Consider the following 55,565-nt stretch of genomic DNA (forward strand, 5'->3'; position numbering starts at 1 on the left):
GAAGGCTCAGACCCCGCTGGCGGTCCCCCCGGCGCACAGCACTCCGCTGACCGAGGCGGAGAAGTTCGCCCGCGTCGAGGATGACGGACACGTCTTCCTGCTCCTCAACGGCGAGGAGCATCCGGTCGGCCAGTACCCCGATGCCTCCCGCGAGGAGGCCCTCGCCTACTTCGTGAAGAAGTATGACGACGTCGTCAGCCAGGTCGCGCTGCTTGAGCAGCGAGTCAGGGGCAAGGCGCCGTCGGCGGACATGCTGAAGACCGCCAAGCACCTGCGCATCCAGGTGTCCGAGCACAAGCTCGTCGGCGACGTCGCGGCCCTCGAGGCGCGGATCGACATGCTGACCGAGGCCATCTCGGGCCTTGAGAAGGCCGAGCGGGCCGTCCAGGACGAGCTCAAGGCCAAGGAACTCGCTGCCCGCGAGGCGATCGTCGCCGAGGCGGAGGAACTGGCCGGCCGCGACCCGGCGACCGTCCAGTGGAAGGTCAGCAGCACGCGCATGAACGAGCTGTTCGAGCTGTGGAAGGCCGCGCAGAAGAACGGCCCGCGGCTGGGCCGGGGCACCGAGGATGCCCTGTGGAAGCGGTTCCGCTCCGCCCGGACGATCTTCGACCGGCACCGCCGCGCGTACTTCTCCCAGCTGGACAGCGACAACGCCGAGGCCAAGCGAGCCAAGGAGACGCTGATCGCCCGCGCCGAGAGCCTCTCCAGTTCAACCGACTGGGGTGCAACGGCTGCCGAATACCGCCGCCTGATGGACGAGTGGAAGGCCTCGAAGCGGGCCAGCCGCAAGGACGACGACGCCCTGTGGGCGCGGTTCCGCGCCGCTCAGGACCGCTTCTTCGAGGCCCGCAAGTCGGCCAACGAAGCGGTCGACGAGGAGTACGGCGCGAACCTGGTGGCCAAGGAGGCCCTCCTGAAGGAGGCCGCCGCGCTTCTGCCGGTGAAGGACGTCGCCGCGGCCAAAAAGGCGCTGCAGTCGATTCGGGACCGCTGGGAGGAGGCAGGCAAGGTGCCGCGCGCCGACATCGGAAGGATGGACGCCGGCCTGCGCCGCGTTGAGGACGCCGTCAAGGCGGCCGAGGACGAGCACTGGCACAAGACGAATCCCGAGACCAAGGCCCGCACCAACAGTGCGCTGAGCCAGCTGCAGGCCACCATCGCCACACTGAAGGATGACCTGGCGGCGGCCGAGAAGGCAGGGGATGCCAAGCGGATCTCCACCGCGAAGGAAGCCCTCTCCGCCCGCGAGCAGTGGCTCGAGATGCTGCAGCGGTCGGCCCAGGACTTCTCCTAACCCGGGTCCGAACGAAAGCCCCCGGAGCCCGGTTTTCCACATCGGGACCCGGGGGCTTTTGTCTGCCGTGCCGAATTCGGAATGCTTGAGCAATGTCACCGCTGAGCACCGGCTCCGCTGTTCCACCCGTCCGGGTCGTCCGGGACACGTGGGCGCGTGCCGGGCCCGCGGTGCGGCAGCCGCTGGGTGAGGCCGTGCTCTTCCACGCCGGGGACTTCTTCAGCGCAGTCGAGCTTCAGGGAATGACCTTCGACGGCCTGGTCCGGCGGGTCTACCGGGACACCTACCGGCGCACCGACTGCCCGGAGGATGCGGTGGCGCGCGCCTGTGCCGCAGCGAACGCGCTTCCGGGACCGCTGCGCGGCCGGGTGGCGCTGGCCCGCCAGTGCGCAGCCTGGGTGTACGGGTGTGCACCGCCGCCGCCGCTCCTGAGCGTGGTCACGGACCACCGCCGGCGCACCACCGCGGTCCCTGCGTTCGGTGCCACCACAATGCACCAGGTGGCGCTGGGGCCCTTCGACGTCAACCTCGTCGGCGGCGTGCCGGTGACGACGCCGCTGCGCACCGCCCTCGACATCGCAATCCACGGTCCCGAGGCGACCGCCATCGACATCCTGGCCGCCCTGGCCTCCGCGCCGGGTCTCGAGTGTCCCCTGCGGCTGGTGGAGGCGGCTCTGGCGAGCACACGCAGGGTGCCGGGCAAGGCCCGTGCCCTCGCCCGCCTCGGGCGGGCCGGCGGCACGGGTGTCCGGGAGGCCTCCCCCCACGGAACGCCTCCTGCGCGGCGGCGGGCATAGGCAGCCGTCGTCAGGTATCCGTCACCGGGCATCCGTCACGCAGTCTCGGGCGCCGGGTGGCCGGGCCCGCGGCAGGCGGTCCTAGGTGCGGCGCTGCGAGCCGGTCGTCCGGTAGACGTCGAATACGCCGTCGATCCGCCGCACGGCGGCCAGCACGTGGTTGAGGTACTTCGGGTCACCCATCTCGAAGGCGAACTTCGACATGGCAACCCGGTCCGAGGAGGTGTTGACGCTCGCGGCGAGGATGTTGACCTGGTTCTCCGAAAGCACCCGGGTCACGTCGGAGAGCAGACTCTTCCGGTCCAGCGCCTCCACCTGGATCTCCACGAGGAACACGCTGGACTGGGTCGGCGCCCACTCGACCGGCACGATCCGGTCCGGCTGGTCCCGCAGCTCCTGGACGTTCCGGCAGTCCGAGCGGTGCACCGACACCCCTGAGCCGCGGGTGACGAACCCGATGATCGGATCGGGGGGAACGGGCGTGCAGCACCTGGCGAGCTTCACCCAGACGTCGCCAACGCCGCGCACCGTCACCCCGGAGTCGGAGAACTTGGGCCGGCGCGGCTGGCTGGCGACCGCGGGCTCGGCCAGGTCCTCCTCGGCCTCCTGGTGGCCGCCCATGAGTGCCACGAGGTGCTCGATGACGTTCTGCGCGGAGGTGTGCCCGTCGCCGACCGCTGCGTACAGGGCGGCGATGTCCTGGTGGTGGAGTTCCTGGGCCACGGAGAGCAGCGCGGTATGGGTCATCATCCGCTGCAGGGGCAGGTTCTGCTTGCGCATGGCGCGGGTGAGCAGGTCCTTGCCCTTGTCGATGGCCTCCTCGCGGCGCTCCTTCGTGAACCACTGCCGGATCTTGTTCCGGGCCCGAGGGCTCTTGACGAAGCCCTGCCAGTCCTGGCTCGGCCCGGCGCCCTCGGCCTTGGAGGTGAAGATTTCGACCCAGTCACCGTGGTTCAGTTCGCTGTTCAGCGGCACCAGCTTGCCGTTGACGCGGGCGCCGATCGTCCGGTGCCCCACCTCGGTGTGCACCGCGTAGGCGAAGTCGACGGGGGTCGAGCCGGCCGGCAGGGCCATCACCTCGCCCTTCGGGGTGAAGACGAACACCTCGCGGGCGTTGATCTCGAAGCGCAGCGAGTCGAGGAACTCGTTGGGGTCGGCCGTCTCCTGCTGCCAGTCGACCAGGCTGCGCAGCCAGCCGAGGTCTCCGCTGTCGGGGGCCTCGGCGGCCTTTCCGGCCCCGTTCTTGTACTTCCAGTGCGCCGCCACACCGTACTCGGCCCGCCGGTGCATGTCGTGGGTGCGGATCTGGATCTCGACGGGCTTGCCGCCGGGGCCGATCACCGTGGTGTGAAGGGACTGGTACATGTTGAACTTCGGCATCGCGATGTAGTCCTTGAACCTGCCGGGCAGCGGGTTCCAGCGCGAATGCAGCGAGCCGAGGGTGGCGTAACAATCGCGGACGCTGTCCACGAGAACCCGCACGCCCATGAGGTCGTGGATGTCGTCGAAGTCCTTCCCCCGGACAATCATCTTCTGGTAGATCGAGTAATAGTGCTTGGGCCGGCCGGTGATGGTGGCCTTGATCTTCACCGCGCGCAGGTCTTCGTCGATCTGGTCGCGGATCAGGTTGAGGTGCTTCTCGCGCTCGGGGGTGCGGTCGCCGACCATCCTCACGATCTCCTCGTACACCTTCGGGTGGAGGGCGGCGAAGGAAAGGTCCTCGAGCTCCCACTTGATGGTGTTCATGCCGAGCCGGTGAGCCAGCGGGGCGAAGATCTCGAGGGTTTCCCGGGCCTTCCGGGCCGAGGATTCGGGTGAGACGAAGCGCCAGGTGCGGGCGTTGTGGAGCCGGTCGGCGAGCTTGATGACGAGCACCCGGATGTCCTTGGCCATGGCCACGACCATCTTGCGCACCGTTTCGGCCTGCGCCGCGTCACCGAAGGAGACCTTGTCCAGCTTGGTGACGCCGTCGACGAGCATGGCGACCTCGGCGCCGAAGTCCCGGCGAAGCTCATCGAGGGTGTAGGCGGTGTCCTCGACGGTGTCGTGGAGCAGCGCCGCGGCCAGGGTGGTCCCCGACATGCCGAGCTCGGCCAAAATCGTCGCGACGGCCACGGGGTGGGTGATGTACGGGTCCCCGCTCTTGCGCATCTGGCCTTCGTGGCTGCGCTCGGCGACGAGGTAGGCGCGCTGGATGAGGTCCAGGTCCTCCTTGGGGTTGTTGGCCCGCACCGTGCGCAGCAGCGGCTCCAGCACCGGCGAGTAGCCGCTCGAGCCGCGCCCGGTCAGCCGGGCGATCCGGGCGCGGGTGCGCCCGCGGCGGCCGGGGGTGGGCGGTTCGGACCCGGGCAGGCGGGACGGAGCGGCCGGTGCGGCTGCTGGAGCGGCCGGTGCGGCTGCTGGAGCGGCCGGAGCGACCGGCGCCGCACTCCAGTTCGGTCCGGCGGCCGGAGCGGCGGACGGCGGACCGGGAACAGGACGCGGCGAAGCGGCCGGCGGTGGTGTCCGGCCGGTGGTGGACCGCTCTGCGGGTGTTACCGCTTCAGCCATTTCAGCCCTTATCCTCAGCGCTTCGGCTACCTCTCATGCCCTTCGGGAGTGCACACCGTTAAGTCTAGCGGTGCCGGCGGCGCACGAGCTGCACCGCCGGCACCTCCGGATCAGGCGTTTGCGGCCTCGAGGGCCCGCCGCTGCCGGACTGTCTTTTCCTGCTCCTTGATCTCCGGCTCATTCAGCCGCAGCCACGCGTACATCGGCGCGGCGATGAAGATGGTGCTCAGGGTGCCCAGGATGATGCCGATGAACAGCGCCAGGGACAGGTCCCGAAGCGTTCCGGCGCCGAGGAGGTAGGCGCCGATGAACAGGATGGAGGCGACCGGCAGCACGGCCACGACCGAGGTGTTGATGGAGCGCACCAGCGTCTGGTTGACCGCGAGGTTCACCTGCTCGGCGAAGGTGCGCTTGGAGGTCACGGAGAGCTCCGCGGTGTTCTCCCGGATCTTGTCGAACACCACCACCGTGTCGTACAGGGCGTAGCTGAGGATCGTGAGGAAGCCGATGATCGCCGAGGGGGTCACCTCGAAGTCGCTGAGCGAGTACAGGCCGGCGGTCACGACCATGACGACCACCAGGGCGCTCATGGCGGCCAGCGACATCTTCCAGGTGCGGAAGTACAGGGCCATGAGCACCGCGGCCAGCAGGACGAACACCACCAGGCCGATCAGCGCCTGCCGGCTGACGTCCTCGCCCCAGGTGGGCCCGACGAAGCTCGAGGTCACCTGTTCGGGCCCCACGCCGTACGCTTCCACGAGGTTGTCCCGCACGCTCAGCGTCTGGTCGTCGCTGAGCCGCTCGGTCTGGACACGGATGGTCTCGGCCGCGATGTTGGTGACCCGCGGGACGGCCCCGGGTACGACGTCGGTGACCGCCTGCTCCCCCACCGCAATGTCGGTGTTTTCGGTATCGGAGACGGTGAACTCGGAGCCGCCGCGGAAGTCGATGCCCAGGTTGAACCCACCCTTGACCACCGGGATGATCAGGGAGAGGAGCACGGCGGCTGCGGCGATGATGAACCAGAGCTTCCGCTTGGCCACGAAGGGGTAGGACCGCTTGCCGGAATAGAGCTCGTTACCGAAGTCGGCGAAGCTGCTGCGCTTCATCGGTTTTCTTCTTTCTCTTCGGCGGGGCCGCGTCCGGCCAATGCCTTCTGCTGCTCCGCGATGCGACGCTCGGCAATGGTCATGCGGCGTTCCGCCTCGCCGGCGGCCGCCTTGTTCTTCGTCTTGGCTGCCACGGCCGGCCGGGCGGCCGTCTCGGCGGGGCTGCGGAAGCGTCCGGCTCCGCGGTAGAGCGACGCCACGCCCAGCCGTTCCGGGTCCAGCCCGGACCACTTGTGGCCCTCCCCGAAGAACCGGGTCCGTGCCAGCAGGCGCAGGACCGGGTGGGTGAACAGGAAGACGACGATGAGGTCCGCGATGGCCGTGAGGCCCAGGGTGAAGGCGAAGCCGCGGACGTTGCCAACGGCCACGAAGTAGAGGACAAGGGCGGCGAGGAGGTTGACCGCCTTGGAGGCGAGCACCGTCCGCTTCGCGCGGCGCCACCCGTTCTCCACGGCGGAGATCATGCCCCTGCCCTCACGCAGTTCGTCGCGGATCCGCTCGAAGTACACGATGAAGGAGTCGGCGGTCTGTCCGATGGCCACGATCAGGCCCGCCACACCCGCCAGCGACAGCCGATAGTTCTCGGTCCAGCCCAGGATCGCGATGGCCAGGTAGGTCAGCACGCCGGCCACGACGAGCGAGGCGATGGTGACCAGGCCGAGCATACGGTACTGGAACATCGAGTAAACGGCCACGAGCACCAGGCCGATCAGGCCCGCGATAAGGCCAAGGCGCAGCTGGTCGGCGCCGAGGGTCGCGGAGATCTGCTGCTCGCTCTGGATCTCGAAACTGATCGGCAGGGCGCCGTACTTCAGCTGCTCGGCGAGGGTGGCGGCCGATTCCTCGGTGAAGCTGCCGCTGATGCTCGGGTTGCCGTCTGGGATCACGGCGTTCGTCGTCGGGGCGGAGACGATCCGGCCGTCGAGGACGATGGCGAACTGGTTGCGCGGGTCGCCCTGGCCGATTGCGAAGAGCCGCTCGGTGACGTCACGGAAGACCTTCGTGGCGTCGTCGTTGAAGTCGATGTTGACGACCCAGCTGTTGAGGGACTGTCCCTGCTGGCCACGGGCGAGCCCGTGGGTCGCGCCGTCGATGTCGGTGCCGGGCACCTCGACTGGCCCCAGGATGTACTTGCCCTGGGTTTCGGGCTCGCAGGCGACCATCGGCTGGTCGGCGGGGGCCGGTTCGGTCCTCGGCTCAAGCGCGGCGGGGTCGAGGCAGTCAAGGGTCTCGAACGCGGTGAAGATCTCCGGGGTGATCCAGTTGGGGTCGCTGGCGTTGGTGGGCTCGGCCGTGGGCTTGGGCAGCTGGTCGGCGGGCGTGGGGGTCTCCGCGGCGGGCGCCTGGCCCGGTCCGCCCGCGAGCACGGGGCGGAATTCAAGCTGCGCCGAGGCCCGGATCAGCTCACGGGTCTCGGAGTCGGGGGTCCCCGGGAGGGAGACGATGACGTTCCGGCCGGACTGGGTGGAGATCTCGGCTTCGGCCACGCCGCTGCCGTCGACCCGCTGGCGGATGATCTCCACGGCCTGGTTCAGCTGTTCGGGGCTGATCTCGGAGCCGCCGCCCTGGAGCTTGGGCGAGAGGATCAGCTGCGTGCCGCCCTCGAGGTCGAGGGCGAGCTTCGGGGTCCAGCTTGCGTTGCTCCAGACGGAGCCGGCGCCCAGCAGCGCGGCGAGCAGAGCAAGAAGTACGCCCAGCCAGACGAGGGTTCGTTTGGCTGCCGTGCCGGGGCCGGTACGTGGCATTGTCGATTGTCCTTAGGAGTGGAGCGCGGTGTCCGCGCCGTGCCGGTGGGACCCGGCCGCCGGGACTGCCCGGGGCCGGGGCCGCGTGCTAGTTGTCGTTGTTCCTGTTGTTCTCGCGGTTGAGGCGCGCCACGGTTTCCTCGGGGGTTTCAGCGGCGGTGCTTCCTCCGGTGCCGGCGGCCCCGGTGGTGGCGATGGTGTCCGGCGCGGCAACCGAGGGCTCGTCAGCGAGGTCCTCTGCCGGCTCCTGCCGGACGACCTTGCTCAGGGCCTGGGTGTGCACGGTGGCCGTGTTGCCCGGGGAGAGTTCGATGACGGCCTTGTTGTTCTCCTGGTCGATCGACACGATGGTCCCGAAGAGACCGAACTGGGTCATCACCTCGGTGCCGGGCTCCATCTGCGAACGCATCTCGGTGACCTGCTGCTTGGCCTTGCGCTGCCGGCGGAACATGGAGAAGATCAGAAACGCCAGCGCGAGCGGCAGGATCAGGTTGAAGATGTCGAACGAAGAACCGGCGGCATCGCCGGCTTCCGTGGCGGTCGAAGCTACTACGTTTGCGAACACAGAAAAGTTCCGTTCCTATAACTGGGGTCGGCACAGCCGGCGCAGATTCAGCCGGCTCACGCCGCGTGTCCTCCCAGTGTAAAGGGAAACCGGCCCCCGGCCGGTCAGGCGGGGTCAGGTCATCCAGTCCCCGGCCGGGTCCTCGCCGGAAACCTCCTCCTCCTGCGCGGCGGTGAAGAGGTCCTCGGGCATCGCTGCGGCCACCGAGGGCGGCATCACCAGCCCGAGGTGGTGCCAGGCCGCGGCGGTGGCGATCCTGCCGCGCGGGGTGCGCCCGAGCATGCCCTCGCGCACCAGGTACGGCTCGGCGACCGTTTCGACGGTCTCCGGTTCCTCCCCGACGGCGATGGCGAGCGTCGACAGGCCCACCGGTCCGCCGTTGAACTTGGTGATCAGGGCGGTCAGCACGGAGCGGTCGAGCCGGTCCAGGCCCTTCTCGTCAACCTCGTACATGTCCAGGGCCGCCCCGGCGCTGCCGGCGTCGATCAGGTCGATGCCGTGGACGAGCGCCCAGTCGCGCACCCGGCGCAGCAGGCGGTTCGCGATGCGCGGGGTGCCCCGGGAGCGGCCGGCGATCTCGGCGAAGGCGGCCGAGTTGACCTTCATGTCCATGAGCATGGCCGAGCGGCGCAGCACCAGTTCGAGCTCGTCGGTGGAGTAGAACTCGAGGTGGCCGGTGAAGCCGAAGCGGTCGCGCAGCGGCCCGGGCAGCAGCCCGGCCCGGGTGGTGGCGCCGACGAGGGTGAAGGGGGGAAGGTCGAGCGGGATGGCCGTCGCGCCGGGGCCCTTGCCGACGACGATGTCGACGCGGAAGTCCTCCATCGCCATGTAGAGCATTTCCTCCGCCGGGCGGGACATGCGGTGGATTTCGTCGAGGAACAGCACCTCGCCCTCGGTGAGCGAGGAAAGGATCGCGGCGAGGTCACCGGCGTGCTGGATCGCCGGGCCCGAGGAGATGCGCAGCGGCGCGTTCATTTCGGCGGCGATGATCATGGCGAGCGTGGTCTTGCCCAGCCCGGGCGGGCCGGAGAGCAGCACGTGGTCGGCGCTGCGCCCCCGGAGCCGGGAGGCCTCGAGCACGAGGGACAGCTGCCGGCGCACGCGTTTCTGGCCGACGAAGTCGTCGAGGTTCTTCGGCCGGAGCGCAGCCTCGACAGCGCGGTCCTCGGGGTCGGATCCGGCCGCGACCAGCGGGGCGTCGCCGGGCTGCTGGGCGGTGGCCATCAGAGGCTTTTCGCCCGGGCCGAGCTCCGCGCGCCGTCGGAGCCGAGCCGGCGGAGGGTGAGCTTGAGGATCTGGGCGACGTCGCCGGTGGCCGCGACCTCTGGCGCCTCGGCGGTGGCGGCGTCGATGGCGGCCCCGGCGTCCTTCTCGGACCAGCCAAGGCCGATCATGGCGGTGAGCACCTGGCCCTGCCAGGTGTTCTTCGGCACGCCGGGCGCTTCGAGGGGCACCAGCTTGCCGGCGAGTTCGAGGACGATCCTGCGCGCCCCTTTGGGCCCGATGCCGGGCACCTTGCTGAAGGCCTTGTCGTCCCCGGAGGATGCGGCGATGCGGATGGCTTCGGGTGTGTGCACGGCGAGCACGGCCAGAGCGAGCCGCGGGCCGACGCCGCTGATGGCCAGCAGCGTGTCGAAGACCTCCCGCTGCTCGGCGTCCTCGAAGCCGAAGAGGGTCATCGAGTCCTCGCGTACGACCATCGTGGTGAAGACCTGGGCCTCGCCGCCCACCCGGAGCGTGGCGAGGGTCTGCGGCGTCGCCTGCACCTGCATGCCGAAACCGTGAACGTCGAGCACGGCGGACTGCAGGCCCACGGAGGCCACCGTGCCGCGGAGGGAACTGATCATGTCGGGGAGCTCCAGAGAGGTGTTGGGATCGATCGCCCGAACCAGCGTCCGAACATACTTTCTATTACGTTACCGGTCCGGGGCCCCGGGCGTGCAACGCCACACCGGGCCGTCCGTGGGCCGGCGGTTCCTCCGCAGTGCCAGTCAGGGACGCCGGGCCCTCGCCTCGGCCTCGGCCCACATGCGCTGGGCAGGCGTGGCGGCTCCCGCACCGGCGGCGGCGGCCGCACCCTGCAGGCCCACCCCCCTGCGCCAGGCGTGGGTGATGGCCAGGGCCAGGGCGTCGGCCGCGTCGGCCGGCCGCGGCGGGGCGTCGAGCCGCAGGATCTTGGTGACCATTTTGGTGACGGCCACCTTGTCGGACTGCCCGTTGCCGGTCACCGCGGCCTTGACCTCGGTGGGGGTGTGCAGTGCAACGGGGATTCCACGCCGGGCCGCGGCTGCGATGACCACTCCGGAGGCCTGGGCGGTTCCCATCACGGTGCTGACATTGAGCTGGCTGAAGACCCGTTCGACGGCCAGCACATGAGGGGAGTGAAGGTCGAGCCACTCATCGACGGCCTCGGCGATGACCAGAAGCCGCTGGTCGAGGCTGCGTCCGGCCTCCGTGCCGACCACGCCCACGGCGACCAGCGTCGAGTGCCGGTTCGGTTCGACGTCGACGACGGCCAGTCCGCACCGGGTCAGCCCGGGGTCGATGCCCATAACGCGGATCGTCACGGCGCCTCCTCCCCGAGGCCTTCCCGGCGGCTGCTAATCGTCGGTCTCGAGTTCGGCGAGGACCTCTTCGGAGAGGTCGGCGTTGGAATAGACGTTCTGCACGTCGTCGAGCTCTTCGAGGGCGTCAACGAGCTTGAGGAACTTCTTCGCGCCGTCGACGTCGAGCTGGACCTGCATTGAGGGGACGAATTCAGCCTCGTCCGTGTCGTATTCGATGCCGTTCTCCTCAAGCGCGGCCACTACGGCCCGCAGGTCCTGGGGTTCGGAGACCACCTCGAAGGTGTCGGCGGACTCCTTGACCTCCTCGGCGCCGGCATCGAGGACCGCCATCAGGACATCGTCCTCGGACAGGCCGTTCTTGGGCAGGGTGACGACGCCCTTGCGGGTGAACAGGTAGGCGACCGACCCCGGGTCGGCGACGCTGCCGCCGTTGCGGGTGATGCCGAGGCGCACCTCGGACGCGGCCCGGTTCTTGTTGTCGGTGAGGCACTCGATGAGCAGGGCCGAGCCCTGGGGACCGCGCGCCTCGTACATGATCGTCTGGTAGTCGACGGCGTCGCCGAGGAGCCCGGCGCCGCGCTTGACCGCGCGGTTGATGTTGTCGATGGGGACCGAGGTCTTCTTCGCCTTGGACACCGCGAGCTCAAGGCCCGGGTTGCCGGCGAGGTCCGCGCCCCCGGCCCGCGCCGCCACCTCGATGTTCTTGATCAGCTTGGCGAAGGACTTCGCGCGCTTGGCGTCGATCGCGGCCTTCTTATGTTTGGTTGTAGCCCATTTAGAGTGCCCCGACATGCCTACGCTTCTCCTCTGATCATTCGAATAAACAACTCGTGGACCCGCCGCTCGCCGGTGACTTCCGGGTGGAAACTCGTCGCGAGCAGGTTGCCCGACCGCACTGCCACAATTCTAGCGACCGTCCCGGACTTATCCGGGCCGCCGTCGCCGGACCCGCCGGGCGGGGGCGTCGCGGGCGCCGCCACCTCGGCGAGGACCTCCACCGAGGGCCCGACCTTCTCCACCCAGGGGGCGCGGATGAACACGGCCCGCACCGGGTCGTCTCCGCCGGCGCCGGCGGTGTCGGCGAGCCCGGTGAAGGCGAGGTCGGTCTCGAAGGATTCGCGCTGGCGGCCGAAGGCATTGCGCCGCACCACGATGTCGAGCCCGCCCAGGGTCTGCTGCGGGTTGCCCTGGCGGTCGGTGGAGGGGTCGGCGATGACGTCGGCGAGCATAATCATGCCGGCGCAGGAACCGTAGGCCGGCAGCCCGCCCAGGATCCGCGCGCGCAGCGGTTCCGCGAGGTCGAAGGCCCGGGTGAGCTTGTCGATCGTCGTGGATTCGCCGCCGGGAAGAATGATGCCGTCGATCCCCTCCAGCTCGGAGGGCCGCCGGACGGCGGTGGCGGTACCGCCGAGCGACTCGATGGTTCGGATGTGTTCGCGCACGTCCCCCTGGACGGCCAGCACGCCGATGCGCACGCCTGAGGAGGGCGAAGGTGAGGAAGAGGCCATGGTCCAATTCTAGGTTGTCCCATTCCGCGCCGGGCGCGGGCCCACTGACCGGTTCCCTCCGGTGCTTGCGCTAGGTTTAAAGGCATGAATTCCCTGAGCGTGCTGGTTGGAAAAGCGGTGCGCCGCGCCTCGAGGCTGCGCGGCGGCGGGTCCGCACTGCCGGGCCTTGTGGTGGAACGCCTTGACCCGGGTTTCATGGGACGGGCCCTGTCCACCCTTGAGCACGGCGTGATGGTGGTCAGCGGCACCAACGGAAAGACCACCACCACCAAGATGGTCGTTGAGCTGCTCGAGGGGCAGGGCCTGAAGGTCTTCACGAACCGCACCGGCAGCAACTTCACCCGGGGCGTCGCTGCGGCCCTGCTGGGCGAGGTGGACTGGCGCGGACGCCTGAATGCCGACATCGCCGTCCTTGAACTCGACGAGGCCCACGCCGTGCACTTCGTGAACCTTGTCCGCCCGAAGTACTCCCTGCTGCTGAACGTCCTGAGGGACCAGCTCGACCGGTTCGGTGAGATCGACGCGACCACCCGCCTGCTGGGCAAGATCGCCGCCGCCACCACCGGCACTGTGATCCTCAACCGCGAGGACCCGCGCGTGGCCGGCCTCGCGCCGACGGTGCAGGACGCCGGCGTGGTCTACTTCGGCCTCGACCCCTCGCTGCGGAGCACCTTCCCGAATGACGACGAACTCCGCGGCGCCACCGGCGTTCCGGCGCCCTCCGACCTCCCTGCCGACGTCGTGCTGGAGCAGGTCGAAGGCAACGGCGCGGTGTTCGGCGTCGGCGGGACATCGGTGCCGGCCGACCTGCGCCTGCGCGGGGTCTACAACATCTTCAATGCGGCCGCTGCCCTGGCCGCGGCCCGCACCGTGCTTGGCGGGGCTGCCGACCAGGATGCCCTGTTCGCCTCGCTGTCGGCCGTCGAACCGGCCTTTGGGCGCGGCGAGAGCGTCACCGTTGACGGCCAGCCCCTCGAACTGGTGCTCGTGAAGAACCCCAGCGGCTTCCGGCTCGGACTGAAGTCCTTCGATCCGGCCGGCACTGCCACGATGATCGCGATCAACGACAACTACGCCGACGGCCGCGACATGTCGTGGCTGTGGGACGTTGACTTCGACTCGCTGCGCGCCGCGGGCGTCGACCACGTCACCGGGGTGCGCGCCTACGACATGGCGCTGCGTCTGAAATACGACGACGTCGAGGTCCGCGGCATCGAGCCCGAGATCCCGGCGGCGCTCAAGGCGTTCATCGCCGCCAGCCCCGGGCAGCCCAAGCGCATCTTCTGCACTTACACGGCGATGCTCGCCGTGCGGCGCGAACTCGCCAAAATCACGACCGTCGAGGTGGTTTCCTGATGTCCAAGGGCACGATTTCCATCCTGCAGCTGTACCCCCGGGAGATGAACATCTACGGCGACTGGGGCAACGTCCTGGTGCTCAAGCAGCGCCTGGCCTGGCACGGGTACGACGCCGTCATCTCCGAACACAACGCAGGAGACAGCTTCCCCGACGACGCCGACCTGATCATCGGCGGCGGCGGCCAGGACAGCGGGCAGCTGGTGATCCAGCAGGACCTGCAGGCCATCGGGCCCCGCCTGCGTGGGTTGGCCGAGGATGGACAGCCCATGCTCGCCATCTGCGGGCTCTACCAGCTGTTCGGCAGGTTCTTTAAGACCGTGGACGGCACGGTGATCCCGGGCATCGGGGTGCTTGACCTTGAGACCCACGGTGGAAAGGAGCGCCTCATCGGCAACGTCGTCGCCACCAGCGGGGAGTTCGGCGAGATCCACGGGTACGAAAACCACAGCGGGCAGACCTTCCTGGGCGCCGGAGTGACGCCGCTGGCCACCGTCACCAAGGGCGAGGGCAACAACGCCCGGGACAACCACGAGGGCGCGCGCCGCCACAACGTGGTGGCAAGCTACCTCCACGGTTCGCTGCTCCCGAAGAACCCGGCGATCGCGGACTTCCTCATCCGGACCGCGGTCGAGCGGAAGTACGGGATCTTCGAGCCGGGCGAGGTCGACGACACCCTCGCCGACCTCGCCCGGCGCCACGCGGGCAGCCGCCCGCGCTGACCTCGGTCCGCACTGACCTTCGTGCCGGCCCCGCCCGATAGTTCAGCGGGCTGGTCCGGGCTGGTCATCCGGTCCTGAACCGGCCGGTACGGGCCCCGGAGGGGAACCAGTTCCCCGCCGGTGGCGCGGCATGCAAAAGTTAAGGCTTATGAGCAACCCCTTCTTCGAGCCGAGCACGCTCCCCTACCAGCTGCCGCCCTTCGACCGCATCGAGGACGGCCACTACCTGCCGGCCTTCGAGGCGGGATTCGCGGAGCAGCTTGCCGAGATCGGGGCCATTACCGCCAGCCCGGAACCCGCGGATTTCGAGAACACCATCACCGCCCTTGAGCGTTCGGGGCAGGTCCTGCAGCGGGTGGCCGCCGCTTTCCATAACCGTTCCTCGGCCGACTCCACGGCCGCCATCCAGGACATTGAGACGCGCATCGCGCCGCGCCTTGCCGAGCACCAGGACAATATCCACCTCAACCGGGCCCTCTTCGAGCGCCTCAAGGCGGTCCCGGCGGACGGCCTCGACGCCGAACCGGCCCGGTTGCTGGCCGAGTACCTTCGGCGGTTCACGGCCGCGGGCGCCGAACTCGACGACGCCGCCCAGGCCCGGCTGCGGGCGCTCAACGCAGAGCTGTCCGAACTCTCGACCGAGTACCAGCAGCGGCTGCTGCGGGACACCAATGCCTCCGCGCTCCTGCTCGACACCGCGGCCGAGCTCGACGGCCTCCCCGCCGATGACATCGCCGCCGCCGCGGCGGCAGCCGAAGCGGCGGGCCACCCCGGCAGGTACCTGCTCACCCTGATCCTTCCCACCAACCAGCCGGCGATGGCGCTGCTGACCGACCGCGCGGTGCGCCGGCGGCTGTATGAACTGTCGGTGAACCGCGGCTTCAGCGACGGCCCGGATAACACCCTGGAGCTGGCCGCACGCATGGCGGCCCTGCGCGCCGACCGCGCCGCCCTGCTGGGCTTCGACACGTACGCCGCGGCCGCCACGGACGACCAGACCGCACCCTCGCTCGGGGCCATCCGGGAGCGCCTCGCCGCCCTCACCGGTCCCGCCGTGCGCAACGCCCGGGCGGAGGCGGCCGAGCTCGGGGCCGACGCCGGGCACCCGCTCGAGCCGTGGGACTGGGCCTTCCACTCGGAGCGGGTCCGGCGCTCGAAGTACGACGTCGACCTCGCCGCGCTCCGGCCCTACTTCGAGCTGAACCGCGTCCTGAAGGACGGCATCTTCTTCGCGGCCGGGCAGCTGTACGGGCTGCGCTTCACTGAACGACCCGACCTCACCGGCTACCACCCCGAGGTGCAGGTGTGGGAGGTCTTCAACGAGGACGGATCCGGGCTGGGCCTGTTCCTCGGCGACTACTACACGCGCGACACGAAGAACGGGGGCGCCTGGATGAACTCCTTCGTTGACCAGTCCGCGCTCCAGGGCACCCGCGCGGTCGTGGTGAACAACCTGAACATTCCCAAGCCCCCGCCCGGGGAGCCGACGCTGCTCAGCTTCGACGAGGTGGTCACCGCCTTCCACGAATTCGGACACGCCCTGCACGGCCTGTTCTCCAACGTCACCTACCCCACCTTTTCGGGCACCAGCGTTCCGCGTGACTTCGTCGAATATCCATCGCAGGTCAACGAGATGTGGATGCTGTGGCCCGAGGTCGTGGCGAACTACGCCCGCCACCATGAGACCGGGGAGGCCCTCCCGCAGGAGGTCATCGACCGCGTCACGGCGGCGTCGACGTGGGGCGAAGGCTTCGCTACCACCGAGTACCTCGGGGCGACCCTGCTCGATCTGGCCTGGCACTCCCTGCCGCCCGGCACCACCGTTGAGGACCCGTCGGCCTTCGAGCAGCGGGCGCTTCAGGAGGCCGGCGTCGACTTCGCACTGGTTCCCCCGCGCTACCGGACCGGCTATTTTAAGCACATCTTCGCCGGCGGCTATGCCGCCGCCTACTACGCCTATATCTGGAGTGAGGTCCTCGACGCCGACACCGTCGAGTGGTTTCGATCCTCAGGAGGGCTCACCCGGGCCAACGGCGACACCTTCCGCACCGAGCTGCTCTCACGCGGTAACAGCATCGACCCGCTTCAGGCGTTCCGCAACTTCCGGGGCCGGGATGCCGAACTGGAGCCGCTGCTGAAGCGGCGGGGCCTGGCCTGAGCCCGGATGGTCACAATTGCCCAGGTCCAGCGCCTGCACACCGCCTGGTTCGCGGCGCTTGCCACCGCCACCGGCGGAAAGACCTTCTCCACCCACGGGTGCACGTGGGCGTGGCTTCCGGCGCGGTCGCAGCTTCTGCTCCTGTTCCCGGAGGAGGTCTCGCTGGCCGGCATCCGCCCGGGCCTCGCCGAGGGCAGCAGGTTGGGAGCGAAGACGGTGGGCGTCTGGCTGAACGGCGCGGTGCGCAGCAGCGCCCTGTCGTCACTGGGGTTCTCGCCGGGGTGGCAGCCGTGGTGGATGGCCGCGCCCGTCGGGGTACCGGCCGCCTATGAGGACGGCGCCGCCGAACTGTCGACGGAGGTGCCTGAGTATCTCGGGCCGCTGGCCCGGGAACTGCGGGTGGTACGGTCCCAGCCCCGGCAGGCCTGGCACGCCGAGACGAGGGCCGGCGGGAACGTCGTCGGCGCGGCGTACTCGTTCTACCCCTCGGGGGTCCCGGGGCTCCGGGGTCTCGGCGGGATCTTCTCCCTCGAGGTCCTGCCGGAGTACCGCCACCGCGGCCTCGGCACCGCGTTGCTGAGCCGCGCTGCCAAGGCGGCGGCCGCATCCGGGGCCCGGCATCTGGCGGTCAATGCGGCGCCCTCGGGGTCGGAGTTCTTCGCGGCCCGGGGTTTCGACCTCGTGGGCCGGGGCAAGACACTGTGGATGGCACTCTAAGCTCCGGACGGCAGGGCGGACGGCGACCCTAGGCGGCGTCCGGGGCACTGCGGGGACGGAACCGCCGGATGCTGTAGGCGATGAACGCCGCCGCGAGCAGTGCCGACAGAATCAGCCCCGAGCCGACGCTCCAACCGCCGGGTAGCCACCACTGCGCTTCAAGCGGCCACCAGCCGGGTGCGGCCGGCTTGATGCACCAGAGCACGCCGACGAGGGCCAGCACCAGGGCGGCGGCGAAGCTGAGCGCGATGTTGCGCCGGGTCCGAACGCCTCGGGCGGCGGCCGCGAAGGCCCGGGTCTTGACCGGCTGCAGCCACCGGCGGGCCCATTCGTACTGCTGGGCGAGCATGGTGAGGCCGGCAACGAGTGCCAGCAGCCCGGGGCCGGGGAGGACGAGGGCCGCGAGCCCAATGGCCACGAGGAGCCAGCCCACGACCAGCCCGGCCACGCGTTTCGCGCCCCGGGGTCGAGTCCGTCCCGCGAACCGAGCCATGCGAACCCTCCAAAGTGTTAGCCTGCTGCTGCTTCACCAGCCTGCCGGAGTGCCTCGATCCGGCGGAGCTGCCACCGGCCGTGTCAGCTAAACGTTCAGGCCGGCCGCAGAGTTCGCGCCGACCTGGTCGACCTTGCCGTGGAAACGCATCCCGGCCTTGCCGCCGAGCACGGCCCCGATGAAGGGGACGATGACGGCGACGACGAGGGCGATGATCCCACCGGTGGTCAGCGCACCCTCATTGACGGGGATGCGGGGGAAGCCGATGAGGCCCCCGAGGACGTTGAACTGGCTGCCGGCGACGGCGCCGAGAAGGGCGGTGAGGACCACCGCGATGCCTGTGGCCGTCATCCAGCCGAAGAAGGCCGAGCCGAACTTCATTCCGCCGAACTGCCGCCGTTCCTCGGCGGCGATCTCGTCACGTCTACCCTCCGGCGTACTCGGCCCGGAAGTGTTGTGCTGTGCCATGAAACTCTCCTCGAACGTTGCGGTGGATGCGGGTAGATCCGTCCGGGACGCAGGGTGCCGATCGCCGTTTCAACGCCAGTATTCTACCGCTAGATCGCCTAGTAGTAAGCAGGCTTGCCAATTATTTCCGGGGCCCCTAGAGTGGGCGGTGCAAGCAGCCCGGGGCCCCGCGCCCATGACCTCCACTACGGCGCCGCCCACCGCGGCGGAGCCAGTGAACACCTTCGTGAACACCAAGGAGAAACATGATTTCCCAGGAAAACCTGAACGACCTGGCCGCCGGCCGCGGAAACGTGTACACCAATGACGGCAGCAAGCTCGGCTCGATCGGCCAGCTGTATGTCGATGACGAGACCGGGCAGCCCAGTTGGGTCACGGTCAACACCGGCCTGTTCGGCACCTCCGAGTCCTTCGTTCCGCTCCAGGCCGCATCGGTTGACGGCAACGACGTCCGCGTCCCCTACTCCAAGGACCTCGTCAAGGACGCTCCCAAGGTGGAGAAGGACGGCCACCTGAGCCCCGAGGAGGAGGACCGCCTCTACCGGCACTACAGCCTCAACGGCGGCTCCGACGGGACCCGCGGCGCCGACTACGACACCACCGGCACCACCACCGGCCGTGAAGCCGTCGGCCACGACACCTCCGGCCCCACCACCGACGAGGCGATGACCCGCTCGGAGGAGCAGCTGCGCGTGGGCACCGAGTCGCGCGAAGCCGGCCGGGTGCGCCTGCGCAAGTTCGTCGTCTCCGAGAACGTGTCCCAGACGGTTCCGGTGTCGCGCGAAGAGGTCCGCCTCGAGCGTGAGCCGATCACCGATGCCAACCGCGATGCCGCAATGGCCGGTCCGGCCATCAGCGAAGAGGAGCACGAGGTCGTCCTGCACGAGGAGCGGCCCGTCGTGGAGAAGGAAGCCGTTCCGGTCGAACGGGTCCGCCTCGATAAGGAGACAGTGACCGAGCAGCACACGGTCAACGAGGAGGTCCGTAAGGAGCAGATCGAGGCCGACGGCGACCTCGGCCGCGGCCGGCACTGACCCACCCGCCCCCAGAGGGAACGCAGAAGGGGCACCGCCTGGTGGCGGTGCCCCTTCTTTTGTGCCTTGAGCCTGCTGCGCCGGTGGCTACCAGCCGCGCTCGGCGAGGCGGTGCGGCTGCGGCAGCTCGTCGACGTTGATGCCGACCATGGCTTCACCCAGGCCGCGGGAGACCTTGGCGACCATGTCGGGGTCGTCGTGGAAGGTCGTCGCCTTGACTATGGCGGCGGCCCTCTCGGCGGGGTTCCCGGCCTTGAAGATGCCCGAACCGACGAACACGCCGTCGGCGCCGAGCTGCATCATCATGGCGGCGTCGGCGGGGGTTGCAATGCCGCCGGCGGTGAAGAGCACCACCGGCAGGCGGCCCTCCCGGGCGACCTCCTTGACCAGCTCGTAGGGCGCCTGCAGTTCCTTGGCGGCGACGTAGAGTTCGTCCTCGGCCATTGAGGAGAGCCGGGCGATCTCCGAGCGGATCTTGCGCATGTGCATCGTCGCGTTGGAGACGTCGCCGGTGCCGGCCTCGCCCTTGGACCGGATCATTGCCGCACCCTCGTTGAGGCGGCGCAGCGCCTCCCCCAGGTTCGTGGCGCCGCAGACGAAGGGCACCGTGAACTTCCACTTGTCGATGTGGTTGGCGTAGTCCGCCGGGGTCAGCACCTCGGACTCGTCGATGTAGTCGACGCCGAGCGACTGCAGCACCTGCGCCTCGACGAAGTGCCCGATCCGTGCCTTGGCCATCACCGGGATGGACACGGCGTCGATGATGCCGTCGATCATGTCGGGGTCGCTCATGCGCGAGACCCCGCCCTGGGCGCGAATGTCGGCCGGAACCCGCTCGAGGGCCATGACAGCCACCGCGCCGGCATCTTCGGCGATCCGGGCCTGCTCCGGCGTGACGACGTCCATAATCACGCCGCCCTTCAGCATTTCAGCCATTCCGCGCTTGACGCGGCTGCCGCCGGTCGAAGCGGCGGTTGTTGAATTGTCGTCAACGGTGGACACAGAAAGCCCCTAAAGATTGGTAAAAGGTAACGCATCCCATAATACGCCCGGACGGGCCGGCGCACCGCTGCCCGTTCCGGCCCCTTCCGCTGGTTCGGCGCGCCGTCTGGAAAGGGAGGCTACCCTCCCGCGCCGGCGCGCGGGCGCCCGGGTGCCGCCGCCGAGTTTTCCCGAAGCGCCGGGGAGGAGCGCGGCACCATGACCAGCACGGCTGAGGGAAGCAGCGTGACCTCGGCGGGGGCGGGCCCGACCAGTTCCCCGTCGGCGTAGACGTTCAGGCCCGGCGCCGCGGTCAGCCGAATCCGCCGGCCCCGGGAGGAGGCGACGCCCGGCTGGGTGACGTGGGCGCCGCGGAAGGCGCAGAGGAACACGGAGGCGAGGCGGACCCTGCCGCCGCCGCGCAGCCGGACGACGTCGAGTAGGCCGTCGTCAGCGACGGCGTCGGGGGCGATGCGGATGCCGCCGCCGTACTGGCCGACATTGCCGACGGCGACGAACCAGCCGGGAAACTCCTCCCGGTCGCCGTCGACCTCGACGACGAACCCGACGCCCTTCCAGGTGAGAAGTGCCCGCACTCCCCCGGCGAGGTAGCTCAGGGGGCCCAGTCCGACCCGGGCGGCGTTGGCCAGTTCCGCGGCGAAGCCGTCGAACCCGATGTGGGCGACGCCGAGGAACGGCACCCCGTTCACACAACCGAGATCGAGGGGGCGCACCGTCAGGGCCGGCACCGAGCGGACGGCCCTGACGGGGTTGACCGGCAGCCCGAGCCGGCGGACCGTGTCGTTGCCCCGCCCGCCGCCAAGGGTCAGCAGCACCGCGGAGGTGCCCCGGACGCCGGCGGCGACGGCCCCGTGCAGCCCGTCACCGCCGAGGGAGGCGACGAGCGTGCCCGGGCCGGCGGTGGCGGCGGCCGCGCGGGCGTCGGCCAGCCCTTCGGTCACATGCTCGACGACGTCATAGCCCTGCGCGGCCAGGGCACTCCGGACCCGGGCCCGAAATCTCAGGCTCCGGCCGCGGCCGGAGGTCGGGTTGACGATCAGCAGGGCCCGCAGCGGGGCGGGCGCGGCGGCCGGCGGCACGCTCACAGGGCGGTACGGCCGTTGGAAGGCACCGGGTTCAGCCCTGCCCGGCCGGGCGGGGGTCCATCGACTGGCGCCGCACGGCGGCGACCCGCTGAAACACGGTGACCATACTCGCAAGGGCAAGCAGGACCAGGACGCCGAGGAGGAACTCCCCCGGCAGGCCCAGGCCGGTCAGTCCTGCGGTGACGAGCACCGACACGAGCCGCTCGGCGCGTTCGGCGATGCCGACACTGGCGTCGAAGCCGAGCGCCTCGGCCTTGGCCCGGGCGTAGGAGACGAGCATTCCGAGGACGAGGCACAGCAGGGCCGCGACCGCCGTCGGGACTGAGTCCCCGCCGGTGAAGTACCAAACGGCCAGGCCCGCGAACACTGCACCGTCGGCCACCCGGTCGAGGGTGGAATCGAGGAAGCTCCCCCAGGGGCCGCCCGGTCCCCGCAGCCGGGCCATGATGCCGTCGATCACGTCGGAGAAGACAAACGCGGTGATGAACAGCGTGCCCCAGAAGAGCTCGCCCTGCGGGTAGAAGACCAGCGCGCCGACGGCGACGCCCGCCGTGCCGGCGATGGTCACGGCGTCAGGGCTGACCCCCCACCGCAGCAGCAGCGCAGCCAGCGGGGTGAACAGGGTCGTAAAAAATGTCCTCGCGTACTTGTTGAGCATGGTTCAGGCACGCCCTTCCGCAGCATTGGCATTCCGCGCACCCGCGGCGGCCCCGGAGGCGGGCCAGCCCTCGGCCACCTGCCGGCGCACCTCGTCCAGGGTCTGCGTCACCGCCTTGGTCTGGGCGATGATGGGCAGGAAGTTCCCGTCCCCGCCCCAGCGGGGGACGACGTGCTGGTGCAGGTGCGCCGCGATGCCCGCACCCCCGGTGCGGCCCTGGTTCATGCCGATGTTGAAGCCGGTGGGGTTGGACACCGTCCGAAGCACCCGCATCGCTGTCTGGGTCAGGTCGGCGAACTCCGCCGTCTCGGCCCCGTCGATATCGGTGTAGTCGGGAAGGTGGCGGTAGGGAACCACCAGGAGGTGGCCGGGATTGTAGGGGTAGAGATTGAGCACCACGTAGCAATGCTCGCCCCGGTGGACGATCAGAGACTCCTCGTCGCTGCGGGTCGGAGCCACGCAGAACGGGCAGTCGTTCTCGCCGGTGACCTGGTCCTGGCCACCCTTGATGTAGGCGAGGCGGTGCGGGGTCCACAGGCGCTGGAAGGCATCGGGCACCCCGGCGAGCTGGAAGTCATCCGTCGCCGCCGCGTCCCCGGGATAGTCCATTCCGGCGTCTGGGGTCCGCTCCATCAGAGAGACTTATCCCGGGTCCGGACCGCATCGACGATGCGCTTCACGGCATCCTCGACGGGCACCTGATTCTCCTGGCTTCCGTCGCGGAAGCGGAACGAGACGGCGCCGGCCTCCTGGTCCTCGCCGCCGGCGATCAGGACGAAGGGCACCTTCTCCTTGCTCGCCGTGCGGATTTTCTTGGGGAACCTGTCCGTGCCGGCGTCGACCTGGGCGCGGATGCCTTCGGCCTTAAGCCGGTCGACGACGTCGTACAGGTAGTCGTTGAATGCCTCCGCCACGGGGACGGCGAGGACCTGCACCGGTGCGAGCCAGGCAGGGAAGGCACCAGCGTAGTGCTCGGTGAGCACGCCCATGAACCGCTCGATCGAGCCGAACAGGGCGCGGTGGATCATCACGGGGCGCTGGCGGGCGCCGTCGGCGGCCTGGTACTCCATCTCAAAGCGCTCGGGCAGGTTGAAGTCGAGCTGGATGGTCGACATCTGCCAGGTGCGGCCGATGGCGTCCTTGGCCTGGACGGAGATCTTGGGGCCGTAGAACGCGGCTCCCCCCGGGTCGGGAACCAGCTCGAGGCCGGACTCCTCGGCCACCTCGGCGAGGGTGCGGGTCGCTTCCTCCCAGATGTCGTCGGCACCGACGGACTTCTCCTCGTTCCGGGTGGAGAGCTCAAGGTAGAAGTCATCGAGCCCGTAGTCCTTGAGGAGCCCCAGGACGAAGTTCAGCGTCCCGGTGAGCTCCTCCTTCATCTGCTCGCGCGTGCAGTAGATGTGGGCGTCGTCCTGGGTCATGCCGCGGACCCGGGTGAGGCCGTGGATGACGCCTGACTTCTCGTACCGGTACACCGAACCGAATTCGAAGAGCCGCAGCGGCAGTTCCCGGTAGGAACGCCCGCGCGACTTGTAGATCAGGTTGTGCATGGGGCAGTTCATCGGCTTGAGGTAGTAGTCCTGCCCGGGCTTGCGCACCGAACCGTCCTCATTGAGCTCCGAGTCAACGTGCATCGGGGGGAACATGCCGTCCCGGTACCAGTCGAGGTGGCCCGACACCTCGTAGAGGTGGCCCTTGGTGATGTGCGGGGTGTAAACGAACTCGTACCCGGCCTCGGTGTGCCGCTGGCGGGAGTAGTCCTCCATCGCCTTGCGGATGACGCCGCCCTTGGGGTGGAACACGGGCAGCCCCGAGCCGAGCTCGTCCGGGAAGGAGAAGAGGTCGAGCTCGGTGCCGAGGCGGCGGTGGTCGCGGCGCTCGGCCTCGGCCAGGCGCTCCCGGTAGGCCACCAGGTCCTCCTTGGTGGGCCAGGCGGTGCCGTAAATCCGCTGCAGCTGCTTGTTCTTCTCGCTGCCGCGCCAGTACGCGGCCGCGGAGCGGGTCAGCGCGAAGGCGTTGGAGATCAGCTTGGTGTTGGGCAGGTGGGGACCACGGCACAGGTCCTCCCAGATAACGTCGCCGGACTTCCGATCGACATTGCCGTAGATCGACAGCCCGCCGGCGCCGACCTCCACGGAGGCGCCCTCCTCGTCGGAGGCATCACCCTTGAGCCCGATCAGTTCGAGTTTGTAGGGTTCGTCGGCCATGGCCAGACGCGCCTCATCCTCGGACACCTCGCGGCGCACGAAGAGCTGGTTCGTGTTGACGATCTTCTGCATCATCTTCTCGAGCTGCTTCAACTCGTCGGGGGTGAACGGCTCGTCGACGTCGAAGTCGTAGTAGAAGCCGTCGGTGATGTAGGGCCCGATGCCGAGCCGGGCACCGGGACGCAGCTGCTGCACCGCCTGGGCGAGCACGTGGGTGGCCGAGTGCCGCAGCACCTGGAGGCCCTCGGGCGACTCCATCGTGACGGCCTCGACCTGCGCGCCCTCGGGCAGCGGCTGGTCGAGGTCCTTCAGTTCACCGTCGACCCGGACCACGACGACGTCGCGGCGTTCCCGGAAGAGATCGGCACCGGTCGTGCCCGCGGTCACCTGGTTCTCTTCGCCATCGACGATGAGGGTGATAGGTAGGGGCGCTGACACAGTGGTCTCCTTGCGAAAGTGGTACGAGCTAATGACTGGCGTGCATCCGGGGCAGGCGCACCCGGAATCGGGCGTCGCCGCGGTCCTCTGATCGTATCCGCTGCGCTCGGGCGCGACCAACAACCGCCGCGCCACGCCCGGGCGTCCGTCCGGGGACCGGGCGGTGGCGGTGAGAGGATCGGGGAATGGATTCAACGGTGAATGTGATCACCCTCGGGGTGCGCAGCCTCAGGGCCTCCCTCGCCTTCTACGCGGACGGGCTGGGATGGACGCCCAAACTCCACGTTCCGGAGGAGGTGGCCTTCTTCCAGGTGGGCCATGGACTGCTGCTGTCCCTGTTCCGCCTTGACCACCTCGCAGCGGAGGCCGGCGGAGGCGGGCATGGCAATCCGCAGCTGTTCACCCTGGCCCACAATGTTGACTCACCGGAGGCGGTCGATTCGGTGCTCCACGAGGCCGCAGCCGCCGGCGGGTCGATCGTGGCGGCGGGCACCCAGATGAGCTGGGGCGGCTATTCCGGGTACTTCGCGGATCCCGACGGATTCCGGTGGGAGGTCTGCTACAACCCCGGCCTGCGGGTCGAGCCGGACGGCACCGTTTCCATCGTCGAAATCGCCTGACGGAATCGAAACCCGTGCAGCGGCGTTGCACCTGTAGGTACTGAAACCACAACAGCACCATTTTTTGCAGCCATCCCAGGAGGAGCACCGTGGATTACACACCAGAAAACGGGACCATCACCATGTTCTCGACATCGTGGTGCGGCTATTGCCGCCGGCTGAAGTCCCAGCTCACAGCCCAGGGCATCGGCTTCCGCGAGATCAACATCGAGGAGACCGAGGGGACGGCCGAGCTGGTCGCTTCGCTCAACGGCGGAAACCAGACGGTCCCCACCGTCATCTTCCCCGATGGCTCCACGGCGACGAACCCGTCCGTGGCGGATGTCAAGACCCGCCTCGGCGTCTAGGCCGCAGCGGCCGGCCGGCGGGCCCGTCCCGCCGGCTGCCGCTCCTGCCCCCGCCTGCCGGTCCAGCAGGTCCAGGCCGCCCAACTGATCCAGCCCTACAGATCCGGCGCCGGAACGAGCCGCACGTGCCGGTCGTAGGCGCCAAGTACCGTCTCCTCAAGGTCCCGGACCCGGATGCCCGGGCGAAGATCCTCGGCCGCTCCCGCGGTGGCCGGGTCCCATTTCAGGTCGAGGGCCGAATAAGCGTCGGTGAGCACGGCCCTCAGGGGCGCCGCATCCTCAACGATCAGCACCGAGGAGAACAGCCACGCCCCGGCCACCACCCGCTGCGCTGTTCCCACCAGCTTGACCTGCCCCCGCCCGCCCGCCGGGCCGTGGACACTGAATTCCCCGGGACAGTACTCCCCCGGGATCTCGCCCACGGCGGCGGGGACACCGGCGTCCCGCAGCGCCCGGGCGAAGAGACCTCCGAAGAATTCGAAGCGCGCGCGCGTGGCGGCTACCGGATCGGATGCCGGTTCAATATGGTCGACCACCAGGCAGCCCCGGTGGTATGCGGCGGCCCTTCCGCCGGCTCGGCGCACCACCGGTTCGAATCCCGCCGCCCGCACCTTGCCGCCGGCCTCGGGAAATCCCGGAAGCCGCGCGTCGCGCTGTCCGAAGGCCACCGTCGGCTCCGGGCGGTACAGCCGCAGCGTGGGGCTGCGCCGCCCTGCGGCCACCTCCCTCAGGAGCGCGATGCCCGCGTCGAGGTCCTCGGAGGCACCCGACGTGCGGCGCTGCTGATACACCTCAAGCGTGTCCGCTCCCTCCCAGGGGTTCCCCATGGCCTCCGGCTCCGTCCGTTCGTTCCGCGTCGTCCCGTTCCGCGTCGTGCACCGGCGCTCCGGCTCTCCCGCGGGCGGATCAACCCGCCCCGAGGCGGCCTGCGCCCGGCAGCGTGCCCCGCGCCCAATCTATATGACACTCTTGGAGTTGTAAGGTCTGGACCGCCCCGATGCACTGCCGGAGGCGCACCGGAACCGTCTCGCAGCACCGAACTCCACCGGGGGCACTTCATGGACTCAGCGCGCAGCTTCGACTCCGTTTCGATCATCTTCAACCCGAACAGCACCGGGGACGCGCCACGGCTCGCCGACGGGCTCCACAATGACCTGACCCGGCTCCTGTCCTACGCTCCGGAGATCACCCTGCGGCCCACCGAGCGCGCCGGTCATGCCGTGGAACTCGCCCGGGAGGCCGCCCGGCAGGGCAATGCCCTCGTGGTCTCGGTAAGCGGCGACGGCGGATACAACGAGGTGGTCAACGGGGTGATGCAGAGCGGCAGCAGCGACACCGTCTGCGCCGTCATGGCCGCGGGGAACGCCAACGACCACCGCCGCACCACCGGGACCAAATCCCTTCCCGAGGCGATTGCCGAGGGCGAGGTGCGGCGCCTCGACCTCCTGAAAATCACGATTGGCGAGGAAGCGGAGGCCGAGACGAACTACGCCCACTCCTACATCGGTTTCGGGCTCACGCCCGTGGTGGCGATCGACCTCGAAAAGGGAAGCAAGGGCGCCTTCAAGGAAATGGTGACGGTGGTGCGTACCTTCGCGAAGTTCAAGCCCTTCGAAATCCGCCAGACCGACGGGGTCCACCGCAGATTCGACAGCCTCGTGCTGGCGAACATCCCGGAGATGGCGAAGTACGCAACCCTCAGCGAGGCAGAGGACCACCCGTCCGACGGACAGTTCGAAGTGGTGGTCTTCCCCCATATGGCGAAGTGGAAGGTGCTGCTGACAGCCCTGCGCGCCGCCTCCAAGGGGCTCGGCAAGCAGCCCAGCGTCAGCAGGTACGAGTTCACCACCGTCAAGCCGATGCCCTACCAGCTCGACGGCGAGGTCAAATCGGCTCCGGCCGAGACGAAGGTTCTGGTCGAGGCCGCCCCTCGCGCCCTGGCCGTCCTCGGCTGAGCCGGGGTCCGGCCCGGCGCGCGGACGGGCGCGAAAGAAAGTTCGTGGACCTGGCCGGCGAACCGGGCACGGCCGGGCCGCGGTAGGCGTCGACCGGCGCAGCGGGCGGACCCGCTGCGCCCGGCTCAGCGCCCTCCGTCGAGCTCCCGGCTGCGCTGCTCCAGCGCCGGTCCGCCGTAGGGGTAGTCGCTGAGCTGGGGCGCGCTGACGGCGTCCAGCCGGCCGGCCTCCTCCGGCGTCAGTTCAAGCCCTGCGGAGGCGAGGTTGTCCTCAAGCTGGTCCACTGTCCGCGCCCCAAGGATGACCGAGGTGACAGCCGGCCGGCCCGCAACCCAGGCCAGGGCCACCTGCGAGGCACTGACGCCGCGGGCCTTCGCCGTCTCTCCGACGGCGTCAACAATCCGCCACGTGCGCTCCTGGGCGTTGCGCTGCTCCCAGGCCTCCATCCCGCGCTGAGGATTCTCCCCCAGCCGGGTGGCTCCCGTGGGCAGGGTGTCCCGCGAGTACTTTCCGCTCAGCCAGCCGCCGCCGAGCGGTGACCACGGCAGCAGACCCATGCCGGCGTCAAGAGTGGCAGGGACGATCTCGGCCTCAATCTCGCGCACCAGCAGGCTGTACTGCGGCTGGAGCGTGACCGGCGCGCTGTACCCGGAAGCCCGTGCCAGCATCACGGCCTTCGTCAGCTGCCACCCGGTGTAATTTGAGAAGCCGTAGTAGGAGATCTTGCCGCTGCGCACCGCCTCGTCGAGGAACCCGAGGGTTTCCTCGAGCGGTGTGAGGGGATCCCAGGAGTGCACCTGGTAGAGGTCGAGGTGGTCAACGCCGAGGCGGGTCAGTGAGGCCTCGAGCGCCCGGCGCAGGTGCCTGCGGGACAGGCCCAGGTCATTGACCCCTTTGCCCATGGGGAACCGGCCCTTAGAGGCGATCACCATCGAGTCGCGCCCGGCCGGGTTTCGAGCCAGCCAGCGCCCGATGATCTCCTCGGACATCCCGGCGGTGTAGACGTCGGCGGTGTCGATCAGGTTTCCGCCGGCGGAGGCGTAGGCATCGAGGATGCGGTGGGACTCGGCCTCGTCGGCTTCCGCCCCGAACGTCATCGTGCCAAGGGCCAGCGCCGATACTGAGGTGCCACTGCTGCCAAGTCTCCGGTACTCCATGCGATCCCTTCCATTGCACTGGTCCTGCGGGCGGCACCATAGCCCCGCCCCGGCCCTGGGACCGGGGCGGTGCAGGCGGTGCGAGGGGACCGCCCGGGCTGGGTCCGGGCGTTCCCGCTGCTTCCGACCTTAGTCAGTGACGACGACGTCTCGCCAGAACGCGTAGTGGTCCTTGATGTTCTGTGCCGCGTCCTTGGGCTGCGGGTAGAACCATCCGGCGTCGACACTCTGCTTGCCGTCCGCCTCGAGGGTGACGTAGTGGGCCTGGCCCTTCCACGGGCAGGTGGTCTGTGTGGGGCTTGCCCGGAAGAACTCCTCGTTGACGGAGTCCTTCGGGAAGTAGTGGTTACCCTCGACCAGAACCGTAGTTGCGGATTCCGCGATGACCTGGTTGTTCCAGACTGCCTTTGGCATAGTTCCTGTTCCTTTGCGGTTAGTGCGCACGGACCGTTCCGGCCCACTTGTCCCAACGACCGGACGGCACCGACCATTCCGGTATTACAGCGGGCGGACCGTGAGAATCTGCTCGGACCGGCCGAAAGGCCCGTCTTGATCGTGCAGGACGCTGGAGGTGAGCCCCACCCCGTCCGCCCCGAACGTCACCCTCGTGTCCAGGCCCAGCCAGGGCCCGGAGGGCGGGCGGTGGAAGTGCAGCTGGAGGTCGACGTTGGGGAACATCCAGCTGCCCGTACCCGGCCGGACCCTGGCGGCGATCCCATTCGCCGCATCCACCATGCCGCACAGGCGCACGAGGTCCGGCGTCGGCCCGTCATCGACGAGCTCCAAGGGTGTCCGCAGCCAGATGCGGCCACGGCCCGGGCGGTGGCCGGGCACCACGCGGAACTCGAGGGATTCGATGAAGCCGCCGGGCCACTGTGTCATGCCGTCGTAGGGTCCCGCCTCGTCAGGCCCGGGCATGCCGGTATCCTCGACGGCGGCGACCTCGGCGGTGTCGGTTTTGGCCAGCCGCCACGCCCTCGCGGTGACCGCAGTGCGGCCCTGGGCACGCAGCTCGGCCTCGAGCAGCTCGATCGTGCGTCCCGGCCGGAGGACCCGGGTTGAGACCTCGAACTCGCCGCCGGGAATCATTCCCAGGATGTCGAAACCCACCCGGGCCAGCTGCAGGTCCGGGCGGGGCTCGCAGTCCAGCAGCTTTTGCACGAGCAGGCCCGCCACGGGCGCCATATGCTGCTCACCGGGATTCCAGGCCCCCTGGGCGTGGACGGTCGACTCGAACCGGCCCTCCCCCAACGAGCGGTAGTACGAGCCGGACATGCGCTACTCCTTCGGGCATCTGCAGGTGAAAGGCGCCAGGCCCTGCTCCGGCGCACCCGCACCATGCTAGTGCAGCCCACCGTTTCACCCGCGCGCCGCCCGGGCGGGGCTTCGGCGCGGATGCCGCAGCGCCGGAAAACCGTTCTCCATCGTCGGAATAGAGCGGAGGATTGCCGGGTTATCGAGAATTAGGCCCAGCCAAGCGCCGGCGCTCCCGCCCGGGAGTAGTGGGGCCGCCGCGGTATGCGCGGCAACAGCAAAAGTAGGCGCCGTCTTAGAAGAAAGAGAACTCATGCCTCGCAGCACGTCACCACAGGTGTCCCAAGATCCACCTTCGGCGGAACCGGCACCGTTGCCGGCCGAACCCGGGGTTTCGGCGAAGGACCGCCTGGTCATCCGCCTCCTCATCATCTCGGCGTTCGTCGTCATCCTCAACGAAACGATCACCGGCGTCGCCATTCCGCGCCTGGTCCAGGATCTCGGCATCACCGTCAGCGCCGGGCAATGGCTCAGCACCGCGTTCCTCCTGACGATGGCAGTCGTTATCCCGATCACCGGCTTCCTCCTGCAGCGCTTCAACACCCGTCCGCTGTTCCTGGTCGCCATGTCGCTGTTCAGCGCCGGCACTCTGCTCGCCGCCCTCGCGCCGGGCTTCGGCACCCTTGTGGCAGGCCGGGTGATCCAGGCCAGCGGTACCGCAATCATGCTGCCCCTGCTGATGACCACCGTCATGACCCTGGTGCCGGCCGCCTCCCGCGGGCGCACCATGGGCAACATTTCGATCGTGATCTCCGTGGCCCCCGCCGTCGGCCCCACCACCGCGGGCGCCATCCTCAGCGTCCTGGACTGGCGCTGGATGTTCTGGCTCGTCCTGCCCATCGCACTGGTCTCCCTCATCCTGGGCGCCACCAAGATGACAAACGTCACCTCCCCCCACAAGAGTGCGATCGACGTGCTGTCGGTGATTCTCTCGGCCCTGGCCTTCGGCGGCATTGTCTACGGCTTCAGCCAGCTCGGTGAAGCCAGCGCCGAAGCCGCGGTTCCCGCCTGGATTCCCCTGGCGGCCGGCATCGTCCTCCTCGCGCTGTTCATCGCACGCCAGATCCGGCTTCAGCGCGCCGACCGCGCACTGCTCGACCTGCGCACCTTCTCCTCACGCAACTTCACCCTCGCGATCCTGACCACGTTCCTCGCCTTCATGGGCCTGTTCGGGACGATCATCCTCCTGCCGATCTACGTCCAGAGCGTGCTGGGTGAGTCACCGCTGGTCGCGGGCCTGCTGCTGCTTCCCGGCGGCGTCCTGATCGGTGTCCTCGGACCGTGGGCGGGACGGGTTTTCGACCGCCGGGGACCGCGCGTCCTGCTCGTACCCGGGGCGCTGCTCATCGGGGTCTCCTTCGTGGCCCTGAGCTTCGCCTCGGAAACCACGCCGATCTACTTCGTGCTGATCGCCCACATCGTCTGGAGCCTCGGCCTTGCCCTGATGCTGACCCCGCTGCTGACCTCGGCGCTCGGCTCGGTGAAGCCGAGCCTGTACTCCCACGCCAGTGCCGTCTTCGGCACCGTGCAGCAGATCTCCGGCGCCGTCGGCACGGCACTGTTCATCTCGGTGACCACCATCGTCGCGGGCAACCTGGCGGCCGCGGGGCAGTCGGAGACAGCAGCCCTGGCCGGCGGCATCCAGGTGGCCTTCGTCTGGGGAGCCGTCATCTCCCTCGGCGCGGTGATTGCGGCCATCTTCGTGCGCAAGCCCGAGAACGCGCCGGACCCCTCGGCCGTGCCGGCGCACTAGGCTCCGGCCTAGGAGGAGCTGATGCTCTCCTCCGCACCGGCCCGGCGGACGGTGATCATGCCGTCGTCGACCCGCGCCTCGTACACGGGCTGCGGGTTGCTCGCCGGGCCGCGGACCACGGTCCCGTCGTCGAACCTGAAGGTGCTGCCGTGCCAGGGACAGGTGACGCAGCCATCGGAGATTTCGCCCTCCTCAAGCGGTCCGCCAAGGTGGCTGCACACGCTGTCCATGGCGCGGACCGTGCCGCCGTCGCGGTACAGCAGGATCGAGACGCCGTCGGCCTCCACCACGCGGCGCTCGCCGTCGGCCAACTCACCGTCGGTCAGCACAGGCGTCCATGCCTCTGGGCCTTCCCGCCAGGCGGTGCGGTTGACGTTGACCCCGCGCGCATAGCTCAGATGCCCGCCGAGATAGGCGCTGAACAGCAGGGCCCCGCACCCGCCGACACCCAGCAGGGTGCCGGCGGTGCGGCTGCCCCGGCGCCGGGCCACCGCCGAGAGGCTGTAGAGGGTCAGGGCGGTACTGTTCCCCACGGCGTGGACGAGGCCCACCCTGCTGTCCTTGCCGACGGTGTCGGCCCAGTCGTTCGCTCCGGTGAGCGCCGTCGGCAGGGCCGAGGCGATGCCCACTCCCACGAGGAGGTCCGCAGAGTGCTCCGAGTCCCGGCCGCCCACCAGGTCAAGCAGGGTCGCCATGGTCCAGGCCCCGGTGGGGATGTCGGTCATCACCGGGTGCAGCCGGTGCCCCAGGGCCTTGCCGCTCAGGGCGTTGCGCAGGACCCGCGGCCTCAGGGTCTTCTCAACGGCCGCGGCGACCGGCGCAGCGACAGTATCGAGGGGCTTGAAATTCTCAAGGGCTTCGACCATCGAGTGCAGCAGGTTCACGGGGATCTCCTTCTGGTCGGCGGCGCACGCAGGGCTCCCTCGAGCCGGGAAACCGCAGGGCGGTAACCCCTATTGTCCGTGGCGCCCGCGGTGCCGCAAGCCGCCGGACCGAAGCTAAATTTCCCTTGGAGCAACGAAGCTGCACTGGCACAATGCCGCTGCCTTGCCGCGCGGTTGCCGCACAACTTCTCCTCCCCCTTCTCCCTTCACGGAATCATCAGTTGGCTTATGGTTGGTTCCATGAGTTTCAACGACAACGTCCGCCTTGACCCTTCACGCGTAAGCGACCGGCGTGGGCGCGGCCGCGGCCTGGCGGTGGGCGGCGGTCTCGGCGGAGGGTTGGTGCTGATCCTCTCCCTCCTGTTCGGACCCGAGGTGGTGGGCCAGCTCGGCCTCGACGACGGAACCGGCCAGGGCCAGGGCAGCAGTGCCGGCGCGCCGGAGGCGATCACGTCGTGCCAGACCGGCGCCGACGCCAACGAACGCCTCGACTGCCGTATCCTTGCCACCGCTGAAAGCCTCGACAGCTTCTGGCTGCCCTACCTGGACCAGTACGGCGTCGAGTACAGCGCACCCGGGGTGGCCCTGTTCAGCGGCCAGACGGACACCGGGTGCGGCGGCGCCACCAGCGCCGTCGGTCCCTTCTACTGCCCGGTGGACCAGCAGACCTACTACGACACCGCGTTCTTCGACGACCTCGTCACCAGGTTCGGATCCTCCGGGGGGCCGCTGGCACAGGAGTACGTGATCGCCCACGAGTTCGGGCACCACATCCAGAACCTCACCAACACCCTCGAGGCCGGCCGGCAGGATCCCCAGGGGCCGGAGTCCGGGGCCGTCCGGGTCGAGCTTCAGGCCGACTGCTACGCGGGCCTGTGGGCCGCGCACGCCTCAAGCACCCCCGACCCCGAGACGGGTGAGCCTTTCCTGCGGGAATTCACCACCGAGGACCTGCGCGATGCGCTGTCGGCGGCGTCGGCCGTCGGCGATGACCGCATCCAGGAGGCGGCAACCGGCCAGGTCAATCCCGAGGTGTGGACGCACGGATCCGGCGAACAGCGCCAGGCCTGGTTCCTCCGGGGCTACCGCGCCGGCGACATCAACGCCTGCGACACTTTCCGGGCACCGGACCTGACCCCCTGACCCCCTGACCCCCTGACCCCCTGACCACTGAACCCCATCTTCCGAGGAGAACGATCAGCATGCACCTACCCGTGATGCCGCCGGTGCGCCCGATGCTGGCCAAGTCAGTTGCCCGGATCCCCGAGGGCGGGCTGTTGTATGAGCCGAAGTGGGACGGGTTCCGCTCCATCGTCTTCCGCGACGGGGACGAGGTTGAGATCGGTTCCCGCAACGGCAATCCGATGACCCGGTACTTCCCCGAGGTGGTCGAGGCGGTCCGGGCCAACCTTCCGGCGCGCTGCGTCCTCGACGGCGAACTGATCGTCGTCAGCGGGGCACGGCTCGACTTCGAAGCGCTCCAGCAGCGCATCCATCCCGCTGCAAGCCGCGTGGCGCTGCTTGCCCGCGAGACCCCCGCCCACTTCGTCGCGTTCGACCTGCTCGCCCTCGATGACGAGGACCTCACGGGAAGGCCCTTCCGGGAACGCCGGGCGCTGCTGGAGAAGCACCTGGCCGCCGCCCGTCCGCCGGTGCACCTCACGCCCGCCTCCACCGACTCCGCCGTGGCCGGTGAATGGTTCTCCCAGTTCGAGGGCGCCGGCCTGGACGGGGTCGTCGCCAAGGCGCTCGACGGGCCCTACGAGCCGAACAAGCGCTCGATGTTCAAGGTCAAGCACGAGCGCACCGCCGACTGCGTGGTGGCCGGCTACCGCACCCACAAGGCCGACGCAGCAGGGATCGGTTCCCTGCTGCTGGGGCTCTACACCGACGACGGGGACCTGATGGCCGTCGGGGTGGTCGGCGCCTTCACCGCAGCCCGCCGCCGTGAGCTGTTCCAGGAACTGCAGCCCCTGGTCACCTCGCCGGAGGAGCACCCCTGGGCCGCCGCCCGGGAGGACGACGGAATCCGCACGCCGTTCAACGCCGAAGGCAGCCGCTGGGCCGCCGGCCGGGACCTGTCCTTCACTCCCCTGCGCCCCGAGCGGGTCCTCGAGGTCCGCTACGACCACATGGAAGGCGCCCGGTTCCGCCACACCGCCCAGTTCAACCGCTGGCGGCCGGACCGGGATCCGGCCTCCTGCACCTTCGGCCAGCTTGAGGAGCCCGTGAGCTTCGACCTGGCCACCGTGCTCTCCGGCGGCGCACCGGTGGCCGGGACCACCCTCAACACCGGGCTCTGACCCGTCCGGGTTGGTCCCCGGATTGAGGTGCGCCATGCTGGTGCGGTAGCCAGCAGCACCGACGAGGGAGCCCCATGACCAGCACCGACCGGCAGATCGTCTTCGTCACGGGAGCCAGCCGCGGCGTGGGCCGCGGCATCGCCTCCGCCTTCGGTGAGGCAGGTGCCACGGTGTACGTCGGCGGGCGCACCACCGAGGAGGGGACCGCGCCCTCGCGGATGCCCGGGACCATTGCCGAAACGGCACGGCTCGTCACCGAGGCCGGCGGCACCGGCATCCCGCTGCGTCTGGACGTCACCGACGACGCCCAACTCACCGAGGCGTTCGCCCGCATCGAGTCGGAGCAGGGCCGGCTTGACGTCCTTGCCAACACCGCCTGGGGCGGGTACGAGCGGTTCACCGACGGAAGCGACTTCAATCCCGGCCCGTTCTGGGAACAGCCGCTCGGCCTCTGGGATTCGATGCACCGCGCGGGCCTGAGGGCGCACTACGCCGCCTCCTCGCTCGCCGCCCCGCTGATGGTCCGCGCCGGGAAGGGCCTGATCGTCACCCTCTCCTCCTTCGCCGGGCAGGTCTTCGTTCCTCCGGTCCCCTACGGCGTCGCCCATGCGGCCATCGACCGCCTGGCCGCCGACATGGCCTTCGACCTTCGGGACCAAGGTGTCGCCTCAATCGCCCTCTATCCGGGGCTGGTCCTCACCGAGAGCGTGGTCGCCAACCTTCAGTACTTTGAGCACGAGACCAACCGGGAAACTCCGCTGTTCGTCGGACGGACCGTCGCCGCGCTGGCCGCCGACCCGGACGTGCTGCGCCTCAGCGGCCTCGCCCTGGTCGCCGCCGAGGCGGCCGCGGCCTACGGGGTGCGCGACGAGGACGGCCATCTGCCCTCCTCCAACCGCCAGGCCATCACCGGCGCGCCCACCGCGGCCTTCCCCAACCCCTTCGACCGCCCGGAGGGCTCCACCGGGTCTGCCGGCCAGTGAAATCACGGTGGTGTCCCTCCGCCGGGCCGGCGCGGAAGCGCTAGTCAGAATCCTCGTGGACGACCAACACCGGACACGCTGCGTGCGAGACACAGGCGGCGCTGACCGAGCCCAGGAGCAGGCCTCGGAAGCCGCCGTGTCCGCGGCGCCCCACGATGAGCAGGTCGGCATCCCTGCCCTCCCGCACCAGGGCCTTTGACGGCCGCCCGAACACCACCTTCCGCTCAAGCTGAGGGGGGACCTCCGCACCGAAGGCCTCGGCGATGGCGTCGTCCATCCGTTTTTTCGTCACTTCGGCAAAGTTGTCGCTGCCCAGCGGGACGTACCCGGCATACTCTTCCGGGTACTCCCAGGCGCCCACCGTCGTAATGTCGGCATCCAGGGCGGGCGCAATCCGCGCGGCAAGACGGAGCGCCTTCACCGACTGAGCGGAGCCATCAAGGCCCACCACAACACGTCCCCGAACCCCACGCTCCATCACTGTTCCTTCCGCAGCAGACTTTCCGTCCACGGTGACCCGTCCTCACAGGGTGACCCCGTCGCACATCGCCGCCTAGGGCCGAAGGTCACCGATCCCCGCAAGCCGGTGTCCGCCGGCGCCGGCCGGTGGATGGCGAATCGGGACCAATGGCCCTCCTGTCTGCCGCCCGGGAAGCCCATACTGATGCAGGGGACCGGTCCGGTCTCATACCGGGCCGCTGGTCGACACTCCAGTGCGGGTCCTGGATTCCCGGACCCGCAGAACCGAAAAACCATAGGATCGGACGCCGCTTCCATGCCCTCCTCCAACGGCGCTCTCACAGCGCCACGCACCCGGCCCGCCCCAACCCAACAAAGCCCGACGCCGCAGGCACGGATTCCCTCCTGCCCCCAGTGCGGCACGGACGACTTCCTGATCTACTCCTCCTACCTGCCGCCCGCAAAGGTGCCGGACGGAGGTACGGAGCCGGCACGGACGTTCTACACATGTACGCGCTGCGGGTCGGCGGGCGGCCACGAGGTCCCCTCCGGGTGGCGGCCGCCCGGCTGGTTCTACTGCACCTGAGGGCGCACTTCGGCATTCATATCTTTGGCCATCGGCGGCGCGGCGCCCTCCGGTTGAGGACGGGCCCCACCCGGTCCTGCGGCTGAGATCCGGGCCCGCTACCGCGGTCCGGCGGTCTAATCAGCGGGGTCTAATCAGCCCGGTCCAATCAGCGCGGTCCGATCAGCGCGGCCTGGTCAGGATGGCCCGCCGAGGACGGGCCGGTCAGGACGGGCCAGTCAGGACTGGCCGGTCAGGACAGGCCGGTCAGGGTCCGCCGAGGACGGCGCGCGCCCCTGCCGCGATGACGCCGGAGTCCGTCGCCACCGCGATCCGGTCGAAGCCGCGGGCCCGCAGGATTCGGCCGCGGTCCGGATCGCCGGCAAAGATGCCTGCCGCCTTCCCGGCCGCGGACGACGCGGCGGCGATTTCGGCCAGGGGCCCGTCCCCTTCGGCCAGCAGGGCGTCAACGGTGGTTCCCAGGGACAGCGCGAGGTCGAACGGCCCGATGAACAGGAGGTCGACACCGGGTACCTCGGCAATCGCGCCGACGTTTGCCAACGCGGCTGCGGATTCGATCATGACACCGAGCTGGGGAGCAGCAGCAGCTGGCGGTGCCGCCTCGTGGCCCCAGAGCGGTGCCAACGGGCCCCAGCTGCGGGAACCCAGCGGTGGATACCTGCCGGCGTCCACCACCTGGCGTGCCTCGTCGGGGGTGTCGATCTGGGGAACGATCACCGCGGAAGCGCCAGCATCCAGGGCAAGTCCGATGCCGGCCGGGTCCGGGCCCCCAGTGCGGACCGCGAAGGCGAGACCGGCACCGGCCAGAGCGCGCCCGTTGTCGATCAGCGAGCGCCGGTCGAACCTGCCGTGCTGAGCGTCAAGGGCCACCCAGTCGAAACCCGACCGGGCCAGCGCCAGAACGGTGTCCACGTCGTCGCGGAAGCACCAGACTCCTGACGACCCGGGACCGATGGCGTTCATTCGGAAGGTTCCGCCGGCTTGGCGGAGCAGCATGCGCACGACGGCGCTTCGGCGGCTGCCGGGACCGCCCGCTCCCCTGGGCCGGCGGCTGTTCGGGCCGCCGGTACCGCCGCCGACGCCATCGGGGCCGCGCAGCAGGTGTCCCCCTTCCACGCCTCCCGGCCCTCCTTTGCGGCAATCGCCGCGATGATCAGCGCGGCGACCGGATCGGCCCAGGACCACCCCAGCGTGGAGTTGAGCAACAGCCCTCCGAGCAGGACCGCGGAGAGATAGGTGCACAGCAGGGTCTGTTTCGAGTCCGCCACGGCGGAGCGGGACCCGAGCTCGCGTCCGGCCCGCCGCTGCGCCAGGGAGAGGAACGGCATGACGACGAGGCTGGCCGCCGCCAGGGCGATGCCGACCGGCGAGTGCTGGGCTTCGCTGCCGCCGGCGAGCGCGCGCACCGCGTCAATCGTCACGAAGGCGGCCAATCCGAAAAAGGAGAACGCGATGAACCGCAGCGCCTTCGGTTCGCGGGCCTCGGGATCGAGTCCGGCGAACTGCCAGGCCACGGCCGCTGCGGAGAGCACCTCGACCACCGAGTCGAGCCCGAACGCCAACAGCGCTCCGGACGAGGCGACGGTTCCGGCGCCGAGCGCCACCACCGCTTCAATTGCGTTATAGGTGATGGTGGCCGCCACCAGGAGACGGATCCGCCGGGCCACGAGCATCCGCCGGCCTTCGGAAAGCGGCGGTGCTGCCGCGTCGGTGCCGCCCGGCCGGCCGCCGGAGGCGGTCCCCGCAGGGAAGGCTGAATGGGTTGGCATTTCCACCCGCCACACGATACCCGCTCCCCGCGGCGGGAGTCGGGGGCAGGCGGGCCGGACCATAGGCTTTCGGCGCCTGTGCCGTTATGCTTCAGCACACCAGGCGGTCCGGTGGCCGTCCGGCGCGTACCGCCGACTCATCCGGGCACGAGGGGAAGCCATGAGCGCAGGTCACGGGACCGACACGGCTTCAACGGTTGGCGGGGCCCCAGGCGCTCCATCGGTGCGCCCTCCTCCGCCCTTCCGAAAGGCCCAATCCGGAAAGGCCCCATCGCGAAAGGACCTGTCCCGAAGGTTCCTCCCAGCAGTGGGGCTTGCCGCTGGGGGCCTGGCCGCCGCCTGGCTGCTCGATCCCGGACCGCTGGGAAGGACCCATGACTCGGGCGCCGGTGTGTGCATGCCGAAGCAGGCCGAGGGCTATGCGGCGGCGGGCCAGATCCTCCTGGCGAACAACTCGCGGCACCCCGTGGCGCTGGAGGAGGTCGAACTGCAGGAGCCGCAGGGCCTTGACCTCGTCGAGGCGCACCTGCTGATGGTGCCGGAGGGCGCCGGTGCCACCTTCGGTGCCGGGTCGACAGTTCCGCCCGACGACCAGCACCGCCGGTGGTGGGACGCGGCCGAGCCGGCCGTGGGCGGCGAAATTCCTGCCGGGGCCACCGGGAACCTCATTCTGACGGTCTCCGATGGTGCCGGTGTCGGCGGCGTCACCGACGGAGCCCGGATCACCTACTCCACCGGATTCCGCAGCTACACGCTGACGTACGACTTCGGGATCACCCTCGCGGCCGGTGCGTGCCCCTGAGCCCGCCCGGTAGCGAACGCCCCATCGGGGCACACCGGGAGGAACCGGCGTAGGCTTATTTTGCGGTCCGGTCTCCGGCTTCCCGGGCCCAGCACCATCATCGCGGAGGGTGGCGAACAAGGATGGGCGTACGCATCAGGGACCTCCTGGGCCGGCACCTGGGCGAGCTGCGGTATGAACCGACCGCCAAGCGCATCCGGGGAATGCTCGATGGCCAGACCCTCTTCGACAGCCGGAAGGCCTTGCTTGTCTGGGAACCACGGCGTGTCCTTCCCACCTATGCCGTCCCGGTGGCGGACGTCGCCTGCGAGCTGGTGCCGGAGGCCGCCGCGCCGGCTGCATCGCGCACCGAGGCGGTGGTTGAACTTCCCGACGTCGCGACGAGCGCTCCGGTGCTGAGTCCCACCGTCCCGTTCCGGATCCACGCCGGTGCCGGCGTTGCCCTGAAGGCGCGGATGCCCGGAAGCTCCGTGGCCGCCGAGGCGTTCCGCCCGGACGATGCCGACCTCCGGGACTACGTTGTTTTTTCCTTCGACTCACTCGATGCGTGGCTTGAAGAGGATGAGGAGATCATCGGGCATCCCCGGGATCCCTACTGGCGGGTCGACCGGCGCCGCAGTTCCCAGGAGGTCGAGCTGCGGCTCGACGGGCACACGCTCGCCTCGACGAACCGCCCGCTGCTGGTGTTCGAGACGATGCTGCCCGTGCGCTATTACTTCCCGGCGGACGCCGTCCGGGTGCCGCTTGTCCCCAGTGACACCCGCTCGATCTGCCCGTACAAGGGCCGGGCCCGGTACTGGAACGTCGAGCTGCCCGAACAGACCTACCCCGATTTCGCCTGGACCTATGCGGAGCCGTTCATCGAAACCGCCGATCTTCACGGGCTCGTCTGCTTTTTCGAGGAAAGGGCGGACCTGCTGCTGGACGGCGTGCCGCAGCCGCGCCGCCGGACGCCCTGGAGCTGACCAGACCGCCGGCAGCTCCGCGGCCACCCCGGTGGGCGCGGGCATACTCCTGGGCGCAGAACACGGTGATCAGTGCGGTCTCGACCAGTGCACCGCCGTAGTACATCAGGGAGGCCCCGGTTTCGGCCTGACCGGCGGGAACCCCTGGGGGCGGATACGCGTAGAGGTATTTTGTGAGGATGCCGTGCCCGGCGAGCGCGGCAAGGAGCACCGCCGTCCGCAGGGCGAACCCGGCCCGGTGCGGATTCGGGTCGACGCCGATAATGGCGTTGGTGAAAAGACAGCCGGCCAGGAGGAAATGGAGCTGCACCGCCGCATGCCCGGCACCGGAGCCGAGGACCTCCGCGGCCGGGGTGGTGTACAGAAGCCAAAGCCCACCGGTGTTCAGGATGCCGGCCGGAACCGGATGGGCAAGCAGGCGCAGGGGCGGAGACCTGAGGAGGCGGGAGAGCCGGCGGGCGCGTCCGACGGCGAGCGTCCGCAGGGCCAAGGTGACCGGTGCGGCCAGAACCAGCAGGAGAGGGGCGGCCATGCCCACCAGGAGGTGGGCGCTCATATGGGCCGGAAAGCTCCCAGGAACCGGGCCGAGGAAGCCGAGGGCGGCCGCCCCCACCCCCGTCGACCAGAGCACGCTGCGGTACACCGGCCAGGGCCGTCCGGCGCGCCGGGATCCGGCGGCCGCTGCAAGGTAGAACACCAGCGCGGCCAGGAACGGGAGTGACCCAAGCAGCAGGACGCCGAGGCCCTCGCCGGGGTGCTCATGCATCGGGCCGGTCCGCCGTCGTGCCGCTTCCGCTCCTCCGCCGCCTGCGGGCAACAACTCCGGCAAGGACGGCGCCGACCAGGAGCAGCACCAGGGCCGCCGCGTTCCAGGCAAGGTCGTAGGGAAGCACGTCGACGCCATACCGGATCTGATGGAAGCGGAGCACCTTGTGGTTGATGAGCCCGTCGAACAGCTGGAACCCGCCGGCACCAAGGAACAGTCCGGCCAGGGCGGCGCCGGCCGACGCCGTCCCACGGCGGAGCGTTGAGGCCAGCAGGAAGAACCCGGCGATGAGCAGGAACAGTTCAGCGGCGTGCAGCACACCGTCCGAGACCAGGCCGACAGTGCCTCCGGCCCGGTCGTAGAAGGAGTGCCAGGCGAGCAGCTGGTGAAAGACGATTTCGTCGACGGCGGCCATCAACCCCAGCCCGATCATCACTCCAGCCCACATCGTGCGGTCGCGGCGCAGCGGCCGGTCTGCCTGGGCATCGGTTGGCAGTCCCATGTTCTCCCTCCGGAGCCTGTGTCGATGACCGCACCACAAGGGCGCTCCTCCCGGCCGCCCGCCGGGGGCCGGCACCCTCCCAGCCTCGCACGCCGAAAGCGATCAGGTCCGGGCGCCGGGTGGACGCGATTTCCCTTGCCGCGGCGCCCAGGCAATGGCAGGAGTCCCGCATGCTGAGTCCCGCATGCTGAGTCCCGCATGCGGCGCGCCGCTTTACTTTCCCGCCGGGCCGCCGGACATTTAACGGGATGCACCACGCCGGGCAACCGGCCGGTGATGCCGCGCCGGACCGCCGGGCGGGAAGAGCACTCCAGGAACGGGTCATCCACGGTGAACAGCTGGCGACAGGTCCTGGCCGCCCTGGCCAACGAGAAGCTCCGCATTGTGTTTGCTGAACTGGTGCTCGATGACGCGCGCCGACGGGGCATTGTGGTGTCCGAGCCGAAGCGCACCAAGGCGCTGGACCAGCTTGCTGCCGCCGGACTGGCTGTCCGGGAGGACGGCTGGTCCCCCAATCCCTCGATCTTCCGCACGCTGCTGGAGGCCTCCGGAGGTGCCGGACGCAGGGAGGGAGTCGAGCGTTTCCTCGTGGCCGGCAGGATCGATCAGTACCCGGCGAACAAGCGCCAGCGCTACGAGCTGCTGCGGTGGATCGCCGGGAAGGCGTTCACCCCCGGAGAGGAACTGTCGGAGAAGGACGTCAATGAACGCCTCGGCAGGTACACCTCCGACGCCGTCACGCTGCGCCGCTACCTGGTGGATGCCGAACTCCTCGAAAGGACCCGGACCGGCAGCGCCTACTCCCCCGTCACCGACGCCTCCGGCGGGAGCTGAGACCGGCAGCCGGAAGGGTCCTGCAGGATGAGGACGGGCGCCGGGGGCGCGGCGGACCTAGACTTCCGTCCATGAACGAGGAGAATCGGCCCGGCGGCCCCGGTGCGCCGGTAATGCTCCGGCTGCCCTTTGAGGGCAGGTGGCTGGCACGGAACAGTCCCGCACGGCGGGTGCCGAGCCACGGCACCGACCTGCTGGGCGGGCGGTACGCCATCGACTTCATCGGCGTCGACCCGCGCCACCGGACGGCGTTCGCCAGCGACTGGCGGACCCTTGCCGCCACCGAACCGCCCGATCGGTTTGTCGCCTGGGGGCAGCCGGTACTCGCCCCTGCCGGTGGCGTCGTTGTCGGAGTCCACGACGGCGAACCGGACCACGCCGCCCGGCGCTCGCAGCTTGCGCTCCTGCCCTACGCCCTGGGGCAGCCTGCGCGCCTGCGCGAGGGGGTGGCCGCAGTGGCGGGCAACCACGTCGTAATCCGCCTGAGGCATCCACCGGCCATCGTCGCCCTGGCGCATCTCCGGGCCGGATCCATCGTTGTGACGCCCGGTGAGGAGGTTGCCGCCGGTCAACCCATCGCCGCATGCGGGAACTCGGGCAACTCGACCCAGCCGCACGTACACCTCCAGGTGATGGACGGGCCGGACGCCGCCACCGCCCGCGGCATTCCGATGGCGTTCGCGCGGTATCGGGAATGGCCCCGCGGGCCGGGCTCCTCCCGGATCCGGGACTCCGGCCTGCCGCAGGAAGGCGCCGTCGTCGAGGCGCTGCCTCCGGCCGGTGCTCCGGGCTAGGAGCAACCGCCCCAACTTGTCATACCTAGCACTGCTATGGTTCGATACCCTTTACTTCTAGGTATGGAGGCGCAATGCGCATTGATAAGGACCTGGTCGCCGCGTCGGCGACCCCACTGGTGCTGGGGATCCTGTCGGACGGTGACCTGTACGGGTACGCGATCCTGAAACGCGTGGGCGAGCTGTCCGGCGGCGGCATGCAGTGGACCGACGGGATGCTCTATCCCCTGCTGCACCGGCTCGAACGGCTCGGCTACGTCTCATCGTCATGGGGCACCTCGGAGGCCGGACGCCGCCGCAAGCACTACGCCATCACCCCCGCAGGCCGGGAGGCGTTCGCGGACCGGCAGGAGCAGTGGACGGTCGTGGCGGAGGCCCTGCGCCAGGTCTGGCACACCGCGCAGCGCCCGCCCGCCGTCGCGCAGGGGTGGGCGTGATGGAGCACGCCGAGCTTGAGGCCCAGATCGACAGGTGGCGCGGCTACGTCCAGCGGCGCCAGGCCATCTCCCCCGCCGACGTCGATGAGCTGGAGGACCATCTGAGGGAACAGGTCGCAGACCGGCAAGCCACCGGGCTGGACGACGAAGAGGCCTTCCTGGTGGCCATCAAGCGCCTGGGCAACCTCGACGCCGTCTCCCGCGAATTCGCCCGGGAACACTCCGACCGGCTGTGGAAGCAGCTGGTCCTGATGCCCGAGGATCCGGCGGACGCCGGGGCACCGCCGTGGCGGGAACTGGCAATCGTGCTCGCGCTCGCGGTCGGCGCCGGTCTCGCCGTCAAGACGGGCCTGACGTGGATCGAGGGGGGCGGAGTGCTGGCCCGCAACCTCGGGCTGCTCGTCCTCCCGTTCCTCGCCGCATACTTCGCCTGGAAGCGGAGGCTGAGCGCCCGGGTGGTGGTGGGGATCCTCGTCCCCTTCGCCGTCCTGGCCGTCGCCCTCAACGCCTACCCGTTCGCTTCCGGTGGCTCAACCGAACTTCTGGCCGTGCTTCACGCCCCGGTGGTGCTCTGGCTGCTGGCCGGAATCGCCTACGTCGGCGGCAGGTGGCGCTCCGATGGCCGGCGCATGGACTTCGCCCGGTTCACCGGCGAGCTCGTCATCTACTTCACCCTGCTGGCCCTCGGCGGGGCTGTCCTGACGGGACTCACCTTCGCCGTCCTGCAGCTGGTCGGCGCCGATCTCGAACCGGTCCTTGGAGACTGGATCCTGCCGTTTGCCGTTCCCGGGGCGCTCGTCGTCGCGGCCTGGCTCGTGGAGGCCAAGCAGAACGTCGTGGAGAACATCGCGCCGGTCCTCACCCGGGTCTTCACCCCCCTGACGATCGCCATGCTGCTGGCGGTGCTGGCTGTGCTTGCCGCCGTCGGCGGACTCGCTGAAGTCGACCGCGGCCTGCTGATCCTCATGGACGCGATCCTCGTGCTGGTTCTCTGCCTGCTGCTCTACGCCATATCGGCCCGGAACTCGCTGGCGCCCCCCGGCGTGTTCGACGTGCTGCAGCTGGTGCTTGTCGCCGCCGCGCTCGCCGTCGACGCCGTGATGCTGACGGCGATGCTGACGCGCATCGCCGAGTTCGGCTTCAGTCCCAACAAGATCGCGGCGCTCGGGCTGAACCTGCTGCTGCTGATCCATCTTGTCCGGACCGGGTGGCTCACGGTCGGATTCCTGCGTGGACGCCGTCCGTTCACCGCCCTGGAGCGCTGGCAGACCCGCTACCTGCCGGTGTATGCCCTCTGGGCCGCCGTCGTGGTCGTGGCCTTCCCGCCCCTCTTCGGGTTCGCCTGAGCGCGGCCGGACCGGACGCGTCACACCGGCGGGACGGTGACCGCCCAATTCGGCGGCGGGCCTGCGCCGGCCGGGATCCGCTCCCGCGCCCCAGTGCGGGGCCTGGGAGCGGATCAGCCAAGCACTGCGGCCAGTTCCCGGCAGGCGTTCTCACACCGTCGGCAGGCCTCGGCGCAGATCCTGCAGTGCTCATGCATTGAGGCGTGGGATTCACATTCGTCGGCGCAGGCACGGCACACCGCTTCACAGGCCGCGAGGACCGCCCGGGTGAGGTTAGCGTCGTAGGCGGTGTGGCGGGACAGCACCTTGCCGGTCGCCACACAGACGTCGGAGCAGTCGAGGTCCGTACGGATGCACTTGGTGAGGTGGGCCACCGAGTCCTCGCTCAGGCACGCGTCGGCGCATGCGGTACAGGCCTGGGCGCACTCGAAGCACGCCGTGATGCATTCGATGAGCCGATCCCGGTCAATACCGCCCAGGTCCCTGGGATACGTCTCAAGCATTGCGGCGATGGTGCTCATGGGTCTACTCCTTCTTGTCGCGGGCGCATCGCGGCTCCGTTTGCGTCCTGGCCGCGGGTACCGCAGGCCGGCGGTACCGGTTCCCTTGTGCCCACCACGGTAGCCACCGGATTTCCGCCGGACCAGTGCCTGCGGAAAAGTCTGCCGCGAAGCACCGCTGGTCGGACCGGGCCCACCAGCCCCAGAGCGAACCGTCAGGGCACGAGGGCATGGGCGCGAGATGGAGACCTGGCCGAACGGCACCTAGCGGATACCCCCGAACGGGGGTGATACTGGGGCGGTCCGGCTGCGCCCGAGCCGGTCCGGCCCGCGGACCCCGTTATCGGAAGGAGAGGCCGTGGCGATCCAGCACGTCCTCGCCGTCGTTCCCGTTTCAGACCTTGCTGCGGCGCGCGCCTGGTACGAGCGGGTGCTGGGAACTCCCCCGACCAATGTCCCGATGCCGGAGTCCCTGGTGGAGTGGCGGATCACCGGCCAGGGATGGGTCCAGGTAACGCTCGACCCTGTGCGGGCGGGATCCGGCCTGCTCAACTTCGCCGTCGATGACCTGAACTCCCATGTCGCCGGGCTTGCGGCGCAGGGAATCGAACCGGACCCGGTCGTCACCGCGAACAGGAACGTGACGTTGTGCTCCCTTCAGGACCCGGACGGCAACACCCTCACCTTCATCGGCAACTTCCGAATCGACTACAGCGCCCCGGACTGAAGGCGGGACCGGTGCCTGGAACTCTTGCCCCGGAACTTTGCGCCTGAGCACCGATGCCCGGAACTCTTCCCCGCTGCGCGCTCACGCACCGCCGGCGCACCGGGCCACGCGATCAGTGGGCGGCGTGGAAGCGCCGGCGGCGGTACCGGGGCTCCTCGATCTCGTCGAGGACCGCGAGGGCGAGGTCCGCCGCTGAGATTGTCGATTTCCCCTCGGCATCGGCGAGCAGGACGTCGTCGCTGAGACGGTAGCTGCCCTTTTCCTCCGCGGGGGCCCAGACGCCGAATGTCACCGGAGGACTGACGTAGAACCAGTCGACGTTTTCCGGGGAAGTCTTGAGCATCTCAAGGAGCGCAATGCCGGTCTCCACCTCCGGGCGGACGGGCTCGGGTACCGTGCTGACGTCGTAGAGCCGGGGCCCGTCCGGTGCGACGAGGAGCGAGGAAGCGCCTCCCATGACGCCGAGGCGGATCCCGGTCCCGGCGGTCAGGGCGATCAGGCGCTCCACCACGCCTTCCTCCCTGCCCGCCATCTCCCCGCGGGGGGCCACGCTCTCGAAGACAACATCACTGCCGGCCACGACCGTTTCAAGGAAGTCCGGGTCAAGCACCGACCCGGGAGTGTAGGTGACCCCCGGAAGCGGGTCCGCCGGCCGGTTCCGGCTCACCGCGACGACCTCGTGGCCGCGCCGCTGCGCCTCCCTGGCGACGGCGCTTCCTGTGTAGCCGGTTCCGCCCAGTACGGTGATACGCACCATCTGCTGCTCCCTCTCGTCGGTGGTCCGGGCTTCGGTGGTCCGGCCTTCGTGGTCTCCGATCCATCCTCCGCCGCCCCTCGGAGGATCCCAAGCACCGCCCGAACCGCGGCGTACTGTTACGGCGGCGTACTGTTACGGCGCTTCCTGGTGCGGGCAGGCTGCACGACCTCCTGAGCCCTCGCCCGGCCGCGCTGCGGATGGCGCAGCACCCGGACCGCCCCGCAACCCGGACCGCGCAGCCCACCCCGGACCGCGCCGCACCGTCCCCCTAGCGCAGTACCGCTGCCGCCCCGCGGATGGCCGCAGCCACCTCCTCGAGTGCCGCCGAACCGTGGCGCCATTGCTGCCAGTGCAGGGGAACGTCGACGAATGTTCCGGCGTCGAAGGCGGCAAGGCTCCGTCGGCGGGAATCGCGGGCCAGCTCCAGTTCCGGAAGCAGCCCCCACCCCATGCCCAACGCGATGGCCTCCCCGAATTCATGGGCAGCCGGAATGTAGTGGCGGGGCGGGGTGCCTGGCTGGAGGCCCCGCCCCCGCAGGTATCGGTCCTGCAGATCGTCCTTCCGGTCAAAAACGATCACCGGGGCGCGGGTGAGCGCCGCGGGAGTGACTCCGTCCGCGAACCACTCCCGTCGGAACTCCGCGGTGCACACCGGGAGGTAGCGCATGACGCCCAGCGGCCGGGCGGAGCATCCCGGGATCGGGGCGCCTGTGGAGGTGATGGCGGCAGCGGCGGCACCGTTGCGCAGCAGCTCGAGCGAGTGTTCCTGGTCCTCACGGAGCACCTCAAGCTGCAGTGTCAGGGCCAGCGGCGCCAGGGCCGCCAGGGCCCAGGTGTTGAGCGAATCGGCGTTGATGACGATCGTGAGGCCGCGTCCCGCGGCCGGATCGTCCGATCCCAGTTCGGCGAGGACATCGGCGGAGAGCAGTTCGAGCTGCCGGGCAAAGCGCACCACGGCCTGGCCGGCGTCGGTCAGTTCGACCGGACGGGTCCGCCGGAGCACCGGCCGCCCGACGGCCGTTTCGAGGGCCCGGATGCGCTGGCTCACCGCTGATGCCGTTACGGACAGGGCCGCCGCAGCCGCCTCGAAGCTGCCGGTGGAGATGATGGCGGCCAGCGTGCGGGCCTGGTGCGGGTCGATCTCCCTCATTAGCTCTTCTTATCATTCTTTAGGAAGATGAGCTGTCCTAATTTTGGTGTGGTGCCTACCGTGGAAGGGTGATTCTTCCTGCTGCAGCCGGCCTGACCGCCGGCCTGTCCCTCATCATTGCCATCGGGGCCCAGAACGCCTTCGTCCTGCGGCAGGGGCTGCAACGTTCCCATGTCGCTCTGGTGGTCGCAGTCTGCGCCCTGTCGGACCTTCTTCTCATCATGCTGGGCGTGGGCGGGCTCGGCGTGGCCATCGAGCGGGCCCCGCTGCTTCTCGAGGTCGTCCGGTGGGCCGGTGCCGCATTCCTGCTTGGGTACGCGGTCCTTGCCGCCGTCCGGGCCATCCGCGGGGAGCACCTCGACGTCGCCGGCGCGCAGGAGAAGCGCACTTGGAAGGCCGCTCTGGGCACCTGTCTGGCGCTCACCTGGTTGAACCCGCACGTCTATCTGGATACGGTCCTTCTCCTCGGGTCGTTGGCGAGCTCCCACGGCCCGGACGGCCGGTGGTGGTTCGCCGCGGGTGCGGGCCTGGGCAGCATCGTGTGGTTCTCCGCCCTCGGCGTCGGCGCCCGGTTCCTCGCACCCGTTTTCCGCCGCCGCAGCGCCTGGCGCGTCCTGGACGGGGGAATCGCCGTCCTCATGGCGGCACTGGCAGTGTTCCTCGTCGTCTAGGTCCTGCCGGGCGCGGCCCGCACCGCGTCACGGAGGGCGGGACGGACGGTGGACACGGCGGCCCCCAATCCACGCAGGATGTGGAGTGGAAGACCCTGCCTCCGGAACTTGACGAGCAGACGCACCGGCGGAATCACAGGGCAGTCCGGCGTGCCGCGCCGGGGAGCGAACCACTCATCGACCGAAGGGAAGCGCACCATGGCTATCGGGCATCTCCTCGCCGTCGTTCCCGCCTTGGACATCGCGGCGGCACGGGCCTGTTACGAGCGGCTAGTCGCCCCGCCACCAACATGCCAATGCCCATGCCCATGCCAGCTTCGACGATCAATGCTGCGCAACGGCCGCCGAGCTTCCGCACCCAGACATACGTAGCATCAGGCTCGCGCTGGGCCGCTGGCTCTCAAAGCACAATCGACCTGCCTACCGAGAGCGGCCCCGCAAAGCATTGGTCCGAAGGCGGGGCCACGAACCGGGATGCCACCATGAACCGCGAAGACTGATTGACGGGAATCGCCAGCTGCAGGGCCGTCGGTATCACCACCGAATCAACGGCCGGGTGGGAACTCAGGTCGTCGACCGGTGGTCTTCGTAATACTCGGCATCCAGGCCATGCGGGGTTTTTTCCCACTTGTGGGGACTGGTTAGCATTTGCCACGCGGCTCGCCAGGCCGCAATTGAATGCAGGACCCAATAGAACGGGTTCAAGAGGGCGAAGATCGCGATCCTCCAGCCATGTCTCCGCCACGTGACGATGCCTGAAACGCCAATCATCACTGCACTTCCGAACACCATGGATACCATTCCGCCAACCAGCAGCCAGCTCGGCAGGGCTAACCCCACAAATTGGTATCCGATGAATGTAAACAGCGTGAATCCTAAGGCGAGGGGGTAAGCGAGGAATGCAAGAGGCGTGCCGAGGATCAAACCCAAGAAACCCACCGTGCCGGCCAGCCCGGTCCGTCGAACATAGCGTACTGAATTGCGGGTATTTACGGCTGAGGTAAGCATGTACCCCTTGATCCACCGTGTGCGTTGCCTTACCCAGGCAGGGACACGGGAACAAGCTTCCTCCCAGGTAGTAGAGTCGATCACTCCGACTCGATAACCTTCCACCGCCGCCCTCAGCCCGAGATCGGCATCCTCGGTAACATTCCACGGATCCCATGCTCCGATGTCCCTGAGGAGCTTCGTTACAAAATGGTTCGATGTTCCCCCGAGCGGCAGAGGGATGCGGGACCTGTCCAGACCCGGAAGCATGGAATCGAACCAATGCGTGTATTCGATGGTGAACATGCGGGTGAGTACATTCTGGTCGGCGTTGAAATAGTTCAATGCCGCTTGGACACAGATCAGGGGCTTTCGTCCCGGTGTCAGATACTTGCGGTCGAATTCGTCGTCACGAAATGCGGCGATGGCCTCGCGCAGCTGCCCAGGCTCAGGTCGGTCTTCCGCATCGTAAATCACTACGAACTTGCCTCGTGCAAAGGCGAGTCCGTAATTGCATGCCCGCGGCTTGGTTTGCGGTTCACCGCGGGGAACCACCAGGATGCGCACATACTCCGGGGGACGGGACGCTTTCGCGGCCGCAATGGTGTCGGTGTCGTCCTCCTCCAGCAGCACGAGAACATCAAGCTTCGACCGGGGATAGTCGAGTTCGCCGAGGTTAGCGAGCAGTTTGTCGATAATGTTCGATTCACGGAAGACGGGAATAAGAATGGTGTATACGGGCAGTTCTGCATCAGGCACTCGGTCTGTGCTGGGAGCGGGAAGCCCACGACGGAGCAGTTCAGTTTCGCGGGCCTTTGCGGCGGAACGGTCGTAGAGCACATCGAAAGGTTGGCGAAGGCTGGCCATTGTCTTGAAGGCTATGTTTACCAAGAATATGAGGTTGGCAGCCGTAAGCAATGCAATCATGGCGACCTGCGCCGATGCTGCCAGCCCTACAACCATGGTGAGAGGGAAGGTGGCAATCAGAATCAGCTGCCACCTGTTCAGCGCTGTCCGCGCTGAATAGTCCGGACGCTCCAAGGCGAGGCGTTCAGCGGCTACATAGAGCAGCTGCCTACGGAAAGTGCGCTGGAGGGATTGGCTGATGTCCCAGTCCGTGGTGGTCCGGAAAGTGACCGTACGTGCACCGAAGGAACGCAGCGCTTCGTCTTCTATTGTGGCTGACGGTTCCACCGTCGTTGCCACGGTCAAGACACCACCCTCCATGCGCCACGGTATCCACTCCGCGTTGAAGGCGTCGCTGAAGCTCAATCGCCTCAGAAGCGCTTCGTCGGGAGGCTGTGCTACGAGGTCGATCAAAGGGGCATTCCACTGCCGGCCGAGACCTTCGTATACCTGCCGGCGGTTCAGCCCGGTCTCAAGGATGATGTGGCGGCCAAGCAGACCGCCTTCGATTCTGGCGAGTTCAAGGGCGCGCTTAAGTTGCTCGGGGGTGATCAAGCCCGATGCAATCAGGCTCTGTCCGGAGTGCGCGGTCTGATCCCCAGCGTTGTCGTCCTGCGTGGAGCGCGGGATCAATCCGTTGACCTCTGGTATATCTGATGGGTCGGCGTGGAGAACACCAGGGAGTAGTTGGCGCCGAAAGACCGATGCCGGCTGATTGCCTGGTAGACAAGATCGGTTGGGCCGGTGTAGGAAGCTCCCCTTCTGGCTTCCACATTGACGAACACCCACTCCGCGTATCGGACCGGATCGGCCAGCGCCCGATCGAAGTGCTCGCCGGATGCGCGGATATAAATGTCGCGAAGTGGGATTCCTAGGACCGGCAGCACCGCGTTTCCCCCGGCACTTTCGTCCATGAGTATCCCGCCTGAAGTGTAGTTGGCATTCAACCATCTTGCTGCGGCGGTGGGGTGGGCGCTCGATTGGGCGAAAAACGCCCCCTCCGCCAGCACTGCTAGCCTGCTGGTCGGATTGTTGCTCCACCAAATGTTCTGGAGAAGCAGGGCCATTACCAGTCCGCCGGCCGCCCAGGGACGGAGCGGACTCGGTCGTGTCAGACGGTCGGTTAATGCCGAGACCAGAACGGCTACCAACGGAAGAGCAGTAAGGGCGAAGCGGTTGTTCCACCAGCCCGGAGGCACCGAGTGGTCGTTGTACATGACCGTCTGTCCCAAATATAGGCTTACCAATCCGAAGGCAAACGCGCTGCCGGTGACCGCTACCAGCAGCGTAACGTTGTCCAATCCGCGTCGCAGGACAAGGTCTATGGCTCCGAAGGCCGCGAGGACAAGTGGCACCACGCCGACTGTCTCCAGCAGGGACCAATAGAACGTCCACAGCGTCATGCCTAAGTTCCCTCTGGTTGTGACCAGCCCGCTCTCGGTAAGGTCCTTTTGCTGGGCGTAGGCGGAATACTCGCCGAACATAAACTCCAGCGGGTTCTCATAAATGGCCCAGTTGTAGGCCAACCACCAAAGGACAGCCGCAGCAGGAACCATGACATAGCCTGCGGACATGGTGAGGGTTTCGCGCCACTTGCCCGAGCGCCGCTGGGCAACCACAAACACAAACACGGTCCCGGTGAGCACGAGCGCCCATCCCTCATAGCGGGACAGAACTGCTGCGCCCGAAGGAATTCCTGCGAAGACGGCGAGCTCACCTGCGCTCATCCTCCGCATGCTGGTGGCCCAGTGTGCCAGACCGGCCATTGCACCCAACATGCACATGATCAGCACTGGCTCTGTCAGAGCCGTGGTGTACACGTACAGTACCGCCGGGTTTGCCAGCAGTATCAGAACGCCGGCAATACGGCTGAGACGGCCGAAGCCGAGCCGCGCGCAGATGCGGTACAGTCCTGACGCTGAGGCTGATAGCGCCACAATCCCCAGGATGCACGCACCCCAGCCCGTGCTGAACAGCCACAAGTCGACGACAAACGGCATGAGGAGCAGGTGCGGCATGGGAAGCCACACCGTGCCCAACTGTTCCAAGCCCGGAGCCTTGCTGTCGAAAATACGCCGGGCGATGGCAAGGTGGCTCCGGGAGTCCGGGTAGTCCAGATTGGTTCCCTGTCCTGCGGTATAAAGGCAGGCCACATACCCGACCAAGCCCGCCACCACAGCCACTACCGCTGTGCCAGGGACCCGACGCTCCACGACAGGTGCTCCTAAGGAGTCCCAAGCTCTGCCCGGAAGCCCTCGCGCTGCATGTGCCAGCGATAAGTGAACGGAAGTCTCAGTCATCGGGATGGCTGTCCGCCCCTGTCGCGTTCTGCCTTGCGTCCGCGTAGGATCTGGCCAGGTCACGGTGCCGGCGGCCCAGCCAGACGCGCAGAAGCAGCACCGAGCCTAGCCCCCCGACAACCACTCCTAGCCACAGCGCGTAAGGACGATAGGTGTCGGTCGAAGCACGTTGAGGAATCACTGTCTGGTTCTCGAGCATCACGGGCTCGCCCGAAGTTTGCGTCAATAGGAGGTTACGTGAAAGCGAGGCCCAGCCGCCGTCCTGCTCCTGGACGAATGCGGTCAGCGACCGCTGCATCCTCTGGCTCGACTCGGTGTCCGAGTCGGGTGCCCAGGCTCCAAGCATGAGGATGTTGCGCCCGTCATGTTCGAATGCTTCCAGTGCCCCATAGGGAGCGCTGGTTCCCACGCTGTAGCTGAGGTCTCCCGCACTGACTGTACGGAACTCCGCGAGTCGGAGTGGCGCGGACAGCCGGTTGGCCGTGTCTGGCGTCGCCCCAACTAGCAATCCCGAATCGCTCGACTCTAAGAAGTCATCAAGGCCTACCCTGCGCACCTCCAGCAGTCCAGCGGCCTGGCGCTGAAGGGACGTCACCAAGGTGGCCGCGTTGAGAGTATTGGTCTGGGTGGAAGCGCCGCGATCGAACGCCACCGGAAGGCTGCCTCCCAAGACTTGGGGGAACCGGGCGAATCCCGGGGCCACCGAATGGCCGCGCTCGCCGGTGATGTGGCTTCCGGCGGTGTCCAGGGTCATCTCCATTGGCAGCGTGCGGGTTGGGCCAGCGCAATCTCCGCCGGGGGGCGTCGCAGTGAGCCTGATGCGGAGTCCGTTCATCGCCTGGATGTGTCCTGACGGCACCTCGGCCTCGATTCTGAAGCTGTCGCCCTCGAGCGCCTGGGAACTGAGAATATAGTCATTCCAATAAACCGAAATCGATGCCGCTCCCCCCGTCGGAACTGCGGTGTGCGTTCCTCTGACTCGTAGCGATAAGGACGAAACCGGACCCCCGAACTGCGCCTGATTGACGCCCACGTATGCCTCCTGGGTGCCGTAGCCCGAAAGCTTCACATCAGGGGCACCCAGGGCGCTGAGGGAATGTTCCAGTCCCGTCGCACTGGGAAGAGACGTGGTCATTCCAGAGACGGCAGCATCATCGGCCAGCGCGGAGTTGTCGCTGGCTAAGGCCATCGCCGCCATGCGGAGTTCATCACCCTGTCCGGCGAGGACCAGGGTCGGTCGGCCGTACGCAACGGTCACCTTTGTACTAACCGTCCCGGAATCCGCGGAGACCCGGATGATGCGCGACCCAGCCGGCAGGTTGGGTGACTGAGCCGCAGTTTCCGATTCCGGAATGGCGATCACCTGCGCGTCGGGATAGCGGTTGGCAACCGCCGCCGACACTGCGAGGATTCCAATGGAAACGTCATCTTCCGGATCTTCCGGGACGGGTATCAGAATGGCCGGCACGCTCGGAGACAGGAAGTCCGCCACGGTGGACGGCAAGGCCTCCGTGCCGGCGGTGACAATCGAGATGCCGCTCAGCGTGGCCTCCGAGGAGGGGTCTCCGCAGGAGGTCCGGGGGCCCGGGACATACTGGAGTCCGAGGACCAACTGTTGCCCATTAACATCTGCAGGGGTCAGGGCCAGGTCAACTGGAATTTTCGCGGCGGCAGGGGTCTCGAGCAGCACCCGCCCGGGAACTGATAGCCGGATCGCGCCTGCCGGTTGTCCGGTGAGAGAAATAGTGCCCTTGAGCCGGGTTGGCTGGTGCCCGGCAATGAGCGGGAGGATTAATTGCTGCTCGCTCTGGCCGCTCATAGCTGTGACGGAACCGTGGTTATCCTCGGCCGGGAACTGCTCGGCACTGGCGCTATTCGCGGCAAGTAGGGCGAACGTCGCTGCGTAGGAGAACAGGGCGCTGGCAGCAAGAAAACGTCGGACGATCCGACCGTGCAGTCCAAGAACCCTGGTCGCGGCGGCCAGTTTCCACCTGAGATAGGCAAGGCCAACCCGGTTCTCGTTTCCCTGGCGTCCCGAGCCCGGCCCATAGTCGGTGATTTCCCGTGACGGACCCCCGAGGCGCCTCCGGTTTTGGCCCGGGCCGTAGGAGAGCACGATGTGCGGACGTTTCAATGGTGCCTCCACCAAGTAGATGGCCCAACGCTATGCGGCCCCCTTACCCGGGGCAGCCCGCGCGACTACTCGTATTCTGCGACCAACTACTTTGCTCTATAATCCAACCGCCTTCATCCATGGTTCTAGCCGTCCTCGGCTTCGGCCAGATGGGCAGGTCCTGGGTGAATGCGTCGGAGGCCACGTCAGAGCCCGAACTATCGGGGCCGTCCCGGTTCGGAGCCGGTGCCGGTGTTCGTCTTCTTATTGACGAACCAGGTGATAGCCCACAGCACCACGCCGATCGCCAGCAGTCCGCCGGCGATCTGGTACTGGATCACGTCCCGGCCGACCCAGGGTCCGGCGAGGAAGGCGCACAGTACCGCCGCAATCAGGGGCAGC

The 55,565-nt window shown here is 68.7% G+C and carries 55 protein-coding genes (2 of these 55 cut by a window edge); 22 read left to right on the plus strand and 33 right to left on the minus strand.

Translation table 11 applies throughout. The features are described from left to right. Both GVV77_RS13475 and GVV77_RS13480 read left to right on the plus strand, forming a co-directional pair. Window positions 1-1,297, plus strand: the 3' portion of a protein-coding gene (locus GVV77_RS13475; protein ID WP_246199816.1) for a DUF349 domain-containing protein. The gene continues 563 nt to the left of window position 1, outside the view; 1,297 of the gene's 1,860 nt are visible here — the last part of the coding sequence; its start codon lies off the left edge, out of view; the stop codon is at window positions 1,295-1,297. A 92-nt stretch (window positions 1,298-1,389) separates the two neighbouring features. Then, window positions 1,390-2,094: a hypothetical protein gene (locus GVV77_RS13480; RefSeq protein ID WP_159619184.1), complete on the plus strand. Its 705-nt coding sequence runs from the start codon at window positions 1,390-1,392 to the stop codon at window positions 2,092-2,094. 81 nt (window positions 2,095-2,175) lie between these two features. On the opposite strand, the gene GVV77_RS13485 is transcribed toward GVV77_RS13480, so the two are convergent. From GVV77_RS13485 to pdxT, 9 genes are all read right to left on the minus strand, one after another. Beyond that, window positions 2,176-4,644 (minus strand): RelA/SpoT family protein, encoded by a 2,469-nt coding sequence (locus GVV77_RS13485; RefSeq protein ID WP_246199817.1) that lies wholly within the window; start codon window positions 4,642-4,644, stop codon window positions 2,176-2,178. Window positions 4,645-4,754: 110 nt separating this feature from the next. Then, window positions 4,755-5,753 carry a protein translocase subunit SecF gene (gene secF / locus GVV77_RS13490; RefSeq protein WP_159619186.1) on the minus strand — a complete coding sequence of 333 codons (999 nt, stop codon included), beginning with the start codon at window positions 5,751-5,753 and terminating at the stop codon, window positions 4,755-4,757. Then, on the minus strand, window positions 5,750-7,498 hold the full coding sequence (gene secD / locus GVV77_RS13495; RefSeq protein ID WP_159619188.1) for a protein translocase subunit SecD: 1,749 nt from the start codon (window positions 7,496-7,498) through the stop codon (window positions 5,750-5,752). Before secD ends, secF begins: the two co-directional genes overlap by 4 nt. Window positions 7,499-7,586: 88 nt before the next feature. After that, window positions 7,587-8,063, minus strand: a complete 477-nt coding sequence (gene yajC / locus GVV77_RS13500; RefSeq protein ID WP_246199818.1) for a preprotein translocase subunit YajC — start codon at window positions 8,061-8,063, stop codon at window positions 7,587-7,589. Between the two features lie 114 nt (window positions 8,064-8,177). Further along, complete coding sequence (gene ruvB, locus GVV77_RS13505; RefSeq protein ID WP_159619189.1) at window positions 8,178-9,287, minus strand: Holliday junction branch migration DNA helicase RuvB; 1,110 nt, start codon at window positions 9,285-9,287, stop codon at window positions 8,178-8,180. Beyond that, window positions 9,287-9,910 carry a Holliday junction branch migration protein RuvA gene (ruvA, locus tag GVV77_RS13510; RefSeq protein WP_159619190.1) on the minus strand — a complete coding sequence of 208 codons (624 nt, stop codon included), beginning with the start codon at window positions 9,908-9,910 and terminating at the stop codon, window positions 9,287-9,289. Before ruvA ends, ruvB begins: the two co-directional genes overlap by 1 nt. A 144-nt stretch (window positions 9,911-10,054) precedes the next feature. Next, on the minus strand, window positions 10,055-10,630 hold the full coding sequence (ruvC, locus tag GVV77_RS13515) for a crossover junction endodeoxyribonuclease RuvC (protein ID WP_159619191.1): 576 nt from the start codon (window positions 10,628-10,630) through the stop codon (window positions 10,055-10,057). A 33-nt stretch (window positions 10,631-10,663) separates the two neighbouring features. Beyond that, on the minus strand, window positions 10,664-11,422 hold the full coding sequence (locus GVV77_RS13520; RefSeq protein WP_159619192.1) for a YebC/PmpR family DNA-binding transcriptional regulator: 759 nt from the start codon (window positions 11,420-11,422) through the stop codon (window positions 10,664-10,666). Window positions 11,423-11,424: 2 nt separating this feature from the next. After that, window positions 11,425-12,138, minus strand: a complete 714-nt coding sequence (pdxT, locus tag GVV77_RS13525; RefSeq protein WP_159619193.1) for a pyridoxal 5'-phosphate synthase glutaminase subunit PdxT — start codon at window positions 12,136-12,138, stop codon at window positions 11,425-11,427. 84 nt (window positions 12,139-12,222) lie between these two features. Between pdxT and GVV77_RS13530 the strand changes: the two genes are divergently transcribed. The 4 genes from GVV77_RS13530 (at window position 12,223) to GVV77_RS13545 (ending at window position 17,091) form a co-directional block, all read left to right on the plus strand. Beyond that, complete coding sequence (locus GVV77_RS13530) at window positions 12,223-13,494, plus strand: Mur ligase family protein (RefSeq protein ID WP_159619194.1); 1,272 nt, start codon at window positions 12,223-12,225, stop codon at window positions 13,492-13,494. Then, window positions 13,494-14,216, plus strand: a complete 723-nt coding sequence (locus GVV77_RS13535; protein WP_159619195.1) for a type 1 glutamine amidotransferase — start codon at window positions 13,494-13,496, stop codon at window positions 14,214-14,216. Before GVV77_RS13530 ends, GVV77_RS13535 begins: the two co-directional genes overlap by 1 nt. A gap of 148 nt (window positions 14,217-14,364) precedes the next feature. Further along, entirely contained in the window at window positions 14,365-16,374 is a 2,010-nt protein-coding gene (locus tag GVV77_RS13540) for a M3 family metallopeptidase (RefSeq protein ID WP_159619196.1), read from the plus strand. Between the two features lie 6 nt (window positions 16,375-16,380). Further along, a complete protein-coding gene (locus GVV77_RS13545) occupies window positions 16,381-17,091 on the plus strand; it encodes a GNAT family N-acetyltransferase (protein ID WP_159619197.1) in 711 nt (236 codons plus the stop codon). A gap of 28 nt (window positions 17,092-17,119) precedes the next feature. Here the strand turns inward: GVV77_RS13545 and GVV77_RS13550 are convergent, their stop codons facing one another. Both GVV77_RS13550 and GVV77_RS13555 read right to left on the minus strand, forming a co-directional pair. Further along, window positions 17,120-17,584: a PGPGW domain-containing protein gene (locus tag GVV77_RS13550; RefSeq protein WP_159619198.1), complete on the minus strand. Its 465-nt coding sequence runs from the start codon at window positions 17,582-17,584 to the stop codon at window positions 17,120-17,122. A gap of 87 nt (window positions 17,585-17,671) precedes the next feature. Further along, window positions 17,672-18,052 carry a hypothetical protein gene (locus tag GVV77_RS13555; RefSeq protein WP_159619199.1) on the minus strand — a complete coding sequence of 127 codons (381 nt, stop codon included), beginning with the start codon at window positions 18,050-18,052 and terminating at the stop codon, window positions 17,672-17,674. A gap of 245 nt (window positions 18,053-18,297) precedes the next feature. Here GVV77_RS13555 and GVV77_RS13560 point away from each other — a divergent pair, with 245 nt between their 5' ends. Beyond that, a complete protein-coding gene (locus GVV77_RS13560) occupies window positions 18,298-19,086 on the plus strand; it encodes a DUF2382 domain-containing protein (RefSeq protein ID WP_159619200.1) in 789 nt (262 codons plus the stop codon). A gap of 87 nt (window positions 19,087-19,173) precedes the next feature. Here GVV77_RS13560 and pdxS read toward each other — a convergent pair whose 3' ends face one another. The 5 genes from pdxS to thrS form a co-directional block, all read right to left on the minus strand. Next, the gene (gene pdxS, locus GVV77_RS13565) at window positions 19,174-20,088 is read right to left on the minus strand and encodes a pyridoxal 5'-phosphate synthase lyase subunit PdxS (protein ID WP_159619201.1); all 915 of its coding nucleotides are present in this window, start codon (window positions 20,086-20,088) and stop codon (window positions 19,174-19,176) included. A gap of 119 nt (window positions 20,089-20,207) precedes the next feature. Then, complete coding sequence (locus tag GVV77_RS13570; protein ID WP_159619202.1) at window positions 20,208-21,173, minus strand: diacylglycerol/lipid kinase family protein; 966 nt, start codon at window positions 21,171-21,173, stop codon at window positions 20,208-20,210. Between the two features lie 31 nt (window positions 21,174-21,204). Further along, window positions 21,205-21,831: a phosphatidylinositol phosphate synthase gene (pgsA, locus tag GVV77_RS13575; RefSeq protein ID WP_159619203.1), complete on the minus strand. Its 627-nt coding sequence runs from the start codon at window positions 21,829-21,831 to the stop codon at window positions 21,205-21,207. 3 nt (window positions 21,832-21,834) lie between these two features. Beyond that, a complete protein-coding gene (locus GVV77_RS13580) occupies window positions 21,835-22,464 on the minus strand; it encodes an HIT family protein (RefSeq protein WP_159619204.1) in 630 nt (209 codons plus the stop codon). Then, window positions 22,464-24,476, minus strand: coding sequence for a threonine--tRNA ligase (thrS, locus tag GVV77_RS13585; protein WP_159619205.1), 2,013 nt, complete (start codon window positions 24,474-24,476; stop codon window positions 22,464-22,466). The genes GVV77_RS13580 and thrS overlap by 1 nt, the downstream gene beginning before the upstream one ends. A gap of 185 nt (window positions 24,477-24,661) precedes the next feature. Here thrS and GVV77_RS13590 point away from each other — a divergent pair, with 185 nt between their 5' ends. Then, on the plus strand, window positions 24,662-25,096 hold the full coding sequence (locus tag GVV77_RS13590) for a VOC family protein (RefSeq protein WP_159619207.1): 435 nt from the start codon (window positions 24,662-24,664) through the stop codon (window positions 25,094-25,096). Between the two features lie 89 nt (window positions 25,097-25,185). Continuing rightward, a complete protein-coding gene (locus GVV77_RS13595) occupies window positions 25,186-25,443 on the plus strand; it encodes a mycoredoxin (RefSeq protein WP_159619209.1) in 258 nt (85 codons plus the stop codon). 95 nt (window positions 25,444-25,538) lie between these two features. Here GVV77_RS13595 and GVV77_RS13600 read toward each other — a convergent pair whose 3' ends face one another. Beyond that, complete coding sequence (locus tag GVV77_RS13600; protein ID WP_159619211.1) at window positions 25,539-26,270, minus strand: lipoate--protein ligase family protein; 732 nt, start codon at window positions 26,268-26,270, stop codon at window positions 25,539-25,541. A 231-nt stretch (window positions 26,271-26,501) separates the two neighbouring features. On the opposite strand from GVV77_RS13600, the gene GVV77_RS13605 reads away from it, so the two are divergent. Then, the gene (locus GVV77_RS13605; protein ID WP_159619213.1) at window positions 26,502-27,398 is read left to right on the plus strand and encodes a diacylglycerol/lipid kinase family protein; all 897 of its coding nucleotides are present in this window, start codon (window positions 26,502-26,504) and stop codon (window positions 27,396-27,398) included. Between the two features lie 125 nt (window positions 27,399-27,523). Here the strand turns inward: GVV77_RS13605 and GVV77_RS13610 are convergent, their stop codons facing one another. The 3 genes from GVV77_RS13610 to GVV77_RS13620 all read right to left on the minus strand — a co-directional run bounded on the left by GVV77_RS13610 (window position 27,524) and on the right by GVV77_RS13620 (window position 29,830). After that, window positions 27,524-28,555 carry an aldo/keto reductase gene (locus tag GVV77_RS13610; RefSeq protein WP_159619215.1) on the minus strand — a complete coding sequence of 344 codons (1,032 nt, stop codon included), beginning with the start codon at window positions 28,553-28,555 and terminating at the stop codon, window positions 27,524-27,526. A gap of 129 nt (window positions 28,556-28,684) precedes the next feature. Continuing rightward, window positions 28,685-28,969, minus strand: a complete 285-nt coding sequence (locus GVV77_RS13615) for a DUF427 domain-containing protein (RefSeq protein ID WP_159619217.1) — start codon at window positions 28,967-28,969, stop codon at window positions 28,685-28,687. Window positions 28,970-29,053: 84 nt separating this feature from the next. Further along, window positions 29,054-29,830, minus strand: a complete 777-nt coding sequence (locus GVV77_RS13620; RefSeq protein WP_159619219.1) for a thioesterase family protein — start codon at window positions 29,828-29,830, stop codon at window positions 29,054-29,056. Window positions 29,831-30,122: 292 nt separating this feature from the next. Here GVV77_RS13620 and GVV77_RS13625 point away from each other — a divergent pair, with 292 nt between their 5' ends. Beyond that, complete coding sequence (locus GVV77_RS13625) at window positions 30,123-31,622, plus strand: MDR family MFS transporter (RefSeq protein WP_159619221.1); 1,500 nt, start codon at window positions 30,123-30,125, stop codon at window positions 31,620-31,622. An 8-nt stretch (window positions 31,623-31,630) separates the two neighbouring features. Here GVV77_RS13625 and GVV77_RS13630 read toward each other — a convergent pair whose 3' ends face one another. Further along, on the minus strand, window positions 31,631-32,506 hold the full coding sequence (locus GVV77_RS13630; RefSeq protein WP_159619223.1) for a Rieske (2Fe-2S) protein: 876 nt from the start codon (window positions 32,504-32,506) through the stop codon (window positions 31,631-31,633). A 240-nt stretch (window positions 32,507-32,746) separates the two neighbouring features. Between GVV77_RS13630 and ypfJ the strand changes: the two genes are divergently transcribed. From ypfJ to GVV77_RS13645, 3 genes are all read left to right on the plus strand, one after another. Further along, window positions 32,747-33,649: a KPN_02809 family neutral zinc metallopeptidase gene (gene ypfJ, locus GVV77_RS13635; RefSeq protein ID WP_159619225.1), complete on the plus strand. Its 903-nt coding sequence runs from the start codon at window positions 32,747-32,749 to the stop codon at window positions 33,647-33,649. 59 nt (window positions 33,650-33,708) lie between these two features. Continuing rightward, window positions 33,709-34,809, plus strand: a complete 1,101-nt coding sequence (locus GVV77_RS13640; protein ID WP_159619227.1) for an ATP-dependent DNA ligase — start codon at window positions 33,709-33,711, stop codon at window positions 34,807-34,809. A 74-nt stretch (window positions 34,810-34,883) separates the two neighbouring features. Continuing rightward, entirely contained in the window at window positions 34,884-35,792 is a 909-nt protein-coding gene (locus GVV77_RS13645) for an SDR family NAD(P)-dependent oxidoreductase (protein ID WP_159619229.1), read from the plus strand. Between the two features lie 40 nt (window positions 35,793-35,832). Here the strand turns inward: GVV77_RS13645 and GVV77_RS13650 are convergent, their stop codons facing one another. The 3 genes from GVV77_RS13650 to GVV77_RS13660 all read right to left on the minus strand — a co-directional run bounded on the left by GVV77_RS13650 (window position 35,833) and on the right by GVV77_RS13660 (window position 38,510). Next, window positions 35,833-36,270 (minus strand): universal stress protein, encoded by a 438-nt coding sequence (locus GVV77_RS13650; RefSeq protein WP_159619231.1) that lies wholly within the window; start codon window positions 36,268-36,270, stop codon window positions 35,833-35,835. A gap of 813 nt (window positions 36,271-37,083) precedes the next feature. Next, window positions 37,084-37,800: an HpcH/HpaI aldolase family protein gene (locus tag GVV77_RS13655; protein ID WP_159619233.1), complete on the minus strand. Its 717-nt coding sequence runs from the start codon at window positions 37,798-37,800 to the stop codon at window positions 37,084-37,086. Beyond that, window positions 37,797-38,510, minus strand: a complete 714-nt coding sequence (locus tag GVV77_RS13660; protein WP_246199826.1) for a cation efflux transmembrane domain-containing protein — start codon at window positions 38,508-38,510, stop codon at window positions 37,797-37,799. The genes GVV77_RS13655 and GVV77_RS13660 overlap by 4 nt, the downstream gene beginning before the upstream one ends. A 403-nt stretch (window positions 38,511-38,913) precedes the next feature. On the opposite strand from GVV77_RS13660, the gene GVV77_RS13665 reads away from it, so the two are divergent. Together GVV77_RS13665 and GVV77_RS13670 are read left to right on the plus strand one after the other, a co-directional pair. Then, window positions 38,914-39,408, plus strand: a complete 495-nt coding sequence (locus GVV77_RS13665) for a hypothetical protein (RefSeq protein WP_159619237.1) — start codon at window positions 38,914-38,916, stop codon at window positions 39,406-39,408. A gap of 122 nt (window positions 39,409-39,530) precedes the next feature. Continuing rightward, window positions 39,531-40,373, plus strand: a complete 843-nt coding sequence (locus tag GVV77_RS13670; protein ID WP_159619239.1) for a DUF427 domain-containing protein — start codon at window positions 39,531-39,533, stop codon at window positions 40,371-40,373. Here the strand turns inward: GVV77_RS13670 and GVV77_RS13675 are convergent. Next, window positions 40,267-41,139 (minus strand): cytochrome c oxidase assembly protein, encoded by an 873-nt coding sequence (locus GVV77_RS13675; protein WP_159619241.1) that lies wholly within the window; start codon window positions 41,137-41,139, stop codon window positions 40,267-40,269. The two genes, GVV77_RS13670 and GVV77_RS13675, sit on opposite strands and share 107 nt — an antisense overlap. Then, window positions 41,132-41,641, minus strand: coding sequence for a DUF2243 domain-containing protein (locus GVV77_RS13680; RefSeq protein ID WP_159619243.1), 510 nt, complete (start codon window positions 41,639-41,641; stop codon window positions 41,132-41,134). The genes GVV77_RS13675 and GVV77_RS13680 overlap by 8 nt, the downstream gene beginning before the upstream one ends. Window positions 41,642-41,971: 330 nt before the next feature. Between GVV77_RS13680 and GVV77_RS13685 the strand changes: the two genes are divergently transcribed. The 4 genes from GVV77_RS13685 to GVV77_RS13700 all read left to right on the plus strand — a co-directional run bounded on the left by GVV77_RS13685 (window position 41,972) and on the right by GVV77_RS13700 (window position 45,052). Then, window positions 41,972-42,475 (plus strand): DUF2087 domain-containing protein, encoded by a 504-nt coding sequence (locus GVV77_RS13685; RefSeq protein ID WP_246199819.1) that lies wholly within the window; start codon window positions 41,972-41,974, stop codon window positions 42,473-42,475. Window positions 42,476-42,546: 71 nt separating this feature from the next. Beyond that, window positions 42,547-43,269 carry a M23 family metallopeptidase gene (locus tag GVV77_RS13690; protein WP_159619247.1) on the plus strand — a complete coding sequence of 241 codons (723 nt, stop codon included), beginning with the start codon at window positions 42,547-42,549 and terminating at the stop codon, window positions 43,267-43,269. A gap of 74 nt (window positions 43,270-43,343) precedes the next feature. Further along, window positions 43,344-43,706, plus strand: a complete 363-nt coding sequence (locus tag GVV77_RS13695) for a PadR family transcriptional regulator (RefSeq protein ID WP_159619249.1) — start codon at window positions 43,344-43,346, stop codon at window positions 43,704-43,706. After that, a complete protein-coding gene (locus GVV77_RS13700; RefSeq protein ID WP_159619302.1) occupies window positions 43,706-45,052 on the plus strand; it encodes a permease prefix domain 1-containing protein in 1,347 nt (448 codons plus the stop codon). The genes GVV77_RS13695 and GVV77_RS13700 overlap by 1 nt, the downstream gene beginning before the upstream one ends. A gap of 113 nt (window positions 45,053-45,165) precedes the next feature. Here GVV77_RS13700 and GVV77_RS13705 read toward each other — a convergent pair whose 3' ends face one another. Continuing rightward, window positions 45,166-45,573, minus strand: a complete 408-nt coding sequence (locus tag GVV77_RS13705) for a four-helix bundle copper-binding protein (protein WP_159619251.1) — start codon at window positions 45,571-45,573, stop codon at window positions 45,166-45,168. A 337-nt stretch (window positions 45,574-45,910) separates the two neighbouring features. Between GVV77_RS13705 and GVV77_RS13710 the strand changes: the two genes are divergently transcribed. Continuing rightward, the gene (locus tag GVV77_RS13710; RefSeq protein WP_159619253.1) at window positions 45,911-46,279 is read left to right on the plus strand and encodes a VOC family protein; all 369 of its coding nucleotides are present in this window, start codon (window positions 45,911-45,913) and stop codon (window positions 46,277-46,279) included. 112 nt (window positions 46,280-46,391) lie between these two features. Here the strand turns inward: GVV77_RS13710 and GVV77_RS13715 are convergent, their stop codons facing one another. Both GVV77_RS13715 and GVV77_RS13720 read right to left on the minus strand, forming a co-directional pair. Continuing rightward, the gene (locus tag GVV77_RS13715; RefSeq protein ID WP_159619255.1) at window positions 46,392-47,036 is read right to left on the minus strand and encodes an NAD(P)-dependent oxidoreductase; all 645 of its coding nucleotides are present in this window, start codon (window positions 47,034-47,036) and stop codon (window positions 46,392-46,394) included. 268 nt (window positions 47,037-47,304) lie between these two features. After that, entirely contained in the window at window positions 47,305-48,186 is an 882-nt protein-coding gene (locus GVV77_RS13720; RefSeq protein WP_159619257.1) for an ArgP/LysG family DNA-binding transcriptional regulator, read from the minus strand. A 68-nt stretch (window positions 48,187-48,254) separates the two neighbouring features. Here GVV77_RS13720 and GVV77_RS13725 point away from each other — a divergent pair, with 68 nt between their 5' ends. Then, a complete protein-coding gene (locus GVV77_RS13725) occupies window positions 48,255-48,857 on the plus strand; it encodes a LysE/ArgO family amino acid transporter (protein WP_159619259.1) in 603 nt (200 codons plus the stop codon). Window positions 48,858-49,421: 564 nt separating this feature from the next. Here the strand turns inward: GVV77_RS13725 and GVV77_RS13730 are convergent. The 4 genes from GVV77_RS13730 to GVV77_RS13745 form a co-directional block, all read right to left on the minus strand. Beyond that, complete coding sequence (locus GVV77_RS13730; protein WP_246199820.1) at window positions 49,422-51,383, minus strand: glycosyltransferase; 1,962 nt, start codon at window positions 51,381-51,383, stop codon at window positions 49,422-49,424. Next, window positions 51,380-52,963, minus strand: coding sequence for an ArnT family glycosyltransferase (locus GVV77_RS13735; protein WP_201293239.1), 1,584 nt, complete (start codon window positions 52,961-52,963; stop codon window positions 51,380-51,382). The genes GVV77_RS13730 and GVV77_RS13735 overlap by 4 nt, the downstream gene beginning before the upstream one ends. A 79-nt stretch (window positions 52,964-53,042) precedes the next feature. Next, window positions 53,043-55,184: a cellulose biosynthesis cyclic di-GMP-binding regulatory protein BcsB gene (locus GVV77_RS13740; protein ID WP_246199821.1), complete on the minus strand. Its 2,142-nt coding sequence runs from the start codon at window positions 55,182-55,184 to the stop codon at window positions 53,043-53,045. Window positions 55,185-55,381: 197 nt separating this feature from the next. Further along, window positions 55,382-55,565 carry the 3' end of an APC family permease gene (locus GVV77_RS13745; RefSeq protein ID WP_159619261.1) on the minus strand. It continues 1,271 nt past the right edge of the window, so the window shows 184 of its 1,455 coding nt (coding positions 1,272-1,455); its start codon lies off the right edge, out of view — the gene reads right to left on this strand; its stop codon occupies window positions 55,382-55,384.

The sequence above is a fragment of the Arthrobacter zhaoguopingii genome (assembly GCF_009828605.1).
Classification (GTDB): Bacteria; Actinomycetota; Actinomycetes; order Actinomycetales; family Micrococcaceae; genus Arthrobacter_D; species Arthrobacter_D zhaoguopingii.

Bases quoted from the DNA above. Each gene is read 5' to 3' on its own strand.
- GVV77_RS13480 (WP_159619184.1), top strand. From the start codon at position 1,390: ATGTCACCGCTGAGCACCGGCTCCGCTGTTCCACCCGTCCGGGTCGTC.
- GVV77_RS13485 (WP_246199817.1), bottom strand. From the start codon at position 4,644: ATGGCTGAAGCGGTAACACCCGCAGAGCGGTCCACCACCGGCCGGACA.
- secF (WP_159619186.1), bottom strand. From the start codon at position 5,753: ATGAAGCGCAGCAGCTTCGCCGACTTCGGTAACGAGCTCTATTCCGGC.
- secD (WP_159619188.1), bottom strand. From the start codon at position 7,498: ATGCCACGTACCGGCCCCGGCACGGCAGCCAAACGAACCCTCGTCTGG.
- ruvB (WP_159619189.1), bottom strand. From the start codon at position 9,287: ATGGCCACCGCCCAGCAGCCCGGCGACGCCCCGCTGGTCGCGGCCGGA.
- ruvA (WP_159619190.1), bottom strand. From the start codon at position 9,910: ATGATCAGTTCCCTCCGCGGCACGGTGGCCTCCGTGGGCCTGCAGTCC.
- GVV77_RS13520 (WP_159619192.1), bottom strand. From the start codon at position 11,422: ATGTCGGGGCACTCTAAATGGGCTACAACCAAACATAAGAAGGCCGCG.
- pdxT (WP_159619193.1), bottom strand. From the start codon at position 12,138: ATGGCCTCTTCCTCACCTTCGCCCTCCTCAGGCGTGCGCATCGGCGTG.
- GVV77_RS13530 (WP_159619194.1), top strand. From the start codon at position 12,223: ATGAATTCCCTGAGCGTGCTGGTTGGAAAAGCGGTGCGCCGCGCCTCG.
- GVV77_RS13535 (WP_159619195.1), top strand. From the start codon at position 13,494: ATGTCCAAGGGCACGATTTCCATCCTGCAGCTGTACCCCCGGGAGATG.
- GVV77_RS13540 (WP_159619196.1), top strand. From the start codon at position 14,365: ATGAGCAACCCCTTCTTCGAGCCGAGCACGCTCCCCTACCAGCTGCCG.
- GVV77_RS13545 (WP_159619197.1), top strand. From the start codon at position 16,381: ATGGTCACAATTGCCCAGGTCCAGCGCCTGCACACCGCCTGGTTCGCG.
- GVV77_RS13550 (WP_159619198.1), bottom strand. From the start codon at position 17,584: ATGGCTCGGTTCGCGGGACGGACTCGACCCCGGGGCGCGAAACGCGTG.
- GVV77_RS13555 (WP_159619199.1), bottom strand. From the start codon at position 18,052: ATGGCACAGCACAACACTTCCGGGCCGAGTACGCCGGAGGGTAGACGT.
- GVV77_RS13560 (WP_159619200.1), top strand. From the start codon at position 18,298: ATGATTTCCCAGGAAAACCTGAACGACCTGGCCGCCGGCCGCGGAAAC.
- pgsA (WP_159619203.1), bottom strand. From the start codon at position 21,831: ATGCTCAACAAGTACGCGAGGACATTTTTTACGACCCTGTTCACCCCG.
- GVV77_RS13580 (WP_159619204.1), bottom strand. From the start codon at position 22,464: ATGGAGCGGACCCCAGACGCCGGAATGGACTATCCCGGGGACGCGGCG.
- GVV77_RS13590 (WP_159619207.1), top strand. From the start codon at position 24,662: ATGGATTCAACGGTGAATGTGATCACCCTCGGGGTGCGCAGCCTCAGG.
- GVV77_RS13600 (WP_159619211.1), bottom strand. From the start codon at position 26,270: ATGGGGAACCCCTGGGAGGGAGCGGACACGCTTGAGGTGTATCAGCAG.
- GVV77_RS13605 (WP_159619213.1), top strand. From the start codon at position 26,502: ATGGACTCAGCGCGCAGCTTCGACTCCGTTTCGATCATCTTCAACCCG.
- GVV77_RS13610 (WP_159619215.1), bottom strand. From the start codon at position 28,555: ATGGAGTACCGGAGACTTGGCAGCAGTGGCACCTCAGTATCGGCGCTG.
- GVV77_RS13615 (WP_159619217.1), bottom strand. From the start codon at position 28,969: ATGCCAAAGGCAGTCTGGAACAACCAGGTCATCGCGGAATCCGCAACT.
- GVV77_RS13620 (WP_159619219.1), bottom strand. From the start codon at position 29,830: ATGTCCGGCTCGTACTACCGCTCGTTGGGGGAGGGCCGGTTCGAGTCG.
- GVV77_RS13625 (WP_159619221.1), top strand. From the start codon at position 30,123: ATGCCTCGCAGCACGTCACCACAGGTGTCCCAAGATCCACCTTCGGCG.
- ypfJ (WP_159619225.1), top strand. From the start codon at position 32,747: ATGAGTTTCAACGACAACGTCCGCCTTGACCCTTCACGCGTAAGCGAC.
- GVV77_RS13640 (WP_159619227.1), top strand. From the start codon at position 33,709: ATGCACCTACCCGTGATGCCGCCGGTGCGCCCGATGCTGGCCAAGTCA.
- GVV77_RS13645 (WP_159619229.1), top strand. From the start codon at position 34,884: ATGACCAGCACCGACCGGCAGATCGTCTTCGTCACGGGAGCCAGCCGC.
- GVV77_RS13650 (WP_159619231.1), bottom strand. From the start codon at position 36,270: ATGGAGCGTGGGGTTCGGGGACGTGTTGTGGTGGGCCTTGATGGCTCC.
- GVV77_RS13655 (WP_159619233.1), bottom strand. From the start codon at position 37,800: ATGAACGCCATCGGTCCCGGGTCGTCAGGAGTCTGGTGCTTCCGCGAC.
- GVV77_RS13660 (WP_246199826.1), bottom strand. From the start codon at position 38,510: ATGCTCGTGGCCCGGCGGATCCGTCTCCTGGTGGCGGCCACCATCACC.
- GVV77_RS13670 (WP_159619239.1), top strand. From the start codon at position 39,531: ATGGGCGTACGCATCAGGGACCTCCTGGGCCGGCACCTGGGCGAGCTG.
- GVV77_RS13675 (WP_159619241.1), bottom strand. From the start codon at position 41,139: ATGCATGAGCACCCCGGCGAGGGCCTCGGCGTCCTGCTGCTTGGGTCA.
- GVV77_RS13680 (WP_159619243.1), bottom strand. From the start codon at position 41,641: ATGGGACTGCCAACCGATGCCCAGGCAGACCGGCCGCTGCGCCGCGAC.
- GVV77_RS13690 (WP_159619247.1), top strand. From the start codon at position 42,547: ATGAACGAGGAGAATCGGCCCGGCGGCCCCGGTGCGCCGGTAATGCTC.
- GVV77_RS13695 (WP_159619249.1), top strand. From the start codon at position 43,344: ATGCGCATTGATAAGGACCTGGTCGCCGCGTCGGCGACCCCACTGGTG.
- GVV77_RS13700 (WP_159619302.1), top strand. From the start codon at position 43,706: ATGGAGCACGCCGAGCTTGAGGCCCAGATCGACAGGTGGCGCGGCTAC.
- GVV77_RS13705 (WP_159619251.1), bottom strand. From the start codon at position 45,573: ATGAGCACCATCGCCGCAATGCTTGAGACGTATCCCAGGGACCTGGGC.
- GVV77_RS13715 (WP_159619255.1), bottom strand. From the start codon at position 47,036: ATGGTGCGTATCACCGTACTGGGCGGAACCGGCTACACAGGAAGCGCC.
- GVV77_RS13720 (WP_159619257.1), bottom strand. From the start codon at position 48,186: ATGAGGGAGATCGACCCGCACCAGGCCCGCACGCTGGCCGCCATCATC.